Origin of the sequence: uncultured Marivirga sp. (assembly GCF_963974845.1) — a bacterium.
GTDB lineage: Bacteria > Bacteroidota > Bacteroidia > Cytophagales > Cyclobacteriaceae > Marivirga > Marivirga harenae.
In genome coordinates this window covers 57672-115342 of record NZ_CAXBEQ010000005.1, presented here as the reverse complement: position 1 = coordinate 115342, position 57671 = coordinate 57672, and the positions used below count along the sequence as shown (strand labels likewise).

Here is a 57671-nt window from a genome sequence, read left to right as displayed (position 1 = left end):
AAAGAATAAGCATAATCTTCCTTTAGATGCAGCTACTTCCAAGAAGATTAATAGCCTTATGGTTAAAGAGTATATGAATGAATATTACGGAAGAGTAGCTTAACAAAATGGAAGAGCAAAACAAAAATATTGAAGTTCCCAGGGAAAGCCCAGTGGATAAAGTGCATTCTGTTGTAAAGGGAGCTATTGGAAGTTTGCCATTAGTTGGAGGGGTAGCTTCAGAGGTTTTTGGGATGGTAGTTAACCAACCAATTACAAAAAGACGAGAGCAATGGATGGAAGCTGTAGTTCATGAACTAGAAAAATTACAAAAAGAGAAGCAAGGCTTTGACTTACAAAACTTAAAGGATAATGAGGAATTCGTTTCCTTCTTAATTGAGACTTCGCAAATTGCAGTAAAAAACCATCAAGAAGAAAAAATTAGAAGGCTTAAAAATAGTATTGGGAATTATTTCCGATATGATATTGAATATGATAAAAAGTTTTCTTATCTGAGAATTATTGATGAATTATCTGTACAACACATAAAGATTTTGATGTTTATTAAAAATAGACAAAGTCATTTATTAAATATGAAAGGCTTTGATGATTTGTATAAATATTTTTGTGAACACTCAGTATCGATAGATAAACATTTTTTCAGAAAGTGTTTCAGAGACTTAGAAAATCTTTCTCTAATCAGCATAAATAACTATTTTAATGAATTCAATATTACAAAAAACTCTGGTTTTATAGATCAAAAGCAACTCGAGTTAAACCCTATAATACTTTTAGAATTTGGTTCAGAATTCATCAGTTTCATAAATGACAAAATATCGCAATAGCAATTTTAGAAATACAAAATGACCACAACAATACAATTTGAAAAAGACACCAAAGCACTAATAGACGGATTAAAAAGCGTTTGTGCGAATTACGGCCTGGGGAATGATGGGAATGAATTTAAAATCATTACGCAGGTTTTTCTTTATAAATTCTTGAATGATAAATTTATACATGAAGTAAAAAAGCTGGATGATAATATAGCGAAGGCTGAAAGTTGGGAGGAAGAATTAAGGACTTACAGTGAGGACGGTTATGAAATGCTGATGATGCAGATGAGCGAAAATACCGCTCTTTTAAAACCTACTCAGTTCATTTCCTCTCTTTTTGATCGCCAAAATGAAGCTGGGTTTGCTGAAATATTTGACAATACTTTATTGGATATTGCCAAGGAGAATAGTGATATCTTTTCGGTAGTAACCAATGCTGGTGAAAAAATAGTACTATTTGAGAATATCTCTAAGTACGTAACTGACCAACGTGATGAGTTTTGCAAAGCCATTATCAATAAACTGGTTAATTTTAGCTTTGAGCATATCTTTCATGAGAAATTTGATTTTTACGCCACTATTTTTGAATACCTGATTAAAGATTATAATACCAATAGTGGTGGTAAATATGCTGAATATTTCACGCCTCATGCAGTCTCCAAAATCATGGCGAAATGTTTGGTGCAGGAAAATGTAACTAGCGTAACTTGTTATGACCCTTCAGCTGGATCAGGTACGCTATTAATGAATTTAGCGCACGAAATCGGAGAAGAGAAATGTACCATCTACTCACAGGATATTTCCCAGAAATCATCCAATTTATTGCGCCTGAACCTTATTTTGAATGATTTGGTGCATTCCATTCCCAATATAGTTAAGGGGAATACAATATTGGAACCCTACCACCGAGACAAAAATGGTGATCTTCAAAAGTTTGATTATATAGTTTCCAATCCACCTTTTAAGCTTGATTTTTCAGATTTTGTAGAAGATTTGGACACCAAAGAAAACAATGAGCGCTTTTTTGCTGGAATTCCAGATGTTCCTAAAGCTAAAAAAGAAAGTATGTCTATCTACTTGATGTTTTTGCAACACATAATGCATTCGCTGAATGATAAAGGAAAAGCCGCCATAGTCGTACCTACGGGTTTTATTACTGCGCAAAGTGGGCGAGATCGTAAAATACGGGAGCGAATGGTTGAAGAAAAAATGTTGGCTGGAGTTGTAAGTATGCCAAGCAATATTTTTGCTACAACAGGAACTAATGTTTCGGTTATTTTTCTGGATAAGCAGAACAAAGGAGATGTAGTGTTAATAGATGCCTCTAATTTGGGTACTACTGTAAAGGAAGGAAAGAATCAGAAGACATTATTATCTGCTGAGGAAGAAGATGCTATTATTGACGCCTTTAACAAAAAGGAGGCAGTTGATGATTTTTCAGTAGTCGTTAGCTATGAAGATATTAAAACTAAAAATTACTCCTTAAGTGCCGGGCAGTATTTTGAAGTAAAAATTGAATATGTGGATATTACTCAAGATGAGTTTGAATCTAAGCTGATAGGATACGAGGAAAATTTAAGTAGTTTATTTGTGGAGTCAGGTGAGCTAGAGAAGGAAATTCTAGAGAATTTAAAGAGGTTAAAGTATGACTGAAGTAGCAAAATATATTCATTTAAAAGATTTGTGCTCAGTTAATCAAGGTTTACAAATACCGATTTCTAAGAGATTTAGGGAACCAGGTGAAAATCGATTCTTTTACATTACAGTTCAGTTTTTAAAAGATGGGCATTTAGAAAAATATTATATTGAGAATCCTCCTAAATCCAGCATTTGCAATCCAGATGATATTATTATTGTTCGAACTGGTAGTACTGGTCAAATTTTGACTGGTATAACTGGATGCTTTCATAATAATTTTTTCAAAGTAAACTATGATAAAAATTTAGTAAATGGCAAATACCTATATTATTGTTTAACTACTAAAGAGAAACAAAGAGAAATGAAAATAAGAGCTGGTATTACTACTATACCGGATTTAAATCATTTTATGTTTCTTGATATGAAAATACCTTTTTTACCACTTAAATTTCAGAATGGAATTGTTTCAGTTCTTGATTCAATAAATTTAAAAATAGAACTTAATAAGAAAATAAATAAGCAGTTAGAAGCTGTAGCGAAGCTGATTTATGATTATTGGTTTGTTCAGTTTGATTTTCCTATCAGTAAAGCTCAGGCAAAAGCCATGGGCAAACCCGAATTGGAAGGCAAACCCTACAAAAACTCTGGTTGTAAAATGGTCTATAGCGAAGCACTCAAAAGAGAAATTCCTGAAGGTTGGGAGGTAAAGCAAGTTGGTGACATAGTTGAAAGGACTGGCACTGGTCTAAATCCAAGAAATAATTTTAAATTAGGAGAGGGCGAAAACTTCTATGTGACAATTAAAAATATTGAACAAGGTCGTATAGTTTTGGATGATAAATGTGATAAGATTTCAGATACCTCACTAGAAATCATTGACAAGAGATCAAATTTGAAACCAGGTGATATCTTATTTACAAGTATAGAACCTGTTGGCACAACATATTTGATAAAAGAAAAACCAATTAACTGGAATATTAATGAATCAGTATTTGTGATCACTCCCAATTTAGAAGAAGTAAGCTCCGAATATCTATATATGTTTCTTTCCAGTGATTATATGAAAGCATATACGAGAAATGTAGCATACGGGAGTATTCATAAAGGAATTAGACATGGTACTCTCAAAGAATGTAAAATTCTTGTACCTCAGAATGAAATTCTTATCGAATTTTCTCAAGTGCTTGATCCTATCCTTGATAAATTAGATGTTGCTCAAAAGGAAAACCAAAAACTCTCCGAACTGCGTGATTGGCTTTTGCCTATGCTTATGAATGGACAGGTTAAAGTTGCTAATAATAGTTCTGAAACTAAGGAATATTCAATGGAACAGCAGAGGGTGAGTAAGGCTGCTGAAAATGAGCTGTCGTATGATCTACAACGATTAGAAATACCTAAAAGCAAAAAAGGATTTGCAAAACAAGTTTTAGCTGGAAAGATAATTAAAGAGTGTAAGGATAGCAATGATTTTACAAATATCAAATTGCAAAAGCTGATGCATTTAGCAGAGCATTTGATGGAAGCTGATTTAAATTTAAATTATTACAATCAGGCAGCAGGTCCTTTTGATAACCGATTTATGCATGTTTTTAAACCTCAAATGAAGCAACAAAAGTGGTTTGAAAAAACTGGGTATAGGTACCGGAGTTTAGAAAATGAGCATAAAATTGATAATTATTTTGATAATTACTTTACACCTAAGAAAAGGCTCTTTGCTAGATTAATCAATTTATTAGGGAATGCATCAGAAAATCAATGTGAAATTATATCAACTCTTTATGCCGTTTGGAATGATCGCATTATAAAAGGGGAACCAGTTGCAGATGATTTATTGGTAAATGATTTTTTGAATTGGAGTGAGAGAAAACAAAAATACAATGAGCATCAATTGTTAAAGGCTTTAGATTGGATGCGAGAAAACGGCATTATACCAAAAGGTTTTGGAGAACTGATAAAACATAAGAAAAAGTAAAATGAAATCTCAAATCCCTTTCTCTTATTATAAGATAGCTTTTAAGGCAATGTTATTTGTCTTGATTACTCTACTATTTATTTATGGCGTATCAATTTATCTGGTATTAAATGGATCAGATTCACAAATCATAAAAGATAGCTTTACAATAGGAGGTTCTGTAGGTGATTCAGTAAATGGGATTTTTGCACCAATTATAGGTGTTGCAGCTGTTATTACTACTTTTTTCGCATTTTTAATTCAGTATCAAGCAAATGAACAAATAAGAAATGACACTAAAATTGAGCGTTTCGAAAATAAGTTTTATGAAATGCTTCGACTGCATAAGGAAAATGTAAATGAGATTGATATCAATAATAATTATCAGGGTCGAAAGGCAATTATTAAAATGTATATAGAATTTAGATTCATCTTTTTTCTTGTAAACACTATTCGAGAGAGTTGGAACGAAAAAGGTAAAGTAGTTAATGAAGATGAAGATTACTATATGAAAATAGCTTATACCATTTTCTTTTTTGGAGTCGGAGATTTAGAAGAAGGTAGTTTGATATATGAAAGCAAGAATGATGAGTTTTTTAAAGCTGTAATTGAACACTGTAAATATAAGCTTTATAAGGAAAAAAAAGAATCAGGTAAAATTAGTGCTAGAATCCCAAATATGGGACCTCAAGTTGAATATTGGAAACTGAAGTATAAGCCATTGAAAGGTCATGCATCAAAATTAGGTCATTACTTCAGGCATCTTTATCAAACGATTAAGTTTATAGCATTGGCTCCTCCGTTCACTTCTGATTTAAAAGAGGACAAAAAAATTAAATACGAATACTTGAAAACATTAAGAGCGCAACTTTCCAATCATGAGCAAGCAATGATCTATTTTAATTCTTTTTTTAGAGCTGGTAAAGTATGGTGGGGTGATGAAAAGATTAGCAAAAGGAATAAAGATGGGTCACTGATAAGCTATTTTCTTGATTGGCGAATTATTAAAAATCTACCCTTCAATTTAACACAGTTTGGAGTAAGCCCACAAGATAAGTTCTCAAGAGAATTAAGTAAAAGAGGTAAAGATGAAAAGGAGATAGAAACTGAATTGAGCAAATTATTTGAATGGTTGGAATAAAATATTATTTATGAGTTTATTCAAGAACGAGAAAGGAGAGTTAAGAACTGGACGTATATTATGGATTGCCATATTCAGTGTTTTGGCTGTCTGGGCAATAACTTTCGTAGTATTATTCTTTGCTGAAGATCCAGGTCAAATTGGTGATAGTTTTGGGATGGTCAATGCACTTTTTACTGCATTGGCTTTTGTTCTTTTAATTTATACTTCCCTGCTTCAAACTCAAGAGTTACGATTACAGCGTGAAGAATTAAGGGAAAATCGTAAACAATTAGAGTCAAGTGCTAAGGCTCATAACGAATTGGTAAGTCTAACCAAAGTTATAAACAGAGATAAACTAATACCACAACTAGAAATAATCAATTTTGAAAAATCTGACACTCATATTTACTTTGATTTAAAAGTCCTTTTTGGTGAAATATATTTTCAAGAAATTAAAATATCAGACGATTATTCCATTGCAGATAATAATGGATCATCTGCAAATAATGATCACTATTTAGAAGATGATAATATTGGTTCTTTTGAGATAAAATTAGAGAAACTATCGCCGGATATCCAGATCTATTATAAGCATGTTCAGGGTTCGAAATACTATCATAAAGTATATGATATATCTTCTATATGGAGATTATCAGAACCAATACATATTTATGAGGATCAATTTAGAATGATCTAATTATTAAAAAATAATCAAATTTCGAATTAATTAATATTCATGTGCCTTACTCTATAAATCAACATAAGCACAACTTCGCTCTATGGACAGCAGCTAGAGCTGCCCAAAGAGGCTATACTTCTACTAAAGTAATCGGAAAAGCAATAGACGCTTCTTACCTAGCGAGTTTCGCAATCCAGTTCAATATCAATTCTCAAAAAGAATTTCATGACAAGCATAAAGAAATAGCCAACCAAATAATTAATTCTCTTAAAGATCAAACTGGCTCATGTAGCTACGGCAGAGCAGCTAAAATTATAGCCATCTATTTGAAAACTTTCGTGATATTAGACCAATCTATAAATGATAAGGGAGTACAATTCATTCACCCACCAGTTGATAGTATTTTGCTAAAGAACCTTCATAATGAAAGGGATAAATCATTAAAACTAAATAAGTGTGTCTGGACTAAACTGGAAGAGGCAGAATATTTTGAATTAATTCATCAACTTAAACCCCTAGTTCCTGAAGGAAAACCATTTTGGTATTTGGAGAAACATTGGAGTCCTTCTGGTTGATTAATTTTTTTTCAATATCTTAAGAGTTCTATAATTAATCTTTAACAAATGCCTTTTAATCCTGAGCAGATAACACAAGATCATATACTTAAAGCAGTAGATCGAATAGAGCGAGATAGTATTGATCTTAAGGTTGCTACAAAATACAAGGTAATTATCAATGACAAACCCTATCCTCCTCAAGAGTTGATGAGTTATGCGCACGGAGAAATGAATGGGGAGCATATCTGGGAATATCCTGGAGGAAAAAAGACCAATAAATATTTACACAAATTCGGGTACGAAATTTTTTATAAAGGCATGGAGATACCAAATGAAAATATCAATAGACGCATTTTTTATTGGCTATATGCTCCTGGTCCAAATGCCGTAAAATGGGATCAATTTTATAAAGAAGGAATTATGGCGTTAGGCTGGGACGACTTAGGAGACCTTTCACAATATGAATCAAAAGAGGAAATAGCTGAAACCTTAAGAAAACTCACAGGTGAAGATGGTTCAAAGAAGAATGATGCAACTGCTAATTATCAGTTTTCTGCTAACTGTCATTTAAGAATAGGAGATGTTATAATACCAAAGAAGGGTAAAAGCGAATATTTAGGATACGGCTTAGTGACATCTGACTACATATATGATGAAGATAGAAGTCAATATAAGAGCTTTCGAAAAGTAAACTGGATTAAAAAAGGAGTATGGAAGGAGGATGTACATCCAATTGTGACGAAGACACTTACTGACATCAGCAAATATCCTGGATACGTAAACAGACTAATTTCATTAATAGGAATAGAAGAAGCAAAGACAGTCAAAATGAATAATGAAAATACAATAGTGGGCTTAAATAATATCCTTTACGGTCCTCCAGGAACAGGTAAAACCTATTTTCTTAATCAACTCAAAGCAAACTATACCGATAAGGCAGTTAAGAAGAGTAAAAATGAGGTTTTAAAAGAGATAGCTGAAAAACACCCATGGTGGAAATTGATAGCTGCGGTTTTGTATATTTTGGGAGATTCAAAAGTGCCTCAATTGGTTGAGCAACCAGTACTTTTATCAAAGCATAATCCTGATACACCCACTAAAGCCAATCAAATTGTTTGGGGACAATTGCAATCGCATTCTGATAATACCAATTACTCAAATAAGCAAGAGCCAATCATATTCAGCAAAGCAGAAGGCTCAATTTGGTCGGTTAATAAAGAATTGATTGAACAGGAGTTAACCGATATTAAAGATATTGTTGATGAAATCGAAAATGCTGATAAAAAGCACGATAAGGAAGAAAAAGAAGTCGAACGATTCAATTTTGTTACATTTCATCAATCTTTCACTTATGAGGATTTTGTAGAAGGGATTAAACCTAAATTGAGTAATTCTGACAGTGAGTTAAGTGATTCATCTGATTTAGGGTACATCATTGAGAAAGGTATATTTTACCGAGCTTGCGTGGAATCTTTAAAATTAGCAGGATATAACTCTTTCACTGAATGTCATCATGATTCTAAAGCAAATCGGAAGGGGAAGTTTAACAATGCAAAACCTTATGCCCTATTCATAGATGAAATAAATAGAGGGAATATATCTGCTATTTTCGGGGAGCTCATCACCTTAATAGAAGGAGATAAACGGATAGGAGGAGATCAGGAAATCTGGACAAGCTTGCCATACGATAAATCCATCAAATTTAGTGTTCCACCCAATTTGCACTTAATTGGCACTATGAATACAGCAGACCGCAGTGTTGAAGCACTGGATACTGCACTGAGAAGACGCTTTACCTTCACTGAGATTGCACCTAATACAGACTTGCTAACTTCAGATAGAATGTTGTGGATGTTGTGGGAAATGAAATCGGAGCTAGCTTGGGAGGATGAAGAGTGGGTAAATCCTGAAAATGAACTATTAAATATTTTAGGAGGAAAGAAAATTGATACAGAAGCATATCATAAATTGGAAGATGCTGATTGGGAACAAGGTTACAGTAAAAATATATTTGAAGGGATAGTTTCTTTTCAAAACGGTATTTTATTTGATGTTTTACTCAAAACAATTAATGACAGAATCGAGCTTCTAATTGATAAAGATCACAGAATAGGTCACAGTTATTTCCTCACCATGGTAGGAGCGGAAGATACTGTTCAAGAGCTTCAAAATATCTTTTATAATAAAGTAATTCCTCTTTTGGAAGAATACTTCTACGGTGATTTTGGGAAAATTGGTCTTGTTTTGGGCGATCAATTTGTAAAAAAATCACAGGGTCATAAAGTAAGCTTCGGTAAATTTGAACATGAGGATCAACACTTATATAAAGAAAAGCATCTCTATGAGATTATAGATTATAGGAATGGAAATGCTGATGCCTTCTTGTCAGCGGTAAAATCCATTTACTATTCAAATCCGAGTGAAAATGAGTAAGGTACACCGTGTTTATGAATTTACGGGTGTCCAATACAACGCGGGCTTGCGATGGTCTAAGAACTGGTTTCAAAAACGACATTATGAAGCCTTGGTCGATTATCATGACCATAATGGTGGTGACCAATATTTCAAATTGATTCGTGAGGGTATTTTATTTAATCAGTACGTGGGTGTAATTCAGGTGCTTGATCTTACTATTGAAATATTACCCAAAACCGATAAAAATAGTGAATCAGCAGATTGGCATCAGGTTTTATTAGCAATGTTAAGGAAAACCAGGGCGCTGAAGGTTGATACTCTTACAGAAGCATCACTGAAATATAAGAATTATTCCATACTACATTTACATATTGAGGAGTTTCTAAATCAAGTTGAGGCATTAGTTAAAAGAGGTTTAGTTAAGAACTACCGAAAGCAAGAGGGCAACCTGAAGGCCTTGAAAGGGGCTTTAATCTTCAGTGAGCACCTCACAAAAAACCTAGTACATAAAGAGCGTTTCTACACAAAACATCAAATTTATGATCGAGAAACCCTTTTGAATCAAATTCTACTCGAAGGATTGCTGATTCTGAAATCAAGTTTAAATAATAGCATATTATCCGATAAGGTGGAGAGAATATTATTTTACTTTCCTGACATCAAAAGAATAGCGATCACGGAAAAAACATTTGAGAATTTAAAGTATAACCGCAAAACTCAGTCTTACACGAAAGCTGTCGAAATAGCAAAAATGATTATACTGAATTATTCTCCAGATATATTTTCAGGTAAGAATAATGTACTGGCGATCATGTTTAATATGAATGCCCTCTGGGAGGAGTACATTTTCAGAACGCTGCAAGAATCAGCACAGGATGGACTAGATGTGAATTATCAAGCATCAGAATTATTCTGGGGGAGCAGGAGAATGAAGCCTGATTTGATTATTCAAGATAGAGATAGAAAGTATGTAGCCGATACCAAGTGGAAAGTCATAGATAATGCTGAACCTTCTGATGAGGATTTAAGGCAAATTTTCGCATACAATAAATACTGGGATGTGGAAAAAGGCTTTTTACTATATCCTAAAACAGCATTTAGCCCAATAACAGCAGCTAAAACCTATCATAAAGGATTTACGAAAGAAGGAAAGCAAATGAGCTGTCAGGTTATTTACCTGAATGTGATAGGAGAATATGGAGGTATTAATAGAGATTTGAGACAAGAATTATTAAACATATTTAAATAGAAAATCATGACTTATTTATCAAAATCAAATGATAGTTTCAAATCCAGATTGAGGATATTTCTTTTCGAGAAGGTTATTAATGGTAAAACTGTAAATCCCTCTCAATTAAGAGAGTTTTTGAGATATGATCTTTTATCAAGAAAAGATTTGATCAAGAAGTACACTGCTGATTTTTATCATACAGAGAGATTAGATAAGCTCCCTGGAACTGATTTGCAAATTGATGCTATTTATGTAGCCATGAAAGAAGCAGAAAGGAAGCTTAAAGCAGAATTACCTAAGTGGAGGAAAGCATATTTTAATGATGTATTCAAAGGTCAATTTCATCAAAGTAAATTCAATGAACTACTTGAAGCCAAGCAGTGTCATTATTGTAAAATCACAATTGATGAAATCATGGAGCTAATTGAAAATCAGAAGCTTTTTAAAAAAAATGAAAGAGGCTGGAGAATGGAAATTGACCGTAAAGAACCTAACCAAGAATATTCTGATGAAAACTGCGTACCTGCTTGCTACTGGTGTAACAATGCCAAAACTGATGAATTTACAGCAGAAGAGTTTAAGCCTATTGGTATGACTATAGGGGAGGCTTTGCTGAAGAGATTAAAGATGAAAAATAAGGACTGACTTATACTTACTTTATTTCCCTCTCCAAGCCAACGGATACAGGTACGATGCCTTTTCAAAACCGTTGTACGAACTGTAAGTAGTGATTGCGTAATTTTTACACCCTAATAGGGTGTCGAATTATCTAAATAGGTTGGACAGTTTCACCTAGATGGGTGGCACAATTTGAACTAAAATAACGATTTAATTCCTTCAAAACAGGTAATCTATTAAAAATGTTGAAAAACAGACCGTATTAATGTAAAGAAGTGAAAGGGTGTTAAATCCGTGTTTTAATAGTACGGACGTTGCGTGATTTTGTACGTACAGTAAGTAGATACTGCGTACTTAGTAAGTTTACAGTAGTGATTAAGTACTGATAATTATTGAATGTCTCAATGGACTTGTTTATGAAGTAATACTGGTTACATCTCATCAACTACTTAAATAGCGGGTGTAAACAGAAAAGCAATAGAATATATTACTTGGTAAACTGAGGATTACTCCGAATTTAATTAGAGCAAAAATTACAACAACTTTAAAGTCTTCATTACCATCAATATTAATTGCAAATCCATATTCCACTGTTATCGCATTATGTAGTATATTTCGAGCCCATCTTAATATTAAGAGCTTTACTTAGCTCTTCCCTCACATAATATACTCTACCACCTAGATAATGAGCTTGAATGATATTTCTCTTGCTCCAATCGCTTAAAGTAACTAATGTGATTTTTAGAAATTCAGCAGCCTCATTTCTAATCAATAATTGATAATTATTATTTTTCTTTGGCTCTTCGGACGGTTTAAGTGATGCTAAAGCCTCCTGTAGGACTTGGTTAATTACTGCTTGAAACTCCTCTACAGACATTGAAATTAATATTTGCTTTTTCATTTTTGATTTTTTTTACCTACTGAAGATAGTTTGCTTGTAAAAAAGATCCAAGATTAGCATTACACTTAATCCGTAATAGAGTGTCATAATCTGGTGACAAAAGACATCTATTCTAAAGTTTTATCAAAGAAGATCAGCAAAGACACCCCTCTGAACTACATAAAACAGCCTTAATGTATTAAAACAGGCATTACGGTGATTATGTAAGGAATCGTAATAAGAGTGTAGCTGAATTACAATTTAACCGTAATTCAATATAAATTGGGATCTTAGTAGCTAATACGTAAGTGGAATTTTAAAGATGATTTCTTACAAATAGTGACCTCTTTACATTCATAAAAAATTCCGGAAGCTATCTTAGTTATACTGATACCAAATGGGATACTTATCCTTCACTACTCCGTAAAGGGTAAAGAGGAATGCCGGCATGACAGCATCAATTAGTGCTTGAAAATCTGATACCGACCAAGTGATTACTACTAGCTTCTATATAAAACGTTTGCTACTATATAGAATTATCTTCACGTTTTGATTGCCCAATGTTAGTGTTACAATCTAATTGTAAGTGCGTGGCGTTAACTGGCAGTAACAGACATCCCTTATAACATTTTCTAATATAAATTCAGTGTAGACACCCCTCTCAAATATATTTAGCGGCCTATTTACATTAAATTTGGACCTTACAATGATTATGTAGGAAACCATAAAATCAAAACCCTTGGATTTACATCTCTGCTGTAATGCATGATATATTTGGGGTGTCATCGACTGACTTTCCATTTAATTCCGGACTGAAAGAGAAACAAATAATGTTTATCTTTTTGATATCGACCTATATAAACACTCACTCCACTCTGTAGTTTTAGAAACTTTTGTACAAAGTTTTACCAGACAATTGCTGACTAAGTTATCAGAAATCAATTTCAGCTGTCTTTATGAGACTTAATAGTATGGGTGTTTTTACAATTTGCTCTATTGTTTTCCTACATTCAGCATTGAGGTAGGGTGCGTGAATATCTAGTTCTGCAGGATATCCATCCGTCATCAGTAAGCCATTGTCAAAATGTAGGGTATCAATATACTTGGTAGTGGGGATATAGGCAGTTTTGACTACTTTTTTAGTGTTGTTATTGCTTTTTAACTCTTTTTGAAATTCCCTCCAATCCAACTGAATTAAGAAGTCTGCAAGGTCTAGGCCCATATCTTTTTCACCTTGATTAGCCTTACGCTCCAAAAAATCAGAAACGTGGAAGTTTACTTTAGGAATTTCGATGTTAAGCTTTTTTGATTTCGCTTTCCATTTTTGATAGGTGTCACCATTTTTAGATAGGTCAGGAAACAAGATTACATTTCTTCCTTTCAAAACTTTGCACTTTTCTACCGTAAGACTACTTACATTATAGGTGGCTAACCATAAAAGGTCATTAGATTTACTTGGAAGGCCGAAGTAAAGGGTACCATAGATTGCGGTTTTAGGTGCTTCTACCAAGGCAACAGGATTGTTGGGGAATTTTTCCAGCAAATGTTCTCCGAAAAAACATCGGACTTTTCTACTATTACTATTATATTTTTGAAGCCAGTACGGAGCCTCTGTAGCTTTTCTACGGTAGTACCGTAGCAGTAATGTATGTATAAAATCTGTTCTAGTTGTATGATTGCAGCGATCAAATAGTTTTACTTGAACTGCTGTAATCCTATTTTTACTATCAATATAGGGGATTGTTAACCCGCCTTTCATATCTTCTATTGGGATAGTCCCTAATTTATATTGTTCAAAAACAGCGTCAAGAAATCCTTTGTGGATGTAGTTAATCTTACTGATTAAATAATTATAGAAGCTATTTAATTCTTTGGTACTCTGCAATTTCTCATTAAGCTTACAAGGTAAATACACATCGGGTGTAATCTGCGATCCAACAACTTGTAGTCTTTGCTTGTCTGATGTCCTTACTTTAGCGGAGTCCTCTTCAACTAAAGGAAATTCGTAAGGAGTGTATAGGTAGCCACATTTCACTTCATTATCACATCTTCCATATATTTCAGGTAATACTTCTCCATTCTCAGTATTAAAATACCTTTGCCAATGACGCTTAGACTGGCACCTTGGGCACATTAGTTTTGGTACTCGATTAGAAGCCAGCTGATATTTATACTGCATAAAAGTTTTGTTTTAAGTGCAACTTTCTTCACTTTTTACACTTGACATGGTGCTAAAGTGAAGGAAGTGACTTTTGTGACAAGTTTTTAGAAACTTTTTTTACAATAAATTTCGATACCTGAATTAGTTTTAGTGTCATAGAAATTGCAATGAATAAGTCTCCCTTTAAATTTCTTTTTTCCAAGGGGACGATATCCATTTTTCTCGCAAAACTCCTTGAATTCACCATACAAGTGCATTAAGGATATTTTGTTATTTACATCAGGCTTGTATCCTGATTCTTCTAAAAATAATTTAACTGTGTCAGAATCAATCTTATATCTTCTAATAAGCCGGTTAGATGAATCACATTCTGTAAAGCCTTTATTAACTTGTAATCTTTTTAATCCTTCAACAATCCAATTAAACACCCCTGCTAATTCACTTCTGATAATCTTTTTATCTAATTCGTTATCTTGCTTTTCATCTGGAATTTCTTTTTCGAACGGAATAATGAGTAATCGTCTAAAAAATGCATGGGTTTGTTCTACTTGTTCAGGCAATTCATTAATGTTAAACATCAATCGTGCGTAGTCCTTCGTTTGAAAAGGTGCTTTGTAAATACTCCTTACGGTAATTTTTTCACCCGAAGCCAATTTTTTAAACATCGCAAAATCAAACTTAGTATCAATTTCGCTTGCATAATTCATTAACTTATCTACGATTTCAATCCGGTTATACCCATTTTCTTTTGAAAGTTCATCCAAACTAAAAGCTGTAATATTATCTGGTCCCAGTAAGGCTGTGAACACATCAAAAAACACAGATTTTCCATTAGCTCCATTACCATACAAAAACAATACTTTTTCAATTTTGCCGGAATCCTTTGGTAAAAAAGCTGATGCACAGTACTCTGCTAAAAGGTATTGCTTATCGATCTCAGGAATCACATCATCGAGATAGCGTTTAAATAGAGGAGCTCTTGCATTTTCATCGTAGGAGAAGGGAAGAACATACTTTATAAAATCTTCAGCTCTGTGTTCTCTGAGTTCATAACCGTTATCAGTGATTTCCAACGTACCATTCTTTAAATTCATCAGTACTTTGGATCGATCTTTAGCCTTTTCAACAACTATTGTAGTCGACCTAAACTGATTGACTAAGTGTTCTTTGAATTTATAATACTTGGCCATATTTTCTGACAACCCTATCTTCTCTGCGAACTCACCGAGAAATTTCTGCAATTTCTCTTCTGAAATTTTATCCCAGAAATAATGATTATATAGGTAAAAATTGTCATACTGAGCACACATATTAAATTTAAGACTATTGCTGATGGATACCAATTCATCAATAACAATCACTTGAATTTTAGAACCTTTTGCCTTTTCTACATCTTTATTTCCAGTAAGCTCCCCGAAATTGATTGGTTTTGCGGTCTTTATAATTTCATTTAAAGAGTTTTGAGTTATTTCAAAGGTGTTGAAGCTCGAGACTTCTTCAATATCTCTTTTAACTGAATTAATCAGTTCCTTAGGATTAATTGAATTTTCATCCGTCCTGTTAAGGTCTTTATCAAATTGCTTTTTCATGACATCAAGATTTAGGATTATTTACCCTTAATGTCTGTATGACTTCGCTCTTCTTATAATAAACTCTACCACCAACTTGATAGGATTGAAGTATACCAGTCTTAGTCCATTCACTTAGAGTGACTAATGAAATTTTAAGGAGGGAGGCTGTTTCTTGCCGACTTAATAAATCGTTTTCAGAAGAATCGCTTTTCTGAGATTTCAAATCCTTAAGTCCTTTTATTACACCTGCGATGATTAGATTTTCTAAATCATCTGTGGTCATGGATATCATAACTTGCTGTTTCATAATTATTAGATTTAATTAAATTATGAAGCAATTTTAAGCAGGGACCAGCCGTAGGGACCGCTATTTAGTCCCCTATATTTTTATCATCAAAAAACTCTTTTGAGTCCAAAATATCATCTTCTGAAATTAAAGGTCTACCTCTCTTTTTATTTCTGTTTTTATATCTTTTTGCAGTATCTGGTTCTAAGCCCAATATTACACCTATAACTTCGTACGTATCACCTGGACTTAAAGACTTATATGAAACGCTTTCTAGTAAGAATTTCTCTAAAATCAGGTACCTATAGCTAGTCGAACCATCTTCATCTGATCTTTTTTTAGAACTGTCCAATGCTTGTACCAGTGAGTCTATTCTTTTTTTGGTTTTAAGTGATGACTCAATTAGTAATTCTTCGTTAAAAGTAAAGTCCGATTTTATCACCTCATCTACACCATACTTTTGCACTTCTTGAAGGAATATAATCAGCCAATGATCAGGTTCAGGAAGTCCATTTTTTGAATAATAGTACTTTAACCCATCCATTTTCTCTTTATACAAACTGTCGTTCTTCAAATACCATTCCTTGAAATTTTTCACTTGAAATACAACAGCTTCTAAATCTATGGCTGATAATCCTATATAAGTTCGGTTGAGGGATTGCCATTCCTCAAAATCGGCATCACGAAAAAATATGACTTTTTGCAACAATTCTATTCCCTGTTTGAATAATGCAGATCGCTCATTTGCATCTTTGGAATTCCAGTCGCTGTATTGACTTACTATAAATTCTAACTCTCTAGTTAGTTTAATAAACTTATTCTCTTCTATATTTTCCAAAAGCTTTTAAATTTATTTGCATGTTCTTCGGCTGTAACGTTAATATATCGTAAAAATGTAGATTCTTTACTATGTCCAGTAATATTCATAATGTACTGAATAGGTACACCTTTCAAATAAAAGATAGTAGCAAAGGTTCTTCGAGCAGTATGTGCTGTTACCAATTCATATTTTACATATTTCTCTTCTACTTGCATACCCCCCTGGGTTACACTTCGTATGTAAGGCTTTTGTAAGCTTGGCAATAATGCTGCTATTTCTTTTAATTGCCTATTAAAAACTGGGGAACTAGGAGCAATAGGCCATCTATAATTATATTTTTTTAAAATATTTAACACAACTTCGTTTAGTGGTATTGTAATCTTTTGATTTACTTTACTGTAGGAAGGAATGGTGAGCGAATCATCATTGATATAATCCATTTTCACCTTTGATAATTCTTGGAATCTTAATCCAGTCCAACAGCCAATTACAAAGATATCTTTGGTAATCTGTAGATGCGGATTATCAGATAGATCTAATTCTTGCAGTTGAATCACTTCTTCCTCTGTTAGGCTGATGTTATCTACTTCTACATTAAAAGCCTTAAATTTTTTTGATTGATAAGCTATATTAGTATTTAAACCTATTTCAGTGGCGTAATTCATAAATGCTTTAATAGCCCTGATAAACTTGCCAACTGTATTAATTTTAAATCCAATGATGTACTCTCCGCCTTTCGGGTCATCTTTTTTCTCTTGCTCTGTTTTCTCCCTGATTTTATATTTGTTTAAGAAGTCGATAAAGCTTCTGTAAAACTTGATATCTATGGTATCAAAAGTAAATGGATGTTTTTTAGAAAATTCCTTTAAGACATCCCTTGTTCTTTCGTATTTCTGGATGGATGCTTTTGTTAGTTTTTGTCCTCTGTCGTTTAGTCGAGCACCAGTTTTACAGTCTTCTATGAATTGACTAAAGACTTTGAAGAAATCCGGCTTACCTTCAAGTTGTATCTTATCCTTCCTATCATCTTTTTCTACTCTAAGCGTTCTTACTGAATCTGAATTTAAAATAGAATTTACCAAATCCGAAACTGAATTAAAGTCAAAATCGGATTGTCCTCTTAATCTAATTTTATTAATTTCATCTGAAAGTTTCTTTTCCCATTGATCAAGTTTACTATTGATATCTAGCCTTGATTCATCACCATTCTTAAATCTTAGTCTTTGTGCAGACTCATTCCAAATTTTAGGTTCAACATGTAATCCTGTAGAAAACTTTTTACGGACTCCCTTATAGGCAACATATAGAATAATTGGCGTTTCTCCAGCCTTATTCTTGTCTCTCAAATAATAGTTCGTTTTAATCACTTTTTAGACTAAATTTATTACTCTCACAAGGTAAACAAAAATACTAAATGGGGGACACTTTGGGGGACACTTTTTTTAAATAACAACAAATAAGAAATTATAATATAGTGAAAAAAAACCTATAAAAATCAATTTAAAGCTATAAAATGATAGAATTTAAGATAATTTAATACAAGTACAATCGGTCTCGTCCAGACCGCTTTTAAGCCCTTAGATTAACTTCTAAGGGCTTTTTTTATGTGCTTTGTTTAAGTAGTTAAAAAAAACTATCTCAGTGGATTAACCCCAAGGCTATTCTGGGGATAATGTGTAACCTGAATTCTCGGGACGGTCGCGAGTTAGTGTCTTCCCGATTCTCGGGACAGGCTGTCCACACCACTAAAAGCTCACTTTTGAACTAGGCTTTTTTTGTTTCCATTCTTTTAAGTTACTATTCCCCCTTTGTTATTATCTTTGTTCTTTTGGAAAGATGATGGGAAATTGATTAAATTTCATGAAGCTTCCAGAATAAATATTAATTTTACATTTGATTAAACACTAAAATAATGCTTTTGGAATTCGAACAACCTATAGTTGAATTAGAAAATAAATTGGCGGGAATGAAATCACTTGCTGAAGAAAGCGATGTGGATATCTCCGATGCCATCAAAAAACTAGAAGATAAAATTGTGTCCTTAAAAAAAGAGACTTTTCAAAATCTAACCCGATGGCAAAGAGTGCAGCTGTCCCGTCATCCTGACAGACCTTACACATTGGATTATATTTATGAGATCACTGATGACTTTGTGGAGTTGCATGGTGATCGCACGGTAAAAGATGACAAAGCCATGGTAGGTGGTTTTGGTAATGTCGATGGTCAAACATTTATGTTTATTGGTCAGCAGAAAGGTAGAAATACTAAGCAGCGACAAGAAAGAAACTTTGGTATGGCCAATCCTGAAGGTTATAGAAAAGCTTTGAGACTGATGAAGATGGCTGAAAAATTTAATAAGCCTATCGTGACTTTCATTGATACCCCAGGTGCTTTTCCAGGACTTGAGGCTGAAGAAAGAGGACAAGGGGAGGCCATTGCGAGAAATCTTAAAGAGATGTTCATGCTAAAAGTTCCTGTTATCTGTGTTATCATAGGTGAGGGTGCTTCAGGTGGTGCTTTGGGAATTGCCATTGGTGATAAAGTTTTGATGTTAGAAAACACTTGGTATTCTGTAATTTCTCCTGAATCTTGCTCTTCTATTTTATGGAGAAGCTGGGATTATAAGGAGCAGGCAGCAGAGGCCTTAAAGTTAACAGCTCCTGACATGCTGAAGAATAAATTGATAGATGGAATAATTCCTGAGCCACTAGGAGGTGCACATACCAACTTAAAGGCTGTAGCTGATGAGGTGAAAAAAACCATTCTTAAGAATTTTAAGGCGCTGGATAAAAAATCAGTAGATAAGAGAATTGAAGAAAGAATAGATAAGTTTAGTGGAATGGGAGTTGTAAAGTAATCTTTAAATTTCGTTGATAAAATGGCTTTTAAGAATGTGATCATTTGCATTTTTAAAAGCCATTTTTTGATACAATTGAAGCACTGCATTTTATTAGTTCTAAAGAGCAGAGATAAGTATTAAAATACTAATTTTTGTGTTTTTAATGCTTCATACTTTTTCCAATGATGAAAAAGTATGCAAAAAATCTAGGTAAAATGATGCTACTTCTCGCAATTGCCAACGCTGGCCCGCCATTTTACCCTCCAACCCGCTTTTTCGCTTAGGCGAAAGTGGGGGAGTTAGCTATTAATTATTTCATCAGTTGAATTTGGTCTATTACATTTTTATTGAGATTCCATTGGCCGCTTTTTTAAACTAATTTTAATTATTTGATGTTTTTTTATTTGAATAGTAATAGATGAAAACGGGTTTTAAGTAAGTCACAATTACCACTGATAAAATGGCTTTTAAGAATGTGATCATTTGCATTTTTAAAAGCCATTTTTTGATACAATTGAAGCACTGCATTTTATTAGTTCTAAAGTGCAGAGATAAGAATTAAATTACTAATTTTTGTGCTTTGATGCTTCATACTTTTTCCAATGATGAAAAAGTATACAAAAAATCTAGGTAAAATGATGCTACTTCTCGCAATTGCCAACGCTGGACCGCCATTTTACCCTCCAACCCGCTTTTTTGCTTAAGGCGAAATTTGGGTGTAGCTCTTTATGATTTTATTGATCATTTACATCCGATCTAGATTCCCTTGGTCTGGTTTGAGGTGCTTTCAATGATCTAACTTTTTTTTTTAAGTAGCAATCTTATCCAATAATGTACGAAAACAAATTTCAATTAAGGAAAAGTTGATACTTAATTAATGGCTTTTAAGAATGTGATTATTTACATTTTTAAAAGCCATTTTTTTTATAACTTCAAATTTCAATAAATGAATTGTTATGAATTTACATATTATAGAAACAGGATTTTTTAAGTTAGATGGTGGTGCTATGTTCGGGGTTGTCCCAAAATCATTATGGTCAAGAACCAATCAACCCGATGAAAATAATATGTGTACTTGGGCAATGCGATGCCTGGCTATAGAGGATGGAAATCAATTAATTCTGATTGACAATGGGATAGGGGATAAGCAAAGTGAAAAATTCTTCAGTCATTTCTACCTTCATGGAGATGCTAGCCTGGATGGGTCATTGAAAAAAGCGGGTTTTTCGAAAAATGATGTAACCGATATGTTTCTGACTCATCTTCATTTTGATCATTGTGGGGGCGGAGTAAAATGGCAAGATCAAGATCACACAAAGTTGGATATTGAGTTCAAAAATGCTAAGTATTGGTCGAATCATGATCATTGGAAATGGGCCACTGAACCCAATGCCAGAGAAAAAGCTAGTTTCTTGAAGGAAAATATCTTACCCATGCAGGAGAGTGGTCATTTAAATTTTGCGGATAAAGGGAATCCATCTCCCTTTTCTCAATTTGATATTTTATATGCTGATGGGCATACCGATAAGCAAATGGTGCCTAAAATTAAATATAAGGATAACACTATCGTTTTTGCTGCAGATCTATTACCTTCTGTCGGCCATATTCCTCTACCTTACGTGATGGGCTATGATGTAAGGCCCTTGAAAACTTTGGACGAGAAAGAAAAGTTTTTGAATGAGGCCGCTGATAATAAATATATCATATTTTTAGAACATGATGCGGAAAATGAATGTTGTACTGTTAAACATACTGATAAAGGGGTGCGTTTAGATCAAACATTCAAATTATCTGAAGTATTGTAATTAGAATGCTTCATTGATAATTCTGTCTGTTATCTTGTATAAGTAAAAGAGAATTCTTCAGAACGTATATTCTACTTACAGTGAGGAATTACGTACATAAATATATGAAAATAGGACTAGCACTTTCAGGGGGTGGGGCAAGAGGTTTTGCTCACCTAGGCATCGCTCAATATTTATATGAGCAGGGTATTAAACCAGATATGATTTCAGGGACTAGTGCTGGGGCCATTGCCGGATCGTTTTTGGCAGCAGGCTATGAGCCCAAAAGAACTATGGAGATTATATCAGATATAAACTTCTTGAAATTCTTTAGACCTGCTTTGTCATGGTCCGGATTAGTAAATTTGGAAAAAATATCCGATGTTCTTAAAGATTATTTTCCTGAAAATTCATTTGAAGCTTTTAAAATTCCTTTGGTAATTGCTACAACAAATTTCAATTCCGGTGAGAATGTTAATTTTGATTCCGGAGAACTCATCAAACCGCTTTTAGCTTCTGCGAGCATTCCTGTAATTTTCAAACCCATTATTATGGAAGGGGAATCGTATGTAGATGGAGGGATTACTAATAATTTACCCGCAAATGTCTTGAAACCTCATGTCGATTTTACAATTGGTGTGAATGTCAATCCGGTAGGGCGTTCTAACCAAAATGGAAATATGAAAGAGGTTTTGGAACGCTCAATGTTGATGATTATTAACTATCAAACCAAAGAGCAGGCTAAGTTGTGCGATATATTTATTGAACCGAAAGACCTTTCTCCCTTTAAGGTTTTCTCGCTTTCTAAAGCTGAGGAGATTTATGAAATAGGTTATACTAGCGCCAAAGAGACCTTCTCCGGCCTAGCTGATGATCATCCCTTGACTAGAATCAAGAAACTAGCCTAACTATAGGATTCCTTTAGTGTTTTTTCGCTACTTTTCTACTGCAAGACTACCATGGGCAGAGCAAGTTTTTATTTGGTAATAATCTGTGTTTATAGTAGATATTAACAAATTTTAAGACCTGTACCATTTAACCGTTTTCTTTTCCGTTGATATACTTAATATTCGCTTTTTTGCGCAAATTTATAGTATTTACTCACTAAGTTATAACTAAACAAATTATGAGAAAATTATCAGCATGGTCATTAGTGCTATTTATGGGCATAATGGCTGCTTGTCAACCAAGCGAAAAAGCGGACAATAAAGCAGAATTGTCCATTGATTATGAAAAATATGTGCTTCCAAATGGTCTGGAAGTGGTCCTTCACGAGGATAAATCGGATCCCATTGCAGCTGTAGCTATTCAAATGCATGTGGGTTCTAGCCGTGAAAAGCCGGGAAGAACAGGTTTTGCCCATTTTTTCGAACATATGTTATTCCAAAAATCTGAAAACGTTGAGGAAGGTGCATTTTTCAAAAACATAAATGATTTAGGTGGAACATTCAATGGCGGTACTTGGACTGATGGAACGGTTTACTACGAGGTAGTTCCTAAAGATGCTTTGGAAAGAATCTTGTGGATGGAAGCAGATAGAATGGGATTCTTTATTAATGCTATCACTAAAAAAGACCTGGAAGATGAAAAGCCAGTGGTTCAAAATGAAAAGAGACAAAGAGTTGATAATCAGCCTTACGGACATAGAAGCTATGTAATTAAAAAAGCTTTATACCCAGAAGGTCATCCTTATAATTGGGAAGTAATTGGAGAGTTAGAAGATTTACAAGCAGCTACTTTGGGCGATGTTAAGGAATTCTATAACAATTGGTATGGTCCAAATAATGCAACAATAGTAGTTGCTGGTGATTATGATAAGGAGCAAGTGAAAGCTTGGATTGAAAAATACTTTGGAGAAATTGAATCAAGAGGAAATGACGAAGTAATGTCGCCAAAGCCAGTTACTTTGGAAGCTACAAAAAAGCTATTTCATGAAGATGATTACGCGAAAGTTCCTGATTTAAGAATTGTTTATCCTACAGTAGAGCAGTATCACCCAGATTCTTGGGCTTTATCTGCTTTAGGTGAAATCCTCAGTCAAGGTAAAAGAGCGGTTCTTTACAAGAAATTGGTTGAAGAGACTGAATACGCACCAAGTGTATTTTCTTATAACTCTTCTAGTGAATTAGCAGGTGAATTCAATATTGGGATTAGAGCAAAGGACGGAATTGACTTGGATTCAGTTTACGCTGCAGTACAGGAAGCTATGGATGAATTCGAGAGAGATGGTTTCTCTGATAAAGATTTGCAGAGAATTAAAGCCAGACAAGAGACTAGTTTCTACAATGGTATTTCTAGTATTTTAGGAAAAGCATTCCAATTAAGTAGCTATAATGAGTTTAAAGGAAATCCAGGATATATTACTGAAGACATCAATAAGATTTTAGCTGTTGAGAAAGAAGATGTAATGCGAGTTTACAATGAGTACATTAAAGGTAAACCAGCAATTATTACAAGTTTTGTTCCTCAAGGTCAATTGGAATTAATAGTAGAAGGATCTGAAAAAGCGACTGTTAAGATTGAAGAAGTAAAGCCAATGGATGAAGCTTCAATGGCAGATTTAGATAAAGATGCTGAATATGAGAAAACGCCAAGTGAAATTGACAGAAGTAAGCAGCCTGAACTTGGTGATATGCCTTTGATCACGCCACCAACAATTTATGAGACTACGATTGCGAACGGAATAGAAGTTTTAGGTATTCAAAATGATGAATTGCCTTTGGTTAATTTTAGTATTAGACTAAAAGGCGGTGGATTATTAGATGATCCTAACAAACCGGGAATCGCTAACTTGGTGACTGACATCATGCAAGAAGGTACTAAAAACAAGACTCCTGAAGAGTTGGAAGATGCAATTGGTCAAATTGGAGCTAGCATTGGAATGTATACGGGTAATGAGGAAATCGTTATCTATGGTAATTGTCTTGCACGCTATTTTGAGGAGACCATGGCCATAGTTGAAGAAATGATTTTGGAGCCGCGTTGGGACATGGAGGAGTTTGATAGATTGAAAAATGCTCAAATCAATAGTATCAAGCAGAGAAATGCTAATCCTAATGCAATTGCTGGAATTGTTGCCAATAAAATCACTTACGGTGATGACCATATTTTCGCGAAACCATTAAGCGGTACTTTGGAATCGGTTGAATCTATTAGTATAGATGATTTAAAAGGCTATTATGAAAAGTACTTCTCACCTAGTGTAACGAGCTTGCAAATTGCAGGTAGCGTAACTAAGGCTCAAGTGGAGAAGGCATTATCTGGTTTGAACGAAAACTGGGCTTCAAAGGAAGTTACTTTTCCTGAGTATGAAATGAAAAGTGTGGATGAAGAAGGTAAAATCTATTTTGCTAATTTCTCTAATGCTAAGCAATCAGTAATCAGAATGCAAAGACTGGCAGTGGAAAGAAATCACCCAGATTATTATCCGTTAACAGTTGCTAACTACGGTTTAGGCGGAAATTCAGGTGGAAAACTATTCCAAGTGCTAAGAGAAGAGAAAGGCTACACTTATGGAGCATATTCTAATATTAGCTCAAGTACTCAGAAATCTCCATTTGCAGCTTATTCTAGTGTAAAAACAAATACTACTCCGCAGTCAGTAGCTACTTTCAAAGAAGTAATCGAGGCGTACAAGGAGAACTATAACGAAGAGGAATTGGAAAAAGCTAGAACTGCTTTGATTAGAAAAGAGGCGAGAGATTATGAGACTTTAGGTCAAAAACTTAATGTTTTACAGCAAATATCTTCTTACAATTTACCAAAGGATTTTATCAAACAAAATCAGGAAGAATTGAAAGCTTATACTGTTGAGGACATGAAAAAGATCATGGATACTTACATGAACATTAATCAGATGAATTACATCATTGTAGGAGATGCTGAAACTCAATTAGAAGGGGTGAAGGCATTAAATATCAAAGAAGTTGTTAAAGTAGATGAAGACGGAAATCCAGTTGACAATAAGATTGAAGCAATGTAAAAAATAAATTTAATAGAGAATTAAAAGGCTGGGATCAAGATTCCAGCCTTTTTTTTGTCCCACTGGTTTTCTAGAACAGTTATGAATTTCCCCTTTAACCTCCAAAATAGTCATTCGCCTGCTTTCGGCTGACCTTTGTACTTCCGCCTCTGGCGAACTGAAGCCTTGCAGGCAGCTGTATAATTAGTACAGATGTTCGATTTTTTTATTTTAAAATTCGAAGCATTCTTTCCCAAGATTTATTTCGAGCTCCAATATTGGCTTCTTGACCTGTGGGATCATCCCCAGAGCGCATATAGGCGTGTCCTGCCCCTTCATAAACTCGTACATCATAGATCTGTTGATATTCATTCATAGCTTCCTTAGAAGCTTCAATTGTAGCATTTACCCTCTGATCATTTCCTCCATAGAATCCATAAACTGGTGCTTCAATTTTAGCATAGTCGATTGCTTCCTTTGGCCCCGTTCCATAAAAAACCAAAACCTCACTTAAATTTTCATTATTGGTTGCGTAGCGAAAGGATTGAGAGCCTCCCCAACAGAAACCTACGACAGCGACTTCTCCATTTCCGGCAGCAAGCTTTTTAAGATAATTGAAGGAATTATGAAGATAGGAGGTGACTAGTTTTTCATCCAACTCGTATAACGCATTTCTCGCATCATCTGAACTTGGAAAGTCAGCAGTCCCCGTATATTCTTCACTAAAATCAGAAAGTAGATCAGGAGCAAAAGCAATAAATCCTTTTTCTGCTAGTTGATCAGCAAAATTTCGAACCCAATCCGTTAGGCCTCTATTTTCATGTATGACTATAACTGTTTTCGCTTTTTCAGAGATTTCAGGAAAAACTAAGAATCCTTTTAGGGTCTTGTCACCAGCGGAAATCTCTACCCATTCATGATGTCGGGGCGAATCCTCTAATCGATCTTTCATGCGATCTTGAGCGTTTCCCATCATGGTAAATAATCCATAGAAAAGGAAAAGAAGAGTAAATTTTAGGTATCTTTCCATAGTTATATATTTATTTGAATAATCTAAATTAATGTAGCTTATTATTCCTTAGGAAGCAAGGAATCCATTATAAATCAAAGAAGCTTAATTGCAGCAAATTACTCTTAAAAAGTTCTTATTACTTCAGGAACCAAATCAAAACTTCTTGCTTTCCGTTTCCTAGATTTCATATATTTATTCATCTTTGAGTATTATTTCATTTAATTGAAAAAGCACCAATAACTACATGCAAGAACAAAAAGTAATCATTATAGGAGCGGGGATAGCTGGATTAACAGCAGCTATTGAATTAGAAAAAGCAGGTTTTAAACCTACTATCTTAGAAGGGTCAGACAACATTGGCGGTAGGGTGAAAACTGATAAGTTTGGCGGATATCTTTTAGATCATGGTTTTCAAGTGTTATTGACCGCCTATCCTGAAGCTCAATATTATTTGGAATATGATAAGCTTAATTTGAAAAAGTTTAGTCCAGGGGCATTGATTTTAGATGGACAGCATGGAGAATATGTAATTTCTGACCCAATAAGACAGCCTACTTCCCTTTTTAGCATGTTATTTTCTCCTGTAGGCAGTTTATCTGATAAAATTAAAATATTTCAATGGAATAGGGCTTTAAAGAAATTATCTATAGATAGTATTTTTGAGAAACCGGAGGTGTCTTCTATTGAATTCTTAAGAAAGAAGGGATTTAGTGAATCCATAATAAAGCAATTCTTCAAGCCCTTTTTTGGTGGTATTTTCCTGGAAAATGAATTGCAAACTTCTTCCCGTATGCTGGAATTTGTTTTTAAAATGTTTGGCGAAGGTTTTGCAGCCGTACCTGAATCTGGAATGAAGGCTATTCCTGAAATGTTGGCCAGTAACTTATCACAGACAGATATTAAGCTTAATAAAAGGGTAGAAAAAGTTGAGAGAAGAAAAGTAATTCTAGAAAACGGAGAAGAGCTGGAAGCTGATGTCATTATTATTGCAACGAAAGCAAACCAATTGCTACCGCAGCTCGATGGACAATTTGCAGAAGACCAATTCGTAACCAATTTGTATTTCAGTTCTGATATTGATCCTATTGGTAAACCTCTAATAGCATTAGTGCCTGATGACGATAAATTAATCAATAATATCACGGTCATGAATAAAACCTCTTCCTCTTATGCACCAGCAGGAAGTTTCTTACTCTCCATTTCTGTTACCAAAAACTATCAAGAAAACGATAAACAATTAAAGCAGAGAATATTGAAAGAGTTGATCGAGTTATTTCCGCAACTATCGAATGCTACCATTGAGCATCTTAAAACCTATTATATTGATAATGCATTGCCTCAAATTGATGACTTTCAAAACAAAATGAATCCCTCACAATCCAAAGTCCATCAAGGCATATACTTAGCAGGGGATTACCTATTAAACGGCTCCATCAATGCTGCAATGGCCTCTGGTAGATATGCGGCTCACGCAGTTTTCGAAGATTTGAAAGGCCAAGGATTTCATAATTGATAGTACTAAGAGTATCAAATATTAAGTCCCTTTAGGATTGAGAAGGGAGGACTTCAAAAATTCAAGAGCATCTTTTGCAGTTTCTAATGGGATTTCCTCCATTGGGACATGGCCAGCATTCTTATAGATCTTTAATTCACTCTTGGGTAAGATACTGTCAAATCTATAGGCATGCTCTACGGGAATCCAGCTATCGTGCTCGCCCCACAAAATAAGCGTAGGGATTTGTATCTGTGATAATTTTTCAAATTCGGAAGGGACTCTTTGACTAAATCTTTTTAAGGTCGCTTTTCTGTTTCCTTCATGGAGCATGAGATCATAATACATTTGAATTTTTTCATCGGTAATTTTAGATTTATCATAGTAAACCTGTTCTAAGCTCATTCTGAAAAGAAATTTGGGAGTAATGCTGGTCATGAGTTTTGAGAATACAGGATGGTTAATTAATGAGAATACTGAAAATCTATTTTGATCTTTAAATTTTGCAGTATCATTGGCTATTCTTGCTCCAGAGGAGTTTAAGAGTATTAATTTATTAACCATTGTGGGATTAAGCAGCGTCATTTTATAAGCTACTTGTCCACCCATTGAGTTTCCAGCCAGTGCTATGCTATCATAATCCAGCTCTTGTACAAGTTTCCAAAGTAGATCAGCATAGTAATCAGTGTCGTACTTTTCTTGATGATTTGGACCTGTAAGCCCATGACCTGCTAAGTCAACAGAGATGGTCGTGAAATCTTGAGCAAATTCCTTTTGCCAAACTTCCCAAGTGTGTAAGGAAGAAAAACTTCCATGAAGTAACAAAACAGGAAAGCCTTTTCCTACTTTCCTAATATGTAGTTTATTACCGTCTATCTCAATATATTGAGATTCTGCAGTAAAGTATTTTTTGTGATTTGTATCAGCAGGAATATCAGATTTATAAAAAATGAGCAATAGAATCAGGAAAAGACTCACGATGCTCAATAAAACGAATCCTATAATTTTGAAGATTTTTTTCATGACTGGTTTTATTGCTCTAAAATAGTTTCAATAGTCCTTTTTCGGTTGATTTTACCATTTTCAGTTTCTGCGAATTCATCAATGGTAAAGATTTGTTTAGGAGCCTGAAAAGCTTCTAATTTCGATTTTAAAATTTTGGGAATATTCTCAGTGGCCACATCGCCTTCCAGTACCAAATTTAAAGATTCACCAAACTTTTCATGCGGTAAACCAAATACAAAAAATCGATTGCTTATGTTGAATTCACTAAATATGGAAGCTATTTCTTTCTCGATGATTTCAGGGTGAATTTTTATGCCTCCGGAATTGATTACAAAATCATACCTTCCTAACCAATTAAATTGGGTTAGGGAAATTAATTCAACTACATCATTTGTTAGCAGTGAATCTTGACCACTGATTTTTGGAGCATTTACAATCAAACAATTTCGATTATCAACTGAAAAGCTAACTCCTTTCAATGCATTGAAGCATTCCTCCTTTGCCGAATTGATGCGTTTTAATGCAACATGAGAGACTGTTTCTGTCATTCCGTATGTGCTATAAACTTTGGTATTATAAAAATGAGATTTAATTTTCTGAGCTAGATTATCTGGAACAGGAGCACCCCCTAAAATAATAGCTTTGGATCGTTCCAAATATTTTATGCTTTCGGGACTTTCCTCTATAATCCTTTCCATTTGATAGGGCACAAATGAGAAAAAATCAATGATTGAATTGTCTATAAAATCTATCAAAGGATTACCGGAAATTGGGGCAATATGCAAATCTAATCCTCCGATCAAAGCTCTGGCAATCATCATTTTTCCCCCTATAAAAGAGGGATTTATGCACAGCAATGCCTTATCGCCTTCCTTTAAATTAAGCGTTTCTAAGGTTGCTAAAGCACTTGATTTGATCTGACTCTTTTGTATTTTGATCCTTTTTGGCTTCCCTGTCGATCCAGATGTAGATTGAAAAATGTGATCAGAACTCGAATTCCAATCTACTATAAATGCAATTATGCTTTGTAGATATTGATCTTTACTATTGTTAAAATGATGGATAAAATCCTGTAAATGATATTCATTCTTATTATAAATGATCGATACGTGTCTAGACAAGGCTGGAGGCATGAAGTACTAATTAGCTTGAAGTGGTAAATTTAATACTTAATTGAGTCAATATTGTAAAAAAAGAAGTTCAATATTAAGATTTCAATATTTTTGCTATACTTTTAACAGTTTTGCAAAAATAAATTTGGTTAAATTGAAATTCTATACCGAAATAGTCAATAATATATACTAATTTTGCTTTTTAATTGAAAACTCCAAATAATAATAATGTTACCTTTCAAACTGGATAAAATTGACAAGAAAATATTGGACATACTGCAAATAGATGGCAGAATTACCAATGCTCAGTTATCAAAAGATATTGGATTATCACCTGCGCCAACTTTAGAGCGTGTTAAGAAACTTGAAAATGCAGGTATAATCAAAAGTTATCATGCAAAACTTGATACCGAGAAGATAAATTTAGGCGTGAGTACTTATGTTATGGTATCCTTAAAAGGCCATAATAAATCAAATATTGATAAGTTTATTGCCGCGATTGATGATGTGGATGAAATTATTGAGTGTAATCACGTTACTGGTTCAAGCGACTTTATTTTAAAAGTGATTGCTAAAGATATTCCTTCTTATCAAAAACTGATGCTGGAAAAAGTTAGTGAAATCGAAGTAGTAGATAGTATGCAATCGATGGTAATTTTATCTACATTTAAGGATAGCAAAAGAATGCCGATACCTGAAAATAAATGAAATTATGCCTAATCAGCGCAATCAAATTTTAGACCGAGAAGCTATCCAGAGTAAAATCAAAAGGATAGCTTTTCAAATTTTAGAGAATAACTACCAAGAAGAGAAACTGTATATCATAGGGATTGAAGGTGGGGGAGCGATTTTGGCTAAAAAAATCAGTCAAGAATTAGAAAGTATAAGCCAACTAAAACCTATTTTCTTATCAGTTAATATTGATAAGTCTTCACCTTCCGATTCAAAAGTTGTTCTGAGTGAAGATGTGGAGATTGCTAAAAACGCAGTTGTTCTTCTTGTTGACGATGTTTTGAACTCGGGTAAAACAATATTTTATACACTTAGGTCATTGCTAGATCTAAACCTCAGTAAAATTGAGACAGCATTTTTGGTAAACAGAGCCCACCGTTCATTTCCAATCGCAGCGAACTATACAGGTATTGAAATTGCTACAACTATTCAAGAACATATAAATTTCAATTGGTCGGAAGAAGGTTTTGGTGTTTACCTAGAATGATTTACTTTTGTAGTTATTTGAATATTGCTCAACCATAAATAAATCAAACAATGAGGGTTTTTGTAATAGTGTTATTATTAACCGTTGGATTTTCTCCAAAGTCAGATGCACAACGTATCCGATATAAAAACCTTTTCCCCATTCTGCAGAGCAAAGATTACAAGACTGCTGCACCTCAACTCTTACAGTTTCTGGAAGAAAATGATGATGAAGCGAACGCTTATTTCTATTTAGGTGAAATAATTGTTTCACAACTCGACTCTGCTGAAATCTTTCCATCTACGGAAAAGTTTGACTCTATGGCCAATAGAGCCATTGAAGCGTACAAAAAGTCAATGGCGCTTGTTGATGATCGAGAAATCAGAAAAAATGATGATTATTATGCTGCTTACAATAGAAGAGACCTCCGAACAGGTAAGTTTGCGATTAAGATATCGGATATTCATTTAGACTATGAGAATAAAATAAAAGAGGTTGTTAAAAAGAAAGAACTAGTTAATGAATTACATGAATTAAAAAACAGGTCAATTCAAGAATATGAAAGTTTTGCCTTATTAGTTGAAGATTTTCATTCACGCTTTACCAATGAATCGGCCTATTTATTAAGAGCAGGTCCTGCCGATATTGCTGCCTCGCAAAAGCTTGTATCCAATTACCTGAAGTTCATTGAAGTCTATGAAGATTTTACTACAAAGCTCAAATCCTTAAAACACCCTTCATATGACCCACAGCTACAAACAATTCAAATTGTCAATTGGAATGGTTTAAAACTACTTAAATCAAATTTCTCTGATTTTTCTGTTAACATTCAGAATTATGAAGAGTATCTCAATAGATTGAATGCAAAGATAGAGTCAGAAGTAAAACCCCTTAAGGATTTACTCTACAAAACTGATGCTGAATTTAACCAAGCAATTTCTCAAAATCTTAGTATAAGTGATTCCTCTAAGATTCAAAAGATGACTATTCCGGAAAACCTGGTGGAGCAGTTAAAGAAATATGATGAGGATAATGTAATTCTTAACTTACTAAAATATAAGAAACAAAAAAGCCGTACAAATTTACTTACGAATGTGAGTTTACATCCTGTATTAGCTGATTCCTCCAATATTTACCAAAGAGCAAATTTGGTGGAAGAATATGAACTCAATTTAACAGAGCAGTTAGATTTAATTGAGAAAATAGACCTAGGCATTTCTGATAAAACTAAAAATGATTTCAAATACTTTTTGGAAGGATTTAAACCTTCTATTGAAGCTTTTATTGAAACCGAAAAAACTATTGTCAAACAAAAATTAGATTCTGTTTCTCAAAGAACCGAAATGATGGCAAGACAAATTGAGTTTTTTAGATATGAACAGGATTCGATCTTCCTAACGCCTCTAATTGCTGCTACCCATGAGCATAAAAACTACGTTTTAAACACCATCGAGCTCGATTCAATGCTGTTAGTTGGGGGGCAAATGGGAAATCAGCCTTTCATTGCTTCTGCTGGATTCAATATGGAAGTAAAGTCATTTACTAGCTTGTTAGACAGTTCCTACACCATTAATAACATGATAATGTTAAGCAATAATCTTTTGGTAAATTTAGAAGGAACTGAGAAATCGCAGCAGAATCGATATTTGAAATATTTCTCTCCAAATTTAGAAGAGTTGTGGTCATTGGAATATGAACAGGAGGCCAGTCTAGGCAATGCAAAAGTGGAAGCAGGGATCTTCTTTATATATGATCAGGATGGCAATGTGCTCCAAACTTTGAATTCACAAGGTGAAATAATTGGCAATTAATGATATTTTACCAGAATTCCTGTTACACTTATTAAATCAAAATTGCATATTTGTGCTTGGAAGGAATTCCTCAGATAAATACAGCATTTTAAGTAAGAATTACATAAAAATATGAGTAGTAAAATTAATATCACCTTACCAGATGGTACAGTAAAAGAGTTTGAAAAGGGCATTTCTGGCTATGACGTAGCTATGAGTATAAGCGAAGGATTGGCCAGAAACGTATTGTCAACCAAAGTTAATGGTCAGGTGTGGGATTCTACAAGGCCTATAAATGAGGATGCTCATGTTCAATTGCTTACTTGGAATGATCCGGAAGGTCAAAATACGTTCTGGCATTCATCTGCTCACTTATTGGCCGAGGCTTTAGAAGAACTTTACCCTGGAATAAAATTCGGTATTGGACCACCCATAGATAATGGCTTCTACTATGATGTTGATTTTGGAGAAAAGGAATTGCAAGGAGAGGAATTAGAGAAAATTGAGCAAAAAATGCTTGAATTGGCTCGTAATAAAAATCAGTTTATACGTTCTGAGATTTCTAAGAAAGATGCGTTCGAGTATTACCAGAAAAAGGGTGATGAATACAAACTTGAATTAATTGAAGGACTAAATGATGGCGAAATCACTTTCTATCAGCAAGGAAATTTTACAGATCTGTGTAGAGGGCCACATATCCCACATACGGGTTATATTAAAGCCGTAAAACTGCTAAATATTGCCGGTGCCTACTGGAGAGGAGATGAAAAGCGTAAACAGTTAACAAGAATTTATGGCATTACATTTCCTAAGCAAAAAGAACTAAAAGAATATTTAGAGCTTTTGGAAGAAGCAAAAAAGCGAGATCATAGGAAATTAGGTAAAGAGATGGAATTGTTTGCATTCTCTGAAAAAGTGGGCTTAGGCTTGCCGTTGTGGTTGCCAAAAGGAACTATGTTAAGGGATCGATTGGAGAATTTCTTGAAAAAGGCTCAAGTGAAAGCCGGGTACCAGCCCGTGATCACCCCTCATATCGGAAATAAGGAATTGTATATTACCTCTGGTCATTATGAAAAATATGGCAAAGATTCCTTTCAACCCATTGCTGCTCCATCAGACGATGATTCGAAAAGTGATGAGGAATATTTATTAAAACCAATGAATTGTCCTCACCATTGTGAAATTTATAAAACAAAGCCACGTAGTTATAAAGACTTACCCCTAAGGCTTGCTGAATTTGGTACTGTGTACAGGTACGAACAAAGTGGAGAGCTGCACGGATTAACCAGGGTAAGGAGTTTTACTCAGGATGATGCACATATTTTCTGTCGCCCAGATCAGGTAAAAGAGGAATTCATTAAGGTGATTGATCTCGTGTTATTTGTCTTTAATTCCTTAGGCTTCCAAAATTTTGTAACTCAAGTATCTCTAAGAGATCCGGAAAATAAGGAAAAATACATTGGAGGAGATGAGGTGTGGGATAAGGCTGAAAAAGCCATCATCGAGGCAGCAGAAGAAAAAGGGCTAAAAACAGTAATAGAATTAGGAGAGGCTGCTTTTTATGGACCTAAGTTAGATTTCATGGTTAAAGATGCTCTTGGAAGAAGCTGGCAATTAGGCACAATACAAGTAGATTATAATCTTCCTGAACGCTTTAAACTAGAGTATGTTGGTGCTGATAATAGTAAGCACAGGCCTGTAATGATTCACCGTGCGCCATTTGGTAGCATGGAGCGATTTGTTGCGGTATTGATAGAACATTGCGCAGGTAATTTCCCATTGTGGTTATCTCCTGAGCAAGTTGCTGTTTTGCCAATTTCTGAAAAGTATGCTGATTTTGCCAATAGGGTTTATAGTGAACTCGAAGCAGAAGATATTACAGGCTTTATTGATCATAGAGATGAAAAGATAGGACGTAAAATTAGAGATGCGGAAATCAAGAAAATTCCTTATATGTTGATTGTTGGAGAACAAGAGCAAGCTGAGGGCAAAGTCTCTATCAGAAAACATGGAGAAGGAGATGTGGGAAGTATGAGTTTGGAAGATTTTAAATCATTTTTTAACCAAAAAGTGCTGGATAGTATAGAAAATAAATAATATTAAATATTAGATTTTGGATTGTAGTTTTGTAATCCAATATTTATCACGATATTTGCACATTGTTAAACAAAAAAAGGAGGTTAATATTAGTAAAATGCGAAAAAAAGGCAGCTACCGACCTAGGGGTAGGGAAGAAGAACCTTACAAGGTAAATAGTAAAATTAGAGCTAGAGAGGTACGTGTAGTTGGTGAAAATGTAAAAGTTGACGTTTATACCATCGGTGAAGCACTCAGGATGGCTGAAGAGCAAAATCTTGATCTGGTAGAAATTTCTCCCAAAGCAGATCCTCCCGTTTGTAAAATTATTGATTACTCAAAATTTAAATACGAACAGAAGAAGAAGCAAAAGGAAATTAAAGCCAAAGCTCAAAAGACCGTAATCAAAGAAATTCGGTTTGGACCCAATACTGATGACCATGACTTTGAATTCAAATTAAACCACGGAAAGAAATTCCTAAAAGATGGTGCTAAAGTGAAAGCTTATGTGCACTTCGTGGGAAGAACAATTGTTTTCAAAGATAGAGGGGAACTTTTATTATTGCGTTTTGCTTCTGAACTGGAAGAATATGGAAAAGTAGAACAGATGCCTAAATTAGAAGGTAAAAGAATGACACTTTTCATTACTCCGAAACAAGCTAAATAAGTAACCAATTTAAATAAATAGATAAATGCCTAAAGTAAAAACAAAATCAGGCGCGAAAAAAAGGTTTAAATTGACTGGAAGCGGTAAAATCAAAAGAAAGCACGCTTTTAAAAGTCACATTTTAACCAAAAAAGAAACTAAGCAGAAAAGACGCTTAACCGATATGGGTCTTGTTCATAAGACAGATATGGGTAGAGTAAAAGACATGCTTAATCTCTAATATTTCGCAAAATTAAAACGAACGAAGGTTCAATGTTTAACCGGGATATATGGTTTGTCAAGTATCAATCGTGAGGTTGGTCACCAATTTCCAAAAAATTAAAATTTATGCCAAGATCAGTAAATCATGTAGCTTCAAGAGCTAGAAGAAAAAAAATCCTTAAGTATGCGAAAGGCTACTGGGGTAGAAAGAAAAACGTTTGGACGGTAGCAAAAAATGCCGTTGAAAAAGGTTGGTTGTATGCCTACAGAGATAGGAAACAAAAGAAAAGAGAATTCAGAAAATTATGGATTCAAAGAATTAATGCAGGTGCCAGAGAACATGGTTTGTCTTATTCTCAGTTTATGGGTGCTGTAAACAAAAAAGGAATAGAATTAAACAGAAAAGTATTAGCTGATTTAGCTATGAATCACCCTGAAGCTTTTAAAAGCGTAGTAGATTCAGTAAAGTAAGATACTTTTTTATATCATATACTGGCCTCATTGCATTATGCAGTGAGGCTTTTTTATTTCCAGTCCATATGACATTAGCTTAGCTCTTTTTTGCTATAGGAAGATTTTTAACCCTAAGCTCAAAAATTTGTAGTTACCTCTGTATATTTTGTAACTAAAAAAGACAGGAATATGAAATTTGGAATGAAATTAGTATTAGCGGCTTTTGTTATAGGCGGATTTATAGCATGTGAATCTGATAAAAAGCAAGTGCAAGATTCTACTGCCAGTGAAAAGTCAGAGCAAGTAAAACAAGACTTCCTTCAAAAGAAAAACGAGTGGAAGGCTAAACTGGATGCTGAGATCGATGCGGTAGAAGAGCGCATCGAAAAAGCTAAAGCAGATACGGAATTAGAGAAAGAACTTAAAAAAGTTAAAAGTAAGCTTGAAAGCAACTTAGCAACGATTGAAAGCTCTACTGAAAAGACTTGGTCAGAGGCCAAGAATGACGTTAAAAAAGCATATGATGATGTGAAAAATGATTTAAAGGATTTAAGCAATAAAATTGAGAGTGAATTAAATTGATTTAGTATTTATATAATTTGAATAGAAACCGGAGCATCGCAAACTTCGGTTTTTTTATGAATATAAAGTAATTTTTAAAAATGCAGCGTATTTATAAAAATATGAAAACTTTGCTGGAGTAATTGCGAAGAAGCTAAAGTGTTTTTTAGGGGGTTACTTAATTGCTAGTTTCCGGATTAAAGTGAATACAATAATTAAAGAAGAGTAGCCTATAAAAAACGGAATAATAAACTCTATAAAGCCCATTGACAGCATAATGGCCATGATCATTAATTGAAAGCCCAATCCGTAAATAGATATCATGGACATAAACCAATTGGGAATTTGTCGGATTTTAAAAGCGCTTGCGTCAAACCTATAGATAACCCAATCAAAAGGAAAATACAAAACACGAAAGATATGGAATAGAATTTTGACAGTGGTCTGGCTTTCAGTCGGAAACGCAGCAGGAGGCTTACTTTCGAATATTTTACTGGTAGTATCTCCACCGATTGTCCGGTGTCTTAAAATCACATAATAGTAGTTATATAAAGTACCCTGTAACTGTAAAGCTATATAAGCTATGAACGCCAACCAGTAACTACTGTCACTTTTATAACTTATCACCATAATAAATATCAAATTCAAAATACTGTCAAATATTGAGTCGAGATACCTACCAGAATAGGAGGGGCTTTCTTTAATTCGAGCTAGCTCTCCATCCATTGCATCTACTATTGATTTAAGGATGAGGCCAAAGCCTGCGATCAAATAGTTCTCTAGTAGAATTGCATAAGCAGATAGTATTCCAATTATACCAAACCAAATAGTAACTTGAACAGGGGATACTGAGGTACTTTTTAATAAATTTGAAAAGAAAACTGCAGGGCCTCTTCCGTAATCTGAAAAGTCGAAAAACTTTTGCTCTTTATCTATTTTCGGCATTGAATATAATCTAGTGCTATGTTTTAGGCTACAACCTTATATAAGTTAAGGATTTATTTTAAGATAATAATTCATTAATAACTTTGCTTAGACAATTTTTGTTCATCGAAAGGCTTCATAAATATTGGGAAAATCATATTTTAAAATTATTTGATACTGTTTACATCGCTCCATTTTAAAATAGTATAAAATTTAATTGCTCAATTTACTTTAGCTTTATAATTTGGCTTGTGCACTTTTTAAATATAAGATATCATTGGGAAAAGAGTGACTTTTTCGGAAGGGCTTCTCTTTTATTTCGCTATGCGGCCTACCTGTTCAATGCTATTTTTCTGATCATATTTTTAGATGTCTATAGCATCCAATTAGATGTTTGGCATTATTTTTCATTCCTAGTAGCTGTCCTATTACCCTACACCTTATTTATTTATTATGTTCAAGAAAATAACGACAAAGGAATAGGAATTCGACAGAATATGTTCGATTTTCTAGTTGTCGGGTGGTTTGTGGGACTTATTCATTTGCTCTATATTCCCACGTTCTTGTTTATTTTAGGCTTAGTAAGTAACTATGTGGCTTCCAGAGGTTTTCATAAATTCTATAGAATACTAGTCATCCCAGTCGGTTATATCCTAACCTTAGCTATCTATGGGTTTCAAATCAAATTTGATTTAGCAGATCAGATGCTTCATTTGTCCTTGGCCTACGCTTTAATCCACTTTATTACGATTGCTTATATTAGCTATCGGTTCTCCAAAAGCGTTCAGCTGGTAAATAAAAAAGTCACCATACAACAACGTGAAATAATTACTCAATCAGAAGAATTACAGTCGCTTAATGAATCTTTAACTGCTTTAAACAATCATTTAGAAGAAAAGGTAATGGAACGGACGCAGGAGCTCCAACGCAAAAATGAAAAATTGGCAGAATATACTTTCATCAATGGGCATCAACTAAGGGCTCCAGTTGCCAGCATGTTGGGTTTATGTAACTTATTGGACTATGCTGAAGAGGTGGACGAGAAAGAAGTTATAATCCATAAGTTAAAGGATGAAGTGAAAATTTTAGATATTACAATCAAGGAAATTAGGTTGAAGCTGGAAACCGACAAAAGTATTGTGGACCAAGTGAAAGAGATAGAGACTGAACATTCACAGTTTGAAAAATTGAGAGGAAAGATTTGGGGAATGTGAAAAATCTAAAACAGCAAAGCCAATGCCGATCTTCACAATAATTGATTGCATTTAACTCAGATCTGTCGTATAATCGAAAATATACTTTATCAATGTGATTTACCGTTCTACTGGATATATATTGGAACAAGAGATAAGAGGCAATAGGCTTCATCCATCTAATGATTATTGCGGTTGCTTGTTTTTGAAGGTCTATATCAAACAATTCATCCAAACAGCAGAGGGCAGGGTAGTACCTAAAAACGTAGATGGGGTAGCAAAAAATGAATACCAATATCATTTGAAAGATCACTTGGGCAATGTGCGGACTACTTTTGCGGTAAGGGATGATGATTATGCTACTGGTTTTGAAACCCTTGAAAACCCCTATTTCGACAATTATGATGATATTACCATTCTTCCTAATCAATATAAAAGGAGTGGCAATTACAGCCACCGGTTAACGGGCGGAGGAACTGATATAGTAGGTTTAATGAAAACCTTATATGTCAGCAAAGGCGATAAAGTAAGTGCCGAAGTGTACGGCAAGTATTTAGATGCTGCCTTTACCAATGATCAAATTAATGCAGGAGCGTTAGTTAATGCCTTGGTGAGCATGCTGGGTGGTGGTACTCTTACAGGTGAGGGGACTATAATAGAAAACAACCTCAACTCGGATTACATTTCCGCGGCCATGGCAGATGGGAGCGAGGATGAAAGCCCTAAAGCCTATTTGAACTACATCATGCTGGACAAGAATTTCAATTATGTAAATTCAGGTTTTGAAAGATTATCAGAATCAGCTGCTGATGATGGCACAGGCAGTGGCACACACCAAAAACTCTCTTTTGAAGAAATAGAGGTAGCGGAAGACGGATATCTGATGGTGTTCTTAAGTAATGAAAGCCAGCAAGCTGTTGAACTCTTCTGGGATGATTTTAAAGTGGAGCATCATTATAATGCAGTGCTGCAAGCGGATGATTACTATCCCTTTGGTCTAACCTTTAACTCCTACCAGAGAAGCTACAGCAAGGCGAACAACTTTAAGTATAATCAAGGAACTGGTGATAAAACATTTCAAGGAGCGGAAGGAAAGTTCTTTAGAACAGAGAGAGTTCCAGAGCTTGGATGGGACATGACTAAGTTCAGGATGTATGATTATGCGCTAGGTAGATTCTTAAATGTTGATCCATTGGCTGATATTGATGTGAATTACAGATGGAGTACTTATAATTACTCATTCAATAACCCGATTCGATGGAATGACCCATATGGTGACTGCCCTACTTGTGTTGATGATATTATCGAAGGATTTAAAGCATTTGGAGAGATGATGGCAAGAAATTTTTCTTTTAAAGGAAACGATAATGAACAGGAAAAATCAAATAACGGATATCAAAATGATGACTTAGAGGTGGTTCTGGGTGGTATTGGTGGTGAAGGGGGGGCAATGAATGAGAGATCATCTTCAAATACGTTATTTATCGAACTAGATGATGTTACTACATTGGGTGGAGCAATAATAAAGCAAGCATACAAAGACATTAAATTACCTAAAGTGGATAATAACAAAAGGACTGTTTCCAACCCTTCAGAAATGGATGGGTATGAAAGAATAGCTGATGCTTTTAAGACAGGTATTGATGCGGCTGGTAATTCGGATAAGCCTGACGCACCTGATACCACCCGTTATAAGAATGGTAATTCTGCAGTAATGTATAATGATGGAAGTTTGATTCTATTAGATCCAAATGATAAACCGATTCAAAGAAAACAAAGTGGAAGAAGTTTATTTGAAGATATTGAATAAAAACAACAAATAATGAAAACAAAATTATACTTATTTATTATATTTTTAACATTGGCTTCATGTGGAGAGTCAAAGAAGCAAGTAATTGAAGAGGATAACTTAGAGTATCATTATACGATGCAAAATAATAAAAGAAATGGTGAAGCATTCATTATTTCAAAACAGAATGATACGTTGGCTAAATTGAATTATTCAGGAGGGCAATTAGACGGTAGAAACAGTTATTTTTTCGAAACTGGTGAAGTCAAGTCTACCCATGAATATGTAAATGGTCTGCTTGACGGAGAGACTTTTTTATATTATAAAAATGGACAAATCAAATCAGTTTATTTATTTGATAATGATACTCTTGAAGGAAAAACAAAGGAGTATTACGCATCAGGTCAAGTCAAATTAATTGGAGATTATTCAAGTGGACTTGCTCAAAACAGATGGAAGCAATTTTATGAAAATGGTGCTACAGAAAGATTCTACGTTTACAAAAATGATACCTTGCTATACTACAAGGCATTTACTGAGGATGGGGGCGTTTATGATGATTATTTTTATTTAGATGTATCTTTATTAAGGAATGACAGTCTACAAATTAAACTTTATCATTATGAAGTTGATTCATTACTGGTAGGAGTACTAATGGGAGAATTGAAAATTGAACCGCATAAAAAATTGGTTGATACAGTTTATAGAAATACGTTCCATTCATCGACAATAATTGTACCAGCCATAACCGACAAAAACAATGTTGCATCGGGGATAATTTATGAAATGAATGCGGAGAATTATGATATTATTTCAGATTATTATTTTCGGTACGATGTAGAAAATGATAGTAATTTGGTAAAACCAATTACCGGTTTTGATGATCTAAGGGAATGACTACTATCCCTTTGGTTTGACTTTTAACTCCTATCAGAGGAGCTACAGCAAGGCGAACAATTACAAGTATAATGGTTTTGAGGAACAGGTAGAATGGGGCGTTTACGACTATCAGGCTAGATATTATGATGCTGCTCTGGGTAGGTTCTTGAATGTTGACCCTGCATCTGATTTAATGAGAAGACACTCACCTTACAATTACGCCTTTGACAACCCGATCAGGTTTATTGACCCTGACGGGATGATGCCTAGTGATGTGGTTGATCCCGATCCACCATCTAAGGCAAATAGAACGCTTAGTGATGTTGGGGAAGGGTTTAGCATGCTTTTAAAAATAACGACAGGTAAAGATGCTTCAGAAATATATCAAGGTCTAAGTGACGGGCTTCAATACATGGAAGACAAATTAATAACAGAAAATCAAGTTAAGGATGTAGCTGACAATCCCGAAAAAACTGAATTATCAGGTTCTGCATTGATAGGAAATATGAATGGGGATGGTGCAGCAATCGAGGGGTACGGAGCTGGGAATGAGATAGATGTTTCAATTATGCAGAATTTATTAGGTGTAAGTATGCCAGGTGGAGCACCTGAAGCATTAGGTGAAAGAATTAGTACAGCTGTATCAGGTGGGGAAAAGCTGGTTGAAGGGGCTATTGAAACCTATAAAGAGATTGGGAAGAGTGTTCAAACTAAACCTATTGGAACATCGTCAACACCTGGTCAAGTCGTCACTTATCCTTTTATGAGTGATGGTGATTCTTCTACTGCTGTTATTAAAACTCACATGTCACCCGAAAGGGGAAGGTCATATTTTAGAAGTGATACTGTTGATTTAAAATATAATAATAATGAAAAATAAACCTGTTATTCTAATAGCCTTTGTGTTTTTACTGGGTTGTTCTACTGATTCTGAAAAACACAAAAAATATTTCGAGACTGGAGAATTAATGATTGAAGAATATAGTCAAAATGATACTTTGTTTTATCAAGAATATTATAAAAATGGTAATTTAAGTAAACAAAGGCAATCATATAATAGGTTTAGTTTAGTGAGAAAATTTAACGAAACCGTTTCACAGCAATTAATGTACAAATTTGCTAGGATGAATGACACCATCACATATGCAGTTAAATATGATGACGCTGGTTATAAGATTGATTCTTTAGTCAAGAGTAAATTAAATATCAGTATTACTTCGAATTTAGATACTTACAGTTTAGGTGATACTGCTAATATAAAAATAAGAATGATCGATCGTAATTATAGTGATCAATCAATAAATTTGGTTGAAGAATTTAATGTAAATAGTTTATTTTCTTTTGAAAATTATAGGTCAAGCGAACATGAAATAAATCTTGAATTTTTATGTGATTCTAAAGGCGAAAATATATTAAGAATAATTTACTATGACACGTCTTTTGAAATGGTAGAGCAACTAGGAGATTCTGCTTTTTATGGCTACAGATATGGATTGTTCGATTTTATTGAATACTCTTATCTTGTAGAATAAACCCCCGTTCCCGCCATGTTTTACGTGGTGGCAATTAAGAAATATCAAAACCCCCACCTCGTCCTCGTTTGTAACGAGGATGCCTAAAGCAAAGCATTTGTAATGCTAAAACCTCAAAAGAGCTTATTTCTTGCGACCGTTCCTTAAATCCAGAGCCACCAGCTCGTCTTGCAACGAGGATGACTAAAATCAAGCATTTAAAATGCTTAGTAGGCACACTTTATCTAAACCTAGTTGCTGTTTTTCAAAAAAACCATTTCTTTGTAGGATAAACTAAAGGGCAGTAAATCAACCAAAACTATGTCTGGCGACCGATATAAAATAGCCGATCAAAATGCTTTGTATTTTGTAACATTCACAGTGGTAAATTGGATCGATGTTTTTACCAGAAGATCCTACAAAATTGAAGTAGTAAATTCATTGAATTACTGTATTCAACAGAAAGGATTAAAAGTATATGCTTGGTGTTTGATGAGTAATCACATCCATTTAATACTATCTGCAGATAAAGGATTTCGATTATCTGATATTATTAGAGATTTCAAGAAATTCACTGCCAAGCGTATCCTAAAGATGATAGAAACCGAAGTTGAAAGCAGAAGAGAATGGATGCTGCAACAGTTTAAGTTGGCGGGTTTAAAATTACAAAGAATTAAGAAGTATAAGTTTTGGAAGGACGATAATCACGCTATAGAATTAACAAGCAAAATGATAGATGGGAGAGTTGAATATATTCATCAGAATCCTGTAAAAGCTTTAATTGTGGACGATGCAGAAGAATATGTATATAGTTCAGCAAGAGATTATGCTGGAAGAACAGGCTTAGTACAGATTAGTTTTTTGAGTTGAAAACTCATAGTTTGGGAATCCTCGTTACAAACGAGGACTAGAGGGTTAAACGCTTTTCCATATAAAATACATTAAAACCCCAAGCTATTAGAGAGGCTTGAGGGTATTTACTTTAATTATTATCTTGTCTTATCTGCCGTTCAATTAGGCTTATAATGAACCCCACCTCGTCCTCGTTTGTAACGAGGATGACTAAAATCAAGCTGTCTCGTAATGCTAAAACGACCAAAGAGCCTATTTCTGGAGACCTTTCCTTAAATCTAAAATCCCGCCTTGGCTCGTGCGCCCCTTCGCAATGATATAATGACCTCCTATAACTGTACAATTCCTCCTAATAAAAACGCAAATCTTCACAGGTCTTAGGGTCTCCCTAACACCAGTGAAGACCAATCAAAGTCATTAATAAGTCTTAAATACTCATTTCTACTATTTCTTTAGCCAATTCCGGACCAACTTTTTGTCTTTCTCCTAATCCGACCCATTTTCTTTCTTTGAAACGATCATAAACCGTTTGCGGAGTGTTGCGGTAATCAGTGGTGTATTTTGATAATTTTGTATCAATCCCCAAGGATTCAAAGAATGAAACCGTCATTTCAATAGCTTTCTCCGCTATCTCAATATCTGATTCTCCAGTCAATCCCCAAACTCTCTTCCCATACTGTACTAACTTCTCTTTCTTATCATCAAATAGTTTTCTATATAGATTAGGAGCAATAATGGCCAATGTTCTGGCGTGATCAATTCCATGCAAGGCAGTAAGTTCATGCGCTATCATATGAGTGGCCCAATCAGTGGGTACCCCCAGTCTCAAGATTCCGTTTAAAGCCATAGTAGCAGACCACATGAAATTAGAAGCTGATTTATGGTCTGCAGGGTCTTCCATTACTTTTGGTCCTATTTCAATCAGTGTTTGTAAAATCCCTTCGGCAATGCGGTCTTGCAATAAAGCATCATGCTGATAGGTTAGATACTGTTCTAAGGTATGCGTATAGGCATCCACTATGCCGTTGGCGATTTGCCTTTTAGGAAGTGATTGAATCACTGTTGGATCACAGATTGAAAATACTGGAAAGTATTGTGGACCTCCAAATGTACGTTTTTCTTGAGTAGAAGCTTTGGTGACCACCGCCCCAGAATTCATTTCAGAGCCTGTTGCAGGTAAAGTTAGTACTGTTCCAAAAGGCAATACCTTTTCTTGTTTTCTGGCTAATCCTTTGGCTACTAAATCCCATTCATCTCCATCATAATAAGCAGCAGCCGAAAGAAATTTACATCCATCTATCACAGAGCCACCTCCAACAGCTAAAATGAAATCAATTTTTTCATCTCTAATGATTTTCACTGCTTTCATTAAAGTTTCAAAATGCGGATTAGGCTCGATACCCGAAAATTCAGTGATTTTGTAATCCTTAGTGGCTTTAATAACTTGATCATAAACACCATTTTTCTTAATACTTCCACCACCATAGGATAATAAAATATGGCTTCCGGCTGGAATATTATCAGCCAATTTTTTGATTTCACCTTCTCCAAATATGATTTTTGTTGGATTCTTAAATTCGAATGCGTTCATAGTAAAATTTTGTTTCCCAAAGATAACGCCCTAGTTTGAAGAGGGTTTTTTAATTTCTTTATAATTTGCAAATTCTTATATTTGAGTTTAACGAACTGAATATAGTATGCATAAATTATGGATCAGCCTTATTTTTCTTTTTTTGATTAAAATTCAAACCTATGGACAAAGTGGAACAGAGGGTCGGACTGAAGGATTTGTGCCAAATGGATATGTGGAGATGATTGAAGATGGTGAAAAGCAAATAAAGCTATTCCCTGAGGATTTTAGAATGGATCAACCTAAAATTGGAAGTAAGTTCCCTTCCTTTGCCTTCGTGGATATCAATGGCGATTCCATTACTTCTGAAATACTGGAAGGCAAAATCGCTTTATTGAACTTCACTTTTGTGGGTTGCTCTGGCTGCAAAATGGAGCAATTCACCTTAGAGAAAATCACCAAAATGTATGCTGAAAGAGATGATATTGTGTTTATCAATTTCATCAATAGCGCAGATTGGCGAATTAAATGGTATTTGAACAGATTTGGTGAGAAAGGATATATCTCTGTTCCTATTGATGAAGAAACTTATAAGCAATATTTTCATATAGTAACAGCCCCAACACATATGTTTTTGGCAGATGGAATTATAAAAGAAAATATATCTGCTCCACTTTGGAGTGAAAATTCTTATCAATTTGTTGTTAATTTTATTGAAAGTATAGACTCAAAAACACAGCTATGAACAAGTCATTTATCTTCATTTTCTTGCTAATAGCAGGGGTTTCATGTTCTCAACCAGATGATAAAGGCGATATAGAGCCAATTTATCAATCTCTGGCTGAACAAAAGCATTTATATTATAATGTTGAATACAGTATTTGTAATGCAAATGGAGAGGTAACTAATGATTTTTATGGCTTCGTGGCATTGAATAGAAATACTGATAGTGGTATATCATCTGCTTACTTTGGAATAGATGAAAGTCAGAAAGTGCACTATTTGCATTCAATTTATTTGAAAGATCAGTGGATTTATGATCTCCAAAGTCCAAGCTACCGTTTGGAGGATGCAGATTTGATTACCGATAGTCTTCATAGTCCCATTTTGCTTAATCCTGATCAATTATGGCAAATTGAACAAGATTCAGTTAGCATAGCCAATCAGAAAATCGACAGGAAGTACGAGAAGTGGACTTTTGAATTGAGGGATAAGCCCGATCAGTTGATTGTATTTTGGAACTCAGAAATCAATAAGATCACGGAAATTGAGTATAAGTATGCAGTAAAATCCCCTAATACCTACAGCAGAAAGTGGTCTTTTGATTACATGGCTAAATCCGAATTTACTCGATTGGAAAAGGGGTTTAAACAACAAAATCAAGCGGCTAATCAAGCTTATTTATAATTTTGGTCTAAAAATGTTAATGCTCTATCCATTAAAATTGTAATCTGCAATTATTTAATGTATTTTTCCTTTTATAAAACGAATCAAAGATATGTTCACAGAAGCAGAAATAGCCGTAATCATTGATAATCAAGAAATTGATAAAATCGTGGAAAGCTTGAGAAAAGACTTTCTTGAGAAAACAGCACCTTATTTTGAAATTAGTAATCACGATTTTTTGTCTTTGATCTTATTAAGCCCGGTGGTCGGCAAAGCCATGGCTAATAACAATATCAGTTTTAAAGAGGAAATGTCACTGCAGAAAAAAGCGAGAAAATTATCGAAAGGAGGTTTTTTCTTGTCAAAAGATCCCGTTGCGGACTGCATGAAATTTTTAATCAAGAATTTTAAAGATTGGGAAGATGAATTTTACCTATCAATTAATAAGATTTTTCATGTGTTGTTTGAAAAGGAAACCTTGTCTAAAGCCAACAATACAGCGGTTTCCTACAGCATTAGAGTAATGGAAGCTCCTTATATTTTGATTCGTTTTATATCTTCTTTGTTTTTGGAAAGAGAAGAAGATATTCTTAATCCGGGGAGGTTGAGGAAAATCGAATGGGAGAAAATTAAATCAATTGGTGAAAAAACGGGTCTGTCAGACCTCAATTTATTCAATGAGTTTATGGAGTCTTTCGAGGTAAAATAAATGTATTAACAGCAATTAGCATAATTTTTGTATTTTTGTGCGATCAGATGCTTATTTAAGTAAATGGTAACTAGTACTCAGTATCATGCTCGATAGTATTCGAGGAAAATTGTATCGTATAATTGCCTTAAAGGCGCTTTATAAAACTATCATTCTTTGGGGAGAAACCGATTTAAAATAAAACTTTTCACCTTTACTATTTTAATTGTAGGCGTATTTGCTTCTAGGCCTTTAATAGGACAGGTATTCAATCCTTGGGGACCTCCGCCAAATGATAAAGATATTAACGCAAGTTTATTTCGTAAAATAGCTAATTATTTTTCTGCAGAAGTAGCAGTGGGTTATGGCTCCACCCGTTATAGACAAAATCTAGATGAATTTCAAATTTACAGTAACAGCAACGATTTGTATTTGTTGGGACAAGATTCCCTAGGAGGACCTGTGGGAATAAGTAATTGGTTAAATAGACCCTTCACAACTGATACGATAAATACCAGCTCCGCAATTCTATATCAATCTAATTTTAATGAATCGGAGCAAAATGGTAATTACGTGATTGATAGTCTTGAAAAACGTTTGGTAGGAGGAGGTAATGCTATACCAGTCCATTTAAAAATACATTTCAATTATTGGCGGTTGAGAATCGGGGCGGGAGCAACATTTGAAATCAATTCTAAGGCAAACCTGAGACTAAAAGGTTTTCCAAATTACATAGCAGAGTATGAATCAGATTTTTCTAGATTCTATACAAGAAAGTATTATTTAACAGCTGGAGTTCATTATTTTGATTTTTGGGATTTTTCTTATTTCGCTGATATTGAGTATGGTAACTTCAGATTGTCTGAAAGCGCATTCCCTGGAGGCAATGTGAGTACTAACAATTATTGGAATATCAGCTTTCCTATCGAAAAGAATTTTTCTGAATATTTTAGATTGGTGATGAGGCCCTCGGTAGATTTAAAATCGATTAATACTTTCTTGCCTACAGGTCAATCAATTAAAACCAATATGTGGAATTTGCAATTTCAAGTGGGGGTTAGAGTAAGTTTCCCACTTTTCAAAAAATGTCCGATTAGTAATTGCGAAGCACAAAAAGAGCATCATCATATTGATAAAAAGTATAGGGGCCAGCCGATATACAAATGGCAGAACCCAAAGGTAGGTGAAAATGATCCTTATAATCTTAATGAAAAAAGAGAGGCATTTCCGTTTTTAAAACGCAAATGAAATGATTATTTTTGTCACCGCTTAATAAAATTCTTTAAATTGCACTTTATTTATTTTTAGATAGTAAACAAATCTATGGCTGAAGGAGAAAATGAAAAAATCATCCCAATTAATATAGAGGATGAAATGAGAGGCGCCTACATTGATTATTCAATGTCGGTTATAGTTTCAAGGGCTTTGCCGGATGTTAGGGATGGCTTAAAACCCGTACACAGACGAATACTTTTTGGAATGCAAGAATTGGGCTTAGCCCATAACAGACCTTATAAAAAATCAGCCAGAATTGTGGGTGAGGTTTTAGGTAAGTATCACCCACATGGCGACTCAGCTGTTTACGATACCATGGTGCGTATGGCACAGCCTTGGTCTTTACGTTACCAAATGGTGGATGGCCAAGGAAACTTCGGATCCATAGATGGAGATTCGCCTGCCGCGATGCGTTATACCGAGGCTAGATTAAAGAGAATAGCGGAAGAAATGTTGACTGATATTAATAAGAATACGGTTGACTTTCAATTTAACTTTGATGACTCCTTAAAGGAGCCAACAGTATTACCTGCAAAAGTTCCAAATTTACTATTAAATGGTGCTTCTGGTATTGCAGTAGGTATGGCTACCAATATGGCCCCTCATAATTTAACCGAGGTAGTCAATGGAATAATTGCTTATATCGACAATAACGATATTACAGTTGCTGAACTGATGGAACATATCACGGCACCTGATTTCCCAACTGGAGCCGCAATTTACGGTTATCAGGGAGTTAAAGCGGCCTTTGAAACGGGTCGTGGCAGAATCGTAATGCGAGCAAAGGCAGAAATTGAGGTGTTAAAATCAGGTAGGGAACGAATCATTGTGACTGAAATTCCATACATGGTGAATAAAGCCAATATGATTGAAAAAACTGCTGGCTTAGTAAATGAAAAGAAAATTGAAGGCATTTCAGATATTAGAGACGAATCTGATAGAAATGGATTAAGAATAGTTTACGAAATCCGTAAAGATGCTATTCCTAATGTTGTCTTAAATAATCTTTATAAATACACTCAGCTTCAAACTTCTTTTAGTGTCAATAATGTTGCTTTGGTAAAAGGCCGACCTGAAACACTGAACCTGAAGGACATGATTAAACATTATGTGGATCATAGGCATGATGTAATCGTTAGAAGGACTAAATATGAGCTTGAAGAAGCGCAGAAGCGAGCACACATATTGGAAGGTTATTTGATTGCATTAGATAATCTTGATGAAGTAATTAAATTAATTCGTGAATCCAGAGATCCTGAAATAGCTAGAAACGGCCTAATGGAGAAGTTTGAATTATCTGAAATTCAGGCTAAAGCCATTTTGGACATGAGACTCCAAAGATTAACGGGTCTTGAAAGAGAGAAAATCATACAGGAGTACGAGGAGATTAAAAAGCTAATTGAATATCTGGAATCTATTCTTGCGGATGAAGAGCTTAGGATGAAAATCATCAAAGACGAAATGCAAGAAATGCAGGATAGATATGGTGATGAAAGACGTACTGAAATCATCCATAGTGCCGAAGAATTTACAGATGAGGACATGATTCCTAATGAAGATGTAGTGATCACGCTTTCACATCAGGGATATATCAAGCGAACCTTATTAAACGAATACAAGACCCAGGGACGAGGTGGAGTAGGCTCAAGAGGGGCAGGAAGTAAAGATGATGACTTTACAGAATTGCTATTTGTGGCTAAAACCCATAATTACTTGTTGATATTTACGGAATTGGGTAAAGTGTATTGGATTAAGGTATACCGACTTCCGGAAGGATCGAAAACTTCTAAAGGTAGAGCTATTCAAAACTTGATAAACATTGAGTCTGAAGATTCAGTGCGAGCGGTAATAAATGTTGAAAATCTTGACGATGCAGATTACATCAACAATAACTTCCTAGTGATGTGCACTCAAAAAGGTACTATCAAGAAAACTACCTTAGAGGCATATTCCAGACCAAGAGCAAACGGAATTAATGCTATTTCAATCAATGAGGGAGATAGATTATTGAATGTGAAATTAACCAATGGTGATAATAATATTATTATTGCTGCTCGTTCAGGTAGGGCAATTCGATTCCATGAAAGCAATGTTCGTCCTATGGGGAGAACTGCAGCTGGAGTCAGAGGTATCAGCTTGAAAGATGAAAAGGATATTGTAGTTGAAATGGTAGCCATTACTAGAGAAAACGCAAATCTTTTGGTTGTTTCTGAAAAAGGATATGGGAAGCGTTCCGATATTGAAGACTACCGTATTACCAAGAGGGGTGGTAAAGGTGTTAAAACCTTAAACGTGACCGAAAAGACAGGAGAGTTGGTTGCAATAAAAGAAGTTATTGATTCTGATGACTTAATGATTATTAATAAATCAGGTATCACTATTCGAATGGCAGTGGAAAGCTTAAGAGTTATGGGGCGTGCAACGCAAGGCGTTCGATTGATCAAAGTGAGTGAGAATGATAGCATTTCATCAGTTGAAAAAGTGGAGAAAATTGATGATTTGGATGAAGAAGGAGCAACTGAAGAACAGGAGTCGGATGCTAAAGAAGACAACAATAGTGAATCATAATTAAATAAATTAAGTATAATAGAATAATTGTTTAAACAAAATAAGATAGAAATGAAAAGAATCGCATTAGTTTTCGCCTTTTTTTTAGCAATAGGGCAGGTGTTTGCGCAGAATTCAAATGTTCGTAAGGCAGACAGAGCTTTGGAAAGTGGCGATTTGCAAGAAGCAAAAACGCTGATTAATGAAGCTGTTGAGCACGAAAAAACAATGAATGACCCAAAAACTTGGTACACAAGAGGAACCATTTATCAGGCCATTTTAAATAATGAAGGATATTCTGATGAACTAGTAAAGAAAGCGTCAGAAAGCTATGACAAAGTTTTTGAAATGGTTGATGAAGGGGATAAATATTTCACCCTCACTGATTTGAAGATACAAGAACTTTGGGGTGGTTTTATCAATGAAGGTTCAACTGCTTATTCAGATCAGAACTATGAAGAGGCAGTAACTGCATTTGAAAAGGCTTTATTAGTATTGCCTGACGATACAACTGCTAATTTATATGCTGGTGTGGCGTCACAGCAAATGCAAAATAATGAAGATGCTTTAAAATACTACTACAGATTATTAGACCTAGATTATCACTCTGAAGATATCTATGGTAGTATTATTTCCATTGAGCGATATGCTAATAAAGATCTGGAAAAGGCACTTGAAATCACAAGAATGGCTAAGGAGAAATTTCCTGATTCTGATACTTTCCAGAAATCAGAAATTAATTTGTTGATTGAAACAAAACAAGTAGATGTGGCTAAGGACCGAATCAATGATGCAATTGCGAAGGAGCCGGATAATGCGAACCTATATTTCAATTTAGGCTACCTTTATGAGCAGCTTGAGGAACCAACAAAAGCAGAAGAAGCATACCTAAAAGCTATAGAGTTAGATCCAGACTATTTAGATGCAAACTTTAATTATGCTGTTTATTATTATAATAAAGCAGCCGATTTGTTAGCTAAAGCTCGAGATATGGATTTGCAGACTTACAAAAAAGAAGGTAAAAAGGTAGAGAAGGAAGCCTTAGGATATTTAGAAAAGTCTAAGCCTTATTTTGAAAAAGCTTTAGAGATTTCACCGAAAGAGTTAGCAGTTATTGAAACCTTGCAAACTGTTTATGCTCAGTTGGGAGAAAACAAGAAAGCTGAAGAAATGATGAAGAAAGCAGACGAGCTAAATGCTGGTGGAAAAGCTAAAACGGGTGATCAATAATATATTTATAAATCATATTGTAAAAGGTTATCTGAACAGATAGCCTTTTTTTATGTTCTTTTAATTCAAGTCTTAGTAATTTATGATAGATAAAGTTAATATAGAAATGGCAACCTTTGGAGCTGGTTGCTTTTGGTGCATAGATGCCGTTTTAAGAAAATTAAAAGGAGTACAGCAGGTTGAATCAGGTTTCTCCGGAGGACAAATCAAAAATCCTGCCTACAGAGAAGTCGTGCAGGGAAGAACCGGACACGCAGAAGTAGCGCAAATATCTTTTGACCCGCACGTTATTTCCTACAAAGAAATTTTGGAGGTTTTTTGGCAAGTACATGACCCAACGACTTTAAATAGACAAGGCGCAGATGTAGGGGAGCATTACCGATCAATAATTCTTACTCATAATTCTGAACAAGAAAAAATAGCTGAGGAAATGAAACAGCAATTAGATGCTTCGGGTATTTTTGACGACCCTATAGTAACTGAAATTAAGACCTTTGAAGCTTTTTATCCTGCAGAGGAAGTACATCAAGATTTCTACACTAGAAATGAAGCAATGCCATATTGTTCTTTTGTTATTAAACCGAAGGTTGATAAACTCAAAAGATTATTTGCTGACAAATTGAAATAGATAAATCCTTTTTTACATTATCAAATGAGGCAGAGGACTCTAAGTAAATTCAGTCCGATTTTAAATCATGCATTTATTCTTTAAGTGCAAAAGGAGGTCTAATTTGTCAATTCTTGCATGTTTTTATTTTGCTTTTTTAGCTAATCTTCACGACCAGTTGAACTGAACATAAAAGGAGGTAACCAGATATTCCATTTGCAGAATGAAATCGCAACCACTAAATTCCCTTTAGCTCATCCTAGTAAGTATTTTGAAAATCCATCTTACTATATTCAACAAATACTTTTTCCTAATCTACTCTTAAATGTATATGCTGTTCAGCTAGTTTAGTATAAGTAATCAAGATTGCCACTAGAATTAGCATAACATATCTACAAATTAACAAGGTAGTTGATAAAACTATTTAATCTTACATTTTCTCTATTTTATCGAATAATTAGAATTAGAGTATCTATATTTCATTAATTAAATTATAATAATTATATTTATTGTGTTATATAGAAATAATTTAATTATTATGATATTTAGTATATTGAAGTGAGAAATTTTCTCTTAAATAATACATACTTTAAAAGTCTAGATTGATGAATTTAAAAGTCCCATCAAAAAGTAATTATTCTTGCTTGCCACTAAGAATTCTCATCTTATCTCTTGTACTATTCAGCTATCATGCAAAAGCTCAAAGAGTAGATAATGTAAAGGCTTCCATCAGTGGAGATCTTATTATTGTATCTTATGATTTAATAGCTGATACGGATGAATTCTTCAATGTAAATTTGTATTCCTCAAAAGATAATTTCGAGCAACCTCTGACTTTAGTCACAGGTGATGTGGGAATTAATATTGAAGCAGGAAAAGGTAAAAGGATTGAGTGGTTGGCTAAAAATGAACTGCTTGATTATAAAGGAAACCTAATTTTTGAAGTAAGAGCATTTTTACCAGAACCTGCCTTCGATCCTCTGGAGTTCGTAAATTTTGATTTAAAAGAGATTAAAAGTGGCAAAAGCTATCGCCTACAGTGGAAGGGCGGAAAAGAGAATGAAAAGATTGATCTATTGCTATTCGAAGATGGCAACGAAAAATATAAAATTTCTACGGTTAACAATGATGGTAGATTTATTTGGAAAATACCTAAAGGAGAAAAATCCGCCACCTACCAGATTCAATTAAAAGGTGAAACTGGAATTGTGGCTAGTAATAGTTTTCAAATTAAGAAAGGCTTTCCTGTATTATTAGTAGGAGGTGGGGCATTATTAGTTGGTGGAATTACCGCGGCTATTATTATCCTTGATCCTTTTGGTGGTGATACTGATGGAAATGATTTACCAATTGCTCCAGATCCCAATTAGTTTATAATATTATGAGAATAATCTACAACATCTTTTTTTTAAGTTTTTGCCTTCTTGGAGTATCAATCAATATTTTATTGGGTCAAGGTACCGCCATCAAGCCTGCTGACAATAAATCGACCAACAACCAGATCGAGAGTGTTTTAGCAAGTTACCGTTTCAGTGGCAATGCCGATGATTTGTCTGGAAATGGAAGCAATGGAATTGTAGATGGGCAGGTTTTAACGGACGATAGATTTGGACGTCCTGATCAAGCTTTTCAGTTCCTACCAGCCAATGGCGGGATCCAAACTCCTTTGGTTGAACAACCAGATGCCTTGTCAGTTTGGTTTCAAACTACAGCAGAATCAGGCACCCTTTTGTCGTGGGGATCAGGTACCGAAGGCGTACTTGGCTATACAGTAAATGTGCTATCTACAGGTATAGAATTCGTTTATAATTCAGGTGATGGCGTCACAGACGGAAGTACCTTTGTCTTTATTTCTAGATCCGGGCTAAATGATGGTAATTGGCATCATTTGGTTATTGGCGTAGATGAAATAGAGGAGCTTTTTACTTTTTATGTAGATAATGAAGTCGTTGGCACAGAAGTAATAGACGTAAATGGTATCCTATGGGCTGGAATAAACAGTGTCGGATTGGAAATTGGACCATCATTTAATGGTAGAATTGACGATGTATTCTTATATCTAGGTAACATTTTTTCCTCAGAAATTAATACGATTTATCATGCTAGTGGATGGGAAGTTCCAGATAATACGCTGGTCTTAAATTATGATTTTAACGATGCCATTGTAGAAGATTTAAGTGGATTTGGCTTTGATCTATTAAATGTATCCGCTACTTCGGTCCCCGACAGATTTAATACCGCTTCCAATGCCTTAGGCTTGGATGGGGTTGATCAATTTTCTGAGACATCTGGAGTTCCGATTTATGATAATATTTCACTTTCTGTCTGGTTCAACACTGCTGCCGATTTTTCAGGAGGATATAGAAGTTTTGCTGATTTATTTGGTTTAGGAGCACTCTCAGTAGGTCCTACTAATTTATTAGAAGGGACCTTACGTACGGGCGATCAAGATTTTCTGGTGCTGAGTAGTGATGTCCCTGTAAACGATGGTCTTTGGCATCATGCAGTGATTACTTATGATGGATTTACTGCTATGCTTTATTTAGACAATGAAGTAGTAGATGTGAGTACAGAGTATAACGAGCCGCTATTTCAAACTTCAGTTTCAACCTTTTTAAACATTGGTTTTATTTTTGAACCTGGAAATATTCGCTATTTTAATGGATTAGTGGATGATGTTAACTATTACAATTACGGAATATCTCAAGCTGAGGTCATTTCATTGTATTCAGATAATAATTGGCCAAATACTGCTCCTATAGCTTCATATCCCTTCAACGGAAATGCCAATGACGAAAGCGGAAATTATCTTGATGGTTCAGTTAATGGAGCCAACCTCACCGAAGATAGATTTATTGATGCGAATAGGGCTTATAATTTTAACGGAAGTAGCTCTTACATAGCAATTGCTGATGATCCACTTTTCGATTTAGGACTAAGTAATGATGTAGCAGTTTCAGGCTGGTTTAATACTTTTGCGGCCACGGGGGTTTTATTTGATAAATCTGACGGTGAAAAGGGCTATTTTGCATGGTTTCCTTCTGACGGTTCCAATAGGATCCAATTTTTCGCTACAGAGGCTGGGGTAGGTAGCAGTTCTATAGTAAGTAATCCCGGCTACAACGATGGACAATGGCATCATTTCGTCATGCAATTAGATCGAGATGGTGGGATGTCAATTCATATAGATGGGGTTTTGGATGCTGAAAATACCTCTGCATTATCAGATGGTTTTAATCCTGACAATTTTGAGGACTTTCTTATAGGGGTTGCTGGCGGCATAAATAATGCAGGATTAAATGGCTTTTTTAATGGTGAATTGGACGATTTTAAAGTCTTTAACTCACTTTTAACGGACGCTGAAATTGGTAATTTATACAATAAGAATGCTTGGCCAAATGTGGGGCAAGTACAAATCAAGATTAATCAATCAAGTAGTGATGAAGGTTTAGACCCCTATCCTCCAGGTAACACATTGTCATGGGGAAAAGCATTTGATTTCACGGATGATGAATTTGAATTTATATTAAATGGAGATAATGGTAAACCTTATGGTGATTTCGAGGGTAATGGCTTTATCGATTTACTAGGAACTCCAATAATTCCGCCCAATGGATTGAATTTTGTAAGATTGACTGATGCTACTAGAGCTTATAGATCAGATTTGATTACTTCAATAGGTTTTCTGGGCAGCGCCAGAACAGGAGATGAAACGGGATGGCAGGGAGATGATACTGATATGACCTACGTGGGTAATGGAGTATTTGAATTATTAGGTATCGAATTATTTGATGGAGAATGGAAAATACGAGCGAATGACGATTGGAATTTTGCCAACTGGGGATCTTTTAATGAAAATCCTGGGGAATTATTTCTATTTGCAGAAAATATACCGATCGCTGCAGGAACCTATGACATAGCAGTAGATGTAATTAATAATACCTATAGCATTACGGAAGCAGAGCCTGCAAGTAGCTTGCTGGCCTCTTATTTCTTCAATAATAATTTTGATGATGATTCCGGGAATACTAATAATGGAACAGGAGTAAATGCAAGCTTTGGTAATGACAGATTCGGTACAGCCAATCAAGCTGCTACTTTCAATGGTTCTGATGCTTATATTAGTATTCCGAACAATGCTGCTTTTAACTTTGGTAACTCCGAAGATATCGTTATCTCAGGATGGTTTCGAACGACAACATCTGGTGTACTTTTTGATAAATCTAATTTTTTATCTGGATACTTTTCACAAATCCTCAATGAGGGTAATTTGCAATTTTTTATGGTTCAGGAGGGGGGTAGTTCTGCAGAATTAACAACTAATGGA

General features: G+C 34.6%; 48 protein-coding genes and 1 pseudogene (2 of these 49 cut by a window edge). 38 read left to right on the top strand and 11 right to left on the bottom strand.

Translation table 11 applies throughout. The features are described from left to right. The 10 genes in view from AAC601_RS12390 to AAC601_RS12345 are tightly spaced (at most 48 nt apart) and all read left to right on the top strand, a layout consistent with a single transcriptional unit that may run on beyond the window. Positions 1-103 carry the end of a type I restriction endonuclease gene (locus AAC601_RS12390; protein ID WP_340153453.1) on the top strand. The gene continues 2960 nt to the left of window position 1, outside the view, so only the last 103 of its 3063 coding nucleotides appear in the window; the start codon falls outside the window, past its left edge; it ends in the stop codon at positions 101-103. 4 nt (positions 104-107) lie between these two features. After that, positions 108-824 carry a hypothetical protein gene (locus AAC601_RS12385; protein WP_340153452.1) on the top strand — a complete coding sequence of 239 codons (717 nt, stop codon included), beginning with the start codon at positions 108-110 and terminating at the stop codon, positions 822-824. 18 nt (positions 825-842) lie between these two features. After that, positions 843-2465 carry a class I SAM-dependent DNA methyltransferase gene (locus tag AAC601_RS12380; protein WP_340153451.1) on the top strand — a complete coding sequence of 541 codons (1623 nt, stop codon included), beginning with the start codon at positions 843-845 and terminating at the stop codon, positions 2463-2465. Next, a complete protein-coding gene (locus AAC601_RS12375; protein ID WP_340153450.1) occupies positions 2458-4422 on the top strand; it encodes a restriction endonuclease subunit S in 1965 nt (654 codons plus the stop codon). The genes AAC601_RS12380 and AAC601_RS12375 overlap by 8 nt, the downstream gene beginning before the upstream one ends. Before the next feature lies 1 nt (position 4423). After that, positions 4424-5542, top strand: a complete 1119-nt coding sequence (locus tag AAC601_RS12370) for a putative phage abortive infection protein (RefSeq protein WP_340153449.1) — start codon at positions 4424-4426, stop codon at positions 5540-5542. Between the two features lie 10 nt (positions 5543-5552). Further along, a complete protein-coding gene (locus tag AAC601_RS12365; RefSeq protein ID WP_340153448.1) occupies positions 5553-6221 on the top strand; it encodes a hypothetical protein in 669 nt (222 codons plus the stop codon). Between the two features lie 41 nt (positions 6222-6262). Then, on the top strand, positions 6263-6778 hold the full coding sequence (locus tag AAC601_RS12360) for a hypothetical protein (RefSeq protein ID WP_340153447.1): 516 nt from the start codon (positions 6263-6265) through the stop codon (positions 6776-6778). Positions 6779-6826: 48 nt separating this feature from the next. Beyond that, positions 6827-9193 carry an AAA family ATPase gene (locus tag AAC601_RS12355; protein ID WP_340153446.1) on the top strand — a complete coding sequence of 789 codons (2367 nt, stop codon included), beginning with the start codon at positions 6827-6829 and terminating at the stop codon, positions 9191-9193. Further along, the gene (locus tag AAC601_RS12350; RefSeq protein ID WP_340153445.1) at positions 9186-10424 is read left to right on the top strand and encodes a restriction endonuclease; all 1239 of its coding nucleotides are present in this window, start codon (positions 9186-9188) and stop codon (positions 10422-10424) included. Before AAC601_RS12355 ends, AAC601_RS12350 begins: the two co-directional genes overlap by 8 nt. A 6-nt stretch (positions 10425-10430) precedes the next feature. Beyond that, entirely contained in the window at positions 10431-11051 is a 621-nt protein-coding gene (locus tag AAC601_RS12345) for a hypothetical protein (RefSeq protein ID WP_340153444.1), read from the top strand. A gap of 574 nt (positions 11052-11625) precedes the next feature. Here the strand turns inward: AAC601_RS12345 and AAC601_RS12340 are convergent. From AAC601_RS12340 to AAC601_RS12315, 6 genes are all read right to left on the bottom strand, one after another. Further along, entirely contained in the window at positions 11626-11925 is a 300-nt protein-coding gene (locus tag AAC601_RS12340) for a helix-turn-helix domain-containing protein (protein ID WP_340153443.1), read from the bottom strand. 910 nt (positions 11926-12835) lie between these two features. Further along, positions 12836-14083, bottom strand: a complete 1248-nt coding sequence (locus tag AAC601_RS12335; RefSeq protein WP_340153442.1) for a DUF6371 domain-containing protein — start codon at positions 14081-14083, stop codon at positions 12836-12838. An 86-nt stretch (positions 14084-14169) separates the two neighbouring features. Further along, positions 14170-15654, bottom strand: coding sequence for a phage/plasmid primase, P4 family (locus tag AAC601_RS12330; RefSeq protein WP_340153441.1), 1485 nt, complete (start codon positions 15652-15654; stop codon positions 14170-14172). A gap of 4 nt (positions 15655-15658) precedes the next feature. Beyond that, on the bottom strand, positions 15659-15943 hold the full coding sequence (locus AAC601_RS12325; RefSeq protein ID WP_340153440.1) for a helix-turn-helix domain-containing protein: 285 nt from the start codon (positions 15941-15943) through the stop codon (positions 15659-15661). Positions 15944-16007: 64 nt separating this feature from the next. After that, positions 16008-16760 carry a hypothetical protein gene (locus AAC601_RS12320; protein WP_340153439.1) on the bottom strand — a complete coding sequence of 251 codons (753 nt, stop codon included), beginning with the start codon at positions 16758-16760 and terminating at the stop codon, positions 16008-16010. After that, positions 16748-18088, bottom strand: a complete 1341-nt coding sequence (locus tag AAC601_RS12315) for a tyrosine-type recombinase/integrase (protein WP_340153438.1) — start codon at positions 18086-18088, stop codon at positions 16748-16750. Before AAC601_RS12315 ends, AAC601_RS12320 begins: the two co-directional genes overlap by 13 nt. 566 nt (positions 18089-18654) lie before the next feature. On the opposite strand from AAC601_RS12315, the gene AAC601_RS12310 reads away from it, so the two are divergent. From AAC601_RS12310 to AAC601_RS12295, 4 genes are all read left to right on the top strand, one after another. Continuing rightward, complete coding sequence (locus AAC601_RS12310) at positions 18655-19599, top strand: acetyl-CoA carboxylase carboxyltransferase subunit alpha (protein WP_303269265.1); 945 nt, start codon at positions 18655-18657, stop codon at positions 19597-19599. A gap of 938 nt (positions 19600-20537) precedes the next feature. Next, positions 20538-21386 carry an MBL fold metallo-hydrolase gene (locus AAC601_RS12305; RefSeq protein ID WP_340153437.1) on the top strand — a complete coding sequence of 283 codons (849 nt, stop codon included), beginning with the start codon at positions 20538-20540 and terminating at the stop codon, positions 21384-21386. Between the two features lie 104 nt (positions 21387-21490). Beyond that, the gene (locus tag AAC601_RS12300; RefSeq protein ID WP_303269263.1) at positions 21491-22273 is read left to right on the top strand and encodes a patatin-like phospholipase family protein; all 783 of its coding nucleotides are present in this window, start codon (positions 21491-21493) and stop codon (positions 22271-22273) included. A 218-nt stretch (positions 22274-22491) separates the two neighbouring features. Next, on the top strand, positions 22492-25347 hold the full coding sequence (locus AAC601_RS12295; RefSeq protein ID WP_303269262.1) for a pitrilysin family protein: 2856 nt from the start codon (positions 22492-22494) through the stop codon (positions 25345-25347). Positions 25348-25552: 205 nt separating this feature from the next. Here the strand turns inward: AAC601_RS12295 and AAC601_RS12290 are convergent, their stop codons facing one another. Continuing rightward, positions 25553-26356: a dienelactone hydrolase family protein gene (locus AAC601_RS12290; RefSeq protein WP_340153436.1), complete on the bottom strand. Its 804-nt coding sequence runs from the start codon at positions 26354-26356 to the stop codon at positions 25553-25555. A gap of 226 nt (positions 26357-26582) precedes the next feature. On the opposite strand from AAC601_RS12290, the gene AAC601_RS12285 reads away from it, so the two are divergent. Then, positions 26583-27851: an NAD(P)/FAD-dependent oxidoreductase gene (locus AAC601_RS12285; protein WP_340153435.1), complete on the top strand. Its 1269-nt coding sequence runs from the start codon at positions 26583-26585 to the stop codon at positions 27849-27851. A gap of 21 nt (positions 27852-27872) precedes the next feature. Here the strand turns inward: AAC601_RS12285 and AAC601_RS12280 are convergent, their stop codons facing one another. Together AAC601_RS12280 and AAC601_RS12275 are read right to left on the bottom strand one after the other, a co-directional pair. Continuing rightward, on the bottom strand, positions 27873-28853 hold the full coding sequence (locus tag AAC601_RS12280; RefSeq protein WP_340153434.1) for an alpha/beta hydrolase: 981 nt from the start codon (positions 28851-28853) through the stop codon (positions 27873-27875). Between the two features lie 8 nt (positions 28854-28861). Continuing rightward, on the bottom strand, positions 28862-29968 hold the full coding sequence (locus AAC601_RS12275) for an AMP-binding protein (protein ID WP_340153433.1): 1107 nt from the start codon (positions 29966-29968) through the stop codon (positions 28862-28864). Between the two features lie 207 nt (positions 29969-30175). Between AAC601_RS12275 and AAC601_RS12270 the strand changes: the two genes are divergently transcribed. From AAC601_RS12270 to AAC601_RS12235, 8 genes are all read left to right on the top strand, one after another. Continuing rightward, on the top strand, positions 30176-30655 hold the full coding sequence (locus AAC601_RS12270; RefSeq protein ID WP_303269257.1) for an Lrp/AsnC family transcriptional regulator: 480 nt from the start codon (positions 30176-30178) through the stop codon (positions 30653-30655). Positions 30656-30659: 4 nt separating this feature from the next. Further along, entirely contained in the window at positions 30660-31166 is a 507-nt protein-coding gene (locus tag AAC601_RS12265) for a phosphoribosyltransferase family protein (protein ID WP_303269256.1), read from the top strand. 50 nt (positions 31167-31216) lie between these two features. Continuing rightward, the gene (locus AAC601_RS12260) at positions 31217-32956 is read left to right on the top strand and encodes a hypothetical protein (protein WP_340153432.1); all 1740 of its coding nucleotides are present in this window, start codon (positions 31217-31219) and stop codon (positions 32954-32956) included. Between the two features lie 111 nt (positions 32957-33067). Continuing rightward, positions 33068-35032 carry a threonine--tRNA ligase gene (thrS, locus tag AAC601_RS12255; RefSeq protein ID WP_340153431.1) on the top strand — a complete coding sequence of 655 codons (1965 nt, stop codon included), beginning with the start codon at positions 33068-33070 and terminating at the stop codon, positions 35030-35032. A gap of 97 nt (positions 35033-35129) precedes the next feature. Next, positions 35130-35678: a translation initiation factor IF-3 gene (gene infC / locus AAC601_RS12250; RefSeq protein ID WP_303269252.1), complete on the top strand. Its 549-nt coding sequence runs from the start codon at positions 35130-35132 to the stop codon at positions 35676-35678. A gap of 25 nt (positions 35679-35703) precedes the next feature. Further along, positions 35704-35898, top strand: coding sequence for a 50S ribosomal protein L35 (gene rpmI, locus AAC601_RS12245; RefSeq protein ID WP_340153430.1), 195 nt, complete (start codon positions 35704-35706; stop codon positions 35896-35898). A gap of 107 nt (positions 35899-36005) precedes the next feature. Beyond that, positions 36006-36350 carry a 50S ribosomal protein L20 gene (gene rplT, locus AAC601_RS12240; RefSeq protein WP_303269250.1) on the top strand — a complete coding sequence of 115 codons (345 nt, stop codon included), beginning with the start codon at positions 36006-36008 and terminating at the stop codon, positions 36348-36350. Between the two features lie 171 nt (positions 36351-36521). After that, positions 36522-36914 (top strand): hypothetical protein, encoded by a 393-nt coding sequence (locus tag AAC601_RS12235; protein ID WP_340153429.1) that lies wholly within the window; start codon positions 36522-36524, stop codon positions 36912-36914. 153 nt (positions 36915-37067) lie between these two features. Here the strand turns inward: AAC601_RS12235 and AAC601_RS12230 are convergent, their stop codons facing one another. Then, positions 37068-37838 (bottom strand): CDP-alcohol phosphatidyltransferase family protein, encoded by a 771-nt coding sequence (locus AAC601_RS12230; RefSeq protein ID WP_340153428.1) that lies wholly within the window; start codon positions 37836-37838, stop codon positions 37068-37070. 230 nt (positions 37839-38068) lie between these two features. Between AAC601_RS12230 and AAC601_RS12225 the strand changes: the two genes are divergently transcribed. From AAC601_RS12225 to AAC601_RS12200, 6 genes and pseudogenes are all read left to right on the top strand, one after another. Beyond that, complete coding sequence (locus AAC601_RS12225; protein WP_340153427.1) at positions 38069-39031, top strand: hypothetical protein; 963 nt, start codon at positions 38069-38071, stop codon at positions 39029-39031. Between the two features lie 121 nt (positions 39032-39152). Continuing rightward, entirely contained in the window at positions 39153-40820 is a 1668-nt protein-coding gene (locus tag AAC601_RS12220; RefSeq protein ID WP_340153426.1) for an RHS repeat-associated core domain-containing protein, read from the top strand. Positions 40821-40832: 12 nt separating this feature from the next. Then, positions 40833-41696 carry a hypothetical protein gene (locus tag AAC601_RS12215; RefSeq protein WP_340153425.1) on the top strand — a complete coding sequence of 288 codons (864 nt, stop codon included), beginning with the start codon at positions 40833-40835 and terminating at the stop codon, positions 41694-41696. Positions 41697-41709: 13 nt separating this feature from the next. Continuing rightward, a pseudogene (locus AAC601_RS12210) lies at positions 41710-42558 on the top strand (RHS repeat-associated core domain-containing protein); the annotation flags it as partial. Further along, entirely contained in the window at positions 42548-43210 is a 663-nt protein-coding gene (locus AAC601_RS12205) for a hypothetical protein (RefSeq protein ID WP_340153424.1), read from the top strand. The pseudogene AAC601_RS12210 and the gene AAC601_RS12205, both read left to right, overlap by 11 nt. A gap of 300 nt (positions 43211-43510) precedes the next feature. Beyond that, positions 43511-44059, top strand: coding sequence for a transposase (locus AAC601_RS12200; RefSeq protein ID WP_340153423.1), 549 nt, complete (start codon positions 43511-43513; stop codon positions 44057-44059). 409 nt (positions 44060-44468) lie between these two features. Here the strand turns inward: AAC601_RS12200 and AAC601_RS12195 are convergent, their stop codons facing one another. After that, positions 44469-45632, bottom strand: a complete 1164-nt coding sequence (locus AAC601_RS12195) for an iron-containing alcohol dehydrogenase (protein ID WP_340153422.1) — start codon at positions 45630-45632, stop codon at positions 44469-44471. Between the two features lie 142 nt (positions 45633-45774). On the opposite strand from AAC601_RS12195, the gene AAC601_RS12190 reads away from it, so the two are divergent. The 9 genes from AAC601_RS12190 to AAC601_RS12150 all read left to right on the top strand — a co-directional run. Then, the gene (locus tag AAC601_RS12190; protein WP_340153421.1) at positions 45775-46356 is read left to right on the top strand and encodes a hypothetical protein; all 582 of its coding nucleotides are present in this window, start codon (positions 45775-45777) and stop codon (positions 46354-46356) included. Further along, positions 46353-47018 (top strand): hypothetical protein, encoded by a 666-nt coding sequence (locus AAC601_RS12185; RefSeq protein ID WP_340153420.1) that lies wholly within the window; start codon positions 46353-46355, stop codon positions 47016-47018. The genes AAC601_RS12190 and AAC601_RS12185 overlap by 4 nt, the downstream gene beginning before the upstream one ends. Positions 47019-47109: 91 nt before the next feature. Next, positions 47110-47706, top strand: a complete 597-nt coding sequence (locus AAC601_RS12180) for a hypothetical protein (protein WP_340153419.1) — start codon at positions 47110-47112, stop codon at positions 47704-47706. Positions 47707-47862: 156 nt separating this feature from the next. After that, positions 47863-48933: a hypothetical protein gene (locus AAC601_RS12175; protein WP_340153418.1), complete on the top strand. Its 1071-nt coding sequence runs from the start codon at positions 47863-47865 to the stop codon at positions 48931-48933. 75 nt (positions 48934-49008) lie between these two features. Next, on the top strand, positions 49009-51528 hold the full coding sequence (gyrA, locus tag AAC601_RS12170) for a DNA gyrase subunit A (protein WP_340153417.1): 2520 nt from the start codon (positions 49009-49011) through the stop codon (positions 51526-51528). A gap of 51 nt (positions 51529-51579) precedes the next feature. Continuing rightward, positions 51580-52737 carry a tetratricopeptide repeat protein gene (locus AAC601_RS12165; protein WP_340153416.1) on the top strand — a complete coding sequence of 386 codons (1158 nt, stop codon included), beginning with the start codon at positions 51580-51582 and terminating at the stop codon, positions 52735-52737. An 82-nt stretch (positions 52738-52819) separates the two neighbouring features. Then, entirely contained in the window at positions 52820-53365 is a 546-nt protein-coding gene (gene msrA / locus AAC601_RS12160) for a peptide-methionine (S)-S-oxide reductase MsrA (RefSeq protein WP_303269231.1), read from the top strand. 584 nt (positions 53366-53949) lie between these two features. Next, positions 53950-54714: a hypothetical protein gene (locus AAC601_RS12155; RefSeq protein WP_303269230.1), complete on the top strand. Its 765-nt coding sequence runs from the start codon at positions 53950-53952 to the stop codon at positions 54712-54714. An 11-nt stretch (positions 54715-54725) separates the two neighbouring features. Continuing rightward, positions 54726-57671 carry the beginning of a LamG-like jellyroll fold domain-containing protein gene (locus tag AAC601_RS12150; protein WP_340153415.1) on the top strand. It continues 5034 nt past the right edge of the window, so the window shows 2946 of its 7980 coding nt (coding positions 1-2946); its start codon is at positions 54726-54728; the stop codon falls past the right edge of the window.

Bases quoted from the DNA above. Each gene is read 5' to 3' on its own strand.
- AAC601_RS12385 (WP_340153452.1), top strand. From the start codon at position 108: ATGGAAGAGCAAAACAAAAATATTGAAGTTCCCAGGGAAAGCCCAGTG.
- AAC601_RS12380 (WP_340153451.1), top strand. From the start codon at position 843: ATGACCACAACAATACAATTTGAAAAAGACACCAAAGCACTAATAGAC.
- AAC601_RS12375 (WP_340153450.1), top strand. From the start codon at position 2,458: ATGACTGAAGTAGCAAAATATATTCATTTAAAAGATTTGTGCTCAGTT.
- AAC601_RS12370 (WP_340153449.1), top strand. From the start codon at position 4,424: ATGAAATCTCAAATCCCTTTCTCTTATTATAAGATAGCTTTTAAGGCA.
- AAC601_RS12365 (WP_340153448.1), top strand. From the start codon at position 5,553: ATGAGTTTATTCAAGAACGAGAAAGGAGAGTTAAGAACTGGACGTATA.
- AAC601_RS12355 (WP_340153446.1), top strand. From the start codon at position 6,827: ATGCCTTTTAATCCTGAGCAGATAACACAAGATCATATACTTAAAGCA.
- AAC601_RS12350 (WP_340153445.1), top strand. From the start codon at position 9,186: ATGAGTAAGGTACACCGTGTTTATGAATTTACGGGTGTCCAATACAAC.
- AAC601_RS12345 (WP_340153444.1), top strand. From the start codon at position 10,431: ATGACTTATTTATCAAAATCAAATGATAGTTTCAAATCCAGATTGAGG.
- AAC601_RS12340 (WP_340153443.1), bottom strand. From the start codon at position 11,925: ATGAAAAAGCAAATATTAATTTCAATGTCTGTAGAGGAGTTTCAAGCA.
- AAC601_RS12335 (WP_340153442.1), bottom strand. From the start codon at position 14,083: ATGCAGTATAAATATCAGCTGGCTTCTAATCGAGTACCAAAACTAATG.
- AAC601_RS12330 (WP_340153441.1), bottom strand. From the start codon at position 15,654: ATGAAAAAGCAATTTGATAAAGACCTTAACAGGACGGATGAAAATTCA.
- AAC601_RS12325 (WP_340153440.1), bottom strand. From the start codon at position 15,943: ATGAAACAGCAAGTTATGATATCCATGACCACAGATGATTTAGAAAAT.
- AAC601_RS12310 (WP_303269265.1), top strand. From the start codon at position 18,655: ATGCTTTTGGAATTCGAACAACCTATAGTTGAATTAGAAAATAAATTG.
- AAC601_RS12305 (WP_340153437.1), top strand. From the start codon at position 20,538: ATGAATTTACATATTATAGAAACAGGATTTTTTAAGTTAGATGGTGGT.
- AAC601_RS12300 (WP_303269263.1), top strand. From the start codon at position 21,491: ATGAAAATAGGACTAGCACTTTCAGGGGGTGGGGCAAGAGGTTTTGCT.
- AAC601_RS12295 (WP_303269262.1), top strand. From the start codon at position 22,492: ATGAGAAAATTATCAGCATGGTCATTAGTGCTATTTATGGGCATAATG.
- AAC601_RS12290 (WP_340153436.1), bottom strand. From the start codon at position 26,356: ATGGAAAGATACCTAAAATTTACTCTTCTTTTCCTTTTCTATGGATTA.
- AAC601_RS12285 (WP_340153435.1), top strand. From the start codon at position 26,583: ATGCAAGAACAAAAAGTAATCATTATAGGAGCGGGGATAGCTGGATTA.
- AAC601_RS12280 (WP_340153434.1), bottom strand. From the start codon at position 28,853: ATGAAAAAAATCTTCAAAATTATAGGATTCGTTTTATTGAGCATCGTG.
- AAC601_RS12275 (WP_340153433.1), bottom strand. From the start codon at position 29,968: ATGCCTCCAGCCTTGTCTAGACACGTATCGATCATTTATAATAAGAAT.
- AAC601_RS12270 (WP_303269257.1), top strand. From the start codon at position 30,176: ATGTTACCTTTCAAACTGGATAAAATTGACAAGAAAATATTGGACATA.
- AAC601_RS12265 (WP_303269256.1), top strand. From the start codon at position 30,660: ATGCCTAATCAGCGCAATCAAATTTTAGACCGAGAAGCTATCCAGAGT.
- AAC601_RS12260 (WP_340153432.1), top strand. From the start codon at position 31,217: ATGAGGGTTTTTGTAATAGTGTTATTATTAACCGTTGGATTTTCTCCA.
- thrS (WP_340153431.1), top strand. From the start codon at position 33,068: ATGAGTAGTAAAATTAATATCACCTTACCAGATGGTACAGTAAAAGAG.
- infC (WP_303269252.1), top strand. From the start codon at position 35,130: ATGCGAAAAAAAGGCAGCTACCGACCTAGGGGTAGGGAAGAAGAACCT.
- rpmI (WP_340153430.1), top strand. From the start codon at position 35,704: ATGCCTAAAGTAAAAACAAAATCAGGCGCGAAAAAAAGGTTTAAATTG.
- rplT (WP_303269250.1), top strand. From the start codon at position 36,006: ATGCCAAGATCAGTAAATCATGTAGCTTCAAGAGCTAGAAGAAAAAAA.
- AAC601_RS12235 (WP_340153429.1), top strand. From the start codon at position 36,522: ATGAAATTTGGAATGAAATTAGTATTAGCGGCTTTTGTTATAGGCGGA.
- AAC601_RS12230 (WP_340153428.1), bottom strand. From the start codon at position 37,838: ATGCCGAAAATAGATAAAGAGCAAAAGTTTTTCGACTTTTCAGATTAC.
- AAC601_RS12215 (WP_340153425.1), top strand. From the start codon at position 40,833: ATGAAAACAAAATTATACTTATTTATTATATTTTTAACATTGGCTTCA.
- AAC601_RS12205 (WP_340153424.1), top strand. From the start codon at position 42,548: ATGAAAAATAAACCTGTTATTCTAATAGCCTTTGTGTTTTTACTGGGT.
- AAC601_RS12200 (WP_340153423.1), top strand. From the start codon at position 43,511: ATGTCTGGCGACCGATATAAAATAGCCGATCAAAATGCTTTGTATTTT.
- AAC601_RS12195 (WP_340153422.1), bottom strand. From the start codon at position 45,632: ATGAACGCATTCGAATTTAAGAATCCAACAAAAATCATATTTGGAGAA.
- AAC601_RS12185 (WP_340153420.1), top strand. From the start codon at position 46,353: ATGAACAAGTCATTTATCTTCATTTTCTTGCTAATAGCAGGGGTTTCA.
- AAC601_RS12180 (WP_340153419.1), top strand. From the start codon at position 47,110: ATGTTCACAGAAGCAGAAATAGCCGTAATCATTGATAATCAAGAAATT.
- gyrA (WP_340153417.1), top strand. From the start codon at position 49,009: ATGGCTGAAGGAGAAAATGAAAAAATCATCCCAATTAATATAGAGGAT.
- AAC601_RS12165 (WP_340153416.1), top strand. From the start codon at position 51,580: ATGAAAAGAATCGCATTAGTTTTCGCCTTTTTTTTAGCAATAGGGCAG.
- msrA (WP_303269231.1), top strand. From the start codon at position 52,820: ATGATAGATAAAGTTAATATAGAAATGGCAACCTTTGGAGCTGGTTGC.
- AAC601_RS12155 (WP_303269230.1), top strand. From the start codon at position 53,950: ATGAATTTAAAAGTCCCATCAAAAAGTAATTATTCTTGCTTGCCACTA.